At 73.2% G+C, this 55,699-nt stretch carries 58 protein-coding genes; 22 read left to right on the top strand and 36 right to left on the bottom strand.

Features of this window, described 5'->3' with window-relative positions; all coding sequences use genetic code 11:
* Nucleotides 1–362 precede the first annotated feature (362 nt).
* Nucleotides 363–992, bottom strand: a complete 630-nt coding sequence (locus tag O2W15_RS04460; protein WP_269178522.1) for an alpha-ketoglutarate-dependent dioxygenase AlkB — start codon at nt 990–992, stop codon at nt 363–365.
* A gap of 56 nt (nt 993–1,048) precedes the next feature.
* On the bottom strand, nt 1,049–3,289 hold the full coding sequence (locus O2W15_RS04465; protein WP_269178523.1) for a RecQ family ATP-dependent DNA helicase: 2,241 nt from the start codon (nt 3,287–3,289) through the stop codon (nt 1,049–1,051).
* Between the two features lie 80 nt (nt 3,290–3,369).
* On the opposite strand from O2W15_RS04465, the gene O2W15_RS04470 reads away from it, so the two are divergent.
* From O2W15_RS04470 to O2W15_RS04485, 4 genes are all read left to right on the top strand, one after another.
* Complete coding sequence (locus tag O2W15_RS04470; protein ID WP_269163887.1) at nt 3,370–4,197, top strand: PHP domain-containing protein; 828 nt, start codon at nt 3,370–3,372, stop codon at nt 4,195–4,197.
* A gap of 69 nt (nt 4,198–4,266) precedes the next feature.
* Complete coding sequence (locus O2W15_RS04475) at nt 4,267–4,515, top strand: hypothetical protein (RefSeq protein ID WP_269178524.1); 249 nt, start codon at nt 4,267–4,269, stop codon at nt 4,513–4,515.
* A gap of 51 nt (nt 4,516–4,566) precedes the next feature.
* On the top strand, nt 4,567–5,544 hold the full coding sequence (locus O2W15_RS04480) for a carbamate kinase (RefSeq protein ID WP_269178525.1): 978 nt from the start codon (nt 4,567–4,569) through the stop codon (nt 5,542–5,544).
* Between the two features lie 2 nt (nt 5,545–5,546).
* Entirely contained in the window at nt 5,547–6,650 is a 1,104-nt protein-coding gene (locus O2W15_RS04485) for a ring-opening amidohydrolase (protein ID WP_036335418.1), read from the top strand.
* A gap of 63 nt (nt 6,651–6,713) precedes the next feature.
* Here O2W15_RS04485 and O2W15_RS04490 read toward each other — a convergent pair whose 3' ends face one another.
* Nucleotides 6,714–7,136: an organic hydroperoxide resistance protein gene (locus O2W15_RS04490; protein WP_269163893.1), complete on the bottom strand. Its 423-nt coding sequence runs from the start codon at nt 7,134–7,136 to the stop codon at nt 6,714–6,716.
* A 176-nt stretch (nt 7,137–7,312) separates the two neighbouring features.
* Between O2W15_RS04490 and O2W15_RS04495 the strand changes: the two genes are divergently transcribed.
* Nucleotides 7,313–8,404, top strand: a complete 1,092-nt coding sequence (locus O2W15_RS04495; protein WP_269178526.1) for a PP2C family protein-serine/threonine phosphatase — start codon at nt 7,313–7,315, stop codon at nt 8,402–8,404.
* Nucleotides 8,405–8,421: 17 nt separating this feature from the next.
* Here the strand turns inward: O2W15_RS04495 and O2W15_RS04500 are convergent, their stop codons facing one another.
* The 6 genes from O2W15_RS04500 to O2W15_RS04525 form a co-directional block, all read right to left on the bottom strand.
* Nucleotides 8,422–9,111, bottom strand: a complete 690-nt coding sequence (locus O2W15_RS04500) for a lysophospholipid acyltransferase family protein (RefSeq protein WP_269178527.1) — start codon at nt 9,109–9,111, stop codon at nt 8,422–8,424.
* 2 nt (nt 9,112–9,113) lie between these two features.
* Nucleotides 9,114–9,377: a hypothetical protein gene (locus tag O2W15_RS04505; RefSeq protein WP_269163896.1), complete on the bottom strand. Its 264-nt coding sequence runs from the start codon at nt 9,375–9,377 to the stop codon at nt 9,114–9,116.
* 91 nt (nt 9,378–9,468) lie between these two features.
* On the bottom strand, nt 9,469–10,245 hold the full coding sequence (locus O2W15_RS04510) for a hypothetical protein (RefSeq protein WP_269178528.1): 777 nt from the start codon (nt 10,243–10,245) through the stop codon (nt 9,469–9,471).
* 37 nt (nt 10,246–10,282) lie between these two features.
* Nucleotides 10,283–11,695 carry a DUF1116 domain-containing protein gene (locus O2W15_RS04515; protein WP_269178529.1) on the bottom strand — a complete coding sequence of 471 codons (1,413 nt, stop codon included), beginning with the start codon at nt 11,693–11,695 and terminating at the stop codon, nt 10,283–10,285.
* Nucleotides 11,692–13,158 (bottom strand): FdrA family protein, encoded by a 1,467-nt coding sequence (locus O2W15_RS04520; RefSeq protein ID WP_269178530.1) that lies wholly within the window; start codon nt 13,156–13,158, stop codon nt 11,692–11,694. The genes O2W15_RS04515 and O2W15_RS04520 overlap by 4 nt, the downstream gene beginning before the upstream one ends.
* Before the next feature lie 11 nt (nt 13,159–13,169).
* Nucleotides 13,170–13,577 carry a DUF4345 domain-containing protein gene (locus tag O2W15_RS04525; RefSeq protein WP_269178531.1) on the bottom strand — a complete coding sequence of 136 codons (408 nt, stop codon included), beginning with the start codon at nt 13,575–13,577 and terminating at the stop codon, nt 13,170–13,172.
* Between the two features lie 225 nt (nt 13,578–13,802).
* On the opposite strand from O2W15_RS04525, the gene O2W15_RS04530 reads away from it, so the two are divergent.
* From O2W15_RS04530 to O2W15_RS04550, 5 genes are read left to right on the top strand one after another with little or no spacing between them, the layout of a single operon-like run.
* Complete coding sequence (locus tag O2W15_RS04530) at nt 13,803–14,678, top strand: FAD binding domain-containing protein (protein ID WP_269178532.1); 876 nt, start codon at nt 13,803–13,805, stop codon at nt 14,676–14,678.
* A complete protein-coding gene (locus O2W15_RS04535; RefSeq protein ID WP_269178533.1) occupies nt 14,675–15,238 on the top strand; it encodes a (2Fe-2S)-binding protein in 564 nt (187 codons plus the stop codon). The genes O2W15_RS04530 and O2W15_RS04535 overlap by 4 nt, the downstream gene beginning before the upstream one ends.
* Nucleotides 15,235–17,652 (top strand): aerobic carbon-monoxide dehydrogenase large subunit, encoded by a 2,418-nt coding sequence (gene cutA, locus O2W15_RS04540; protein WP_269178534.1) that lies wholly within the window; start codon nt 15,235–15,237, stop codon nt 17,650–17,652. Before O2W15_RS04535 ends, cutA begins: the two co-directional genes overlap by 4 nt.
* A complete protein-coding gene (locus O2W15_RS04545; protein WP_269178535.1) occupies nt 17,649–18,305 on the top strand; it encodes an SRPBCC family protein in 657 nt (218 codons plus the stop codon). Before cutA ends, O2W15_RS04545 begins: the two co-directional genes overlap by 4 nt.
* Before the next feature lie 56 nt (nt 18,306–18,361).
* Nucleotides 18,362–19,291 carry an AbiTii domain-containing protein gene (locus O2W15_RS04550; protein WP_269178536.1) on the top strand — a complete coding sequence of 310 codons (930 nt, stop codon included), beginning with the start codon at nt 18,362–18,364 and terminating at the stop codon, nt 19,289–19,291.
* Nucleotides 19,292–19,316: 25 nt separating this feature from the next.
* On the opposite strand, the gene pdxR is transcribed toward O2W15_RS04550, so the two are convergent.
* The gene (pdxR, locus tag O2W15_RS04555; protein ID WP_269178537.1) at nt 19,317–20,780 is read right to left on the bottom strand and encodes a MocR-like pyridoxine biosynthesis transcription factor PdxR; all 1,464 of its coding nucleotides are present in this window, start codon (nt 20,778–20,780) and stop codon (nt 19,317–19,319) included.
* Nucleotides 20,781–20,846: 66 nt separating this feature from the next.
* Between pdxR and O2W15_RS04560 the strand changes: the two genes are divergently transcribed.
* Both O2W15_RS04560 and O2W15_RS04565 read left to right on the top strand, forming a co-directional pair.
* Nucleotides 20,847–21,740: a DMT family transporter gene (locus O2W15_RS04560; RefSeq protein ID WP_269178538.1), complete on the top strand. Its 894-nt coding sequence runs from the start codon at nt 20,847–20,849 to the stop codon at nt 21,738–21,740.
* 131 nt (nt 21,741–21,871) lie between these two features.
* A complete protein-coding gene (locus tag O2W15_RS04565; RefSeq protein ID WP_269178539.1) occupies nt 21,872–22,471 on the top strand; it encodes a hypothetical protein in 600 nt (199 codons plus the stop codon).
* A 25-nt stretch (nt 22,472–22,496) separates the two neighbouring features.
* Here O2W15_RS04565 and O2W15_RS04570 read toward each other — a convergent pair whose 3' ends face one another.
* Entirely contained in the window at nt 22,497–23,213 is a 717-nt protein-coding gene (locus O2W15_RS04570; protein ID WP_269178540.1) for an SDR family NAD(P)-dependent oxidoreductase, read from the bottom strand.
* A 90-nt stretch (nt 23,214–23,303) separates the two neighbouring features.
* Here O2W15_RS04570 and O2W15_RS04575 point away from each other — a divergent pair, with 90 nt between their 5' ends.
* Nucleotides 23,304–23,915, top strand: coding sequence for a TetR/AcrR family transcriptional regulator (locus O2W15_RS04575; protein WP_269178541.1), 612 nt, complete (start codon nt 23,304–23,306; stop codon nt 23,913–23,915).
* Between the two features lie 7 nt (nt 23,916–23,922).
* Here the strand turns inward: O2W15_RS04575 and O2W15_RS04580 are convergent, their stop codons facing one another.
* Complete coding sequence (locus O2W15_RS04580; protein WP_269178542.1) at nt 23,923–24,804, bottom strand: alpha/beta fold hydrolase; 882 nt, start codon at nt 24,802–24,804, stop codon at nt 23,923–23,925.
* Between the two features lie 85 nt (nt 24,805–24,889).
* Between O2W15_RS04580 and O2W15_RS04585 the strand changes: the two genes are divergently transcribed.
* Complete coding sequence (locus tag O2W15_RS04585; protein WP_269178543.1) at nt 24,890–25,429, top strand: CGNR zinc finger domain-containing protein; 540 nt, start codon at nt 24,890–24,892, stop codon at nt 25,427–25,429.
* 12 nt (nt 25,430–25,441) lie between these two features.
* Here the strand turns inward: O2W15_RS04585 and O2W15_RS04590 are convergent, their stop codons facing one another.
* Entirely contained in the window at nt 25,442–25,993 is a 552-nt protein-coding gene (locus tag O2W15_RS04590; RefSeq protein ID WP_269163912.1) for a TetR/AcrR family transcriptional regulator, read from the bottom strand.
* A gap of 87 nt (nt 25,994–26,080) precedes the next feature.
* On the opposite strand from O2W15_RS04590, the gene O2W15_RS04595 reads away from it, so the two are divergent.
* Entirely contained in the window at nt 26,081–27,112 is a 1,032-nt protein-coding gene (locus O2W15_RS04595; protein ID WP_269178544.1) for an aldo/keto reductase, read from the top strand.
* Nucleotides 27,113–27,151: 39 nt separating this feature from the next.
* Here O2W15_RS04595 and O2W15_RS04600 read toward each other — a convergent pair whose 3' ends face one another.
* Nucleotides 27,152–27,559, bottom strand: a complete 408-nt coding sequence (locus tag O2W15_RS04600; RefSeq protein ID WP_269178545.1) for a RidA family protein — start codon at nt 27,557–27,559, stop codon at nt 27,152–27,154.
* Nucleotides 27,560–27,639: 80 nt separating this feature from the next.
* Between O2W15_RS04600 and O2W15_RS04605 the strand changes: the two genes are divergently transcribed.
* Nucleotides 27,640–28,278, top strand: a complete 639-nt coding sequence (locus O2W15_RS04605) for a TetR/AcrR family transcriptional regulator (RefSeq protein ID WP_269178546.1) — start codon at nt 27,640–27,642, stop codon at nt 28,276–28,278.
* Here O2W15_RS04605 and O2W15_RS04610 read toward each other — a convergent pair.
* Nucleotides 28,264–28,980: a TetR/AcrR family transcriptional regulator gene (locus tag O2W15_RS04610; protein ID WP_269178547.1), complete on the bottom strand. Its 717-nt coding sequence runs from the start codon at nt 28,978–28,980 to the stop codon at nt 28,264–28,266. The genes O2W15_RS04605 and O2W15_RS04610 overlap by 15 nt on opposite strands.
* A gap of 94 nt (nt 28,981–29,074) precedes the next feature.
* On the opposite strand from O2W15_RS04610, the gene O2W15_RS04615 reads away from it, so the two are divergent.
* From O2W15_RS04615 to O2W15_RS04625, 3 genes are read left to right on the top strand one after another with little or no spacing between them, the layout of a single operon-like run.
* Nucleotides 29,075–29,764, top strand: coding sequence for a DUF4386 domain-containing protein (locus O2W15_RS04615; RefSeq protein WP_269178548.1), 690 nt, complete (start codon nt 29,075–29,077; stop codon nt 29,762–29,764).
* A gap of 44 nt (nt 29,765–29,808) precedes the next feature.
* On the top strand, nt 29,809–30,255 hold the full coding sequence (locus tag O2W15_RS04620) for a MarR family winged helix-turn-helix transcriptional regulator (protein ID WP_269178549.1): 447 nt from the start codon (nt 29,809–29,811) through the stop codon (nt 30,253–30,255).
* Nucleotides 30,252–30,890, top strand: a complete 639-nt coding sequence (locus O2W15_RS04625; protein ID WP_269178550.1) for a hypothetical protein — start codon at nt 30,252–30,254, stop codon at nt 30,888–30,890. The genes O2W15_RS04620 and O2W15_RS04625 overlap by 4 nt, the downstream gene beginning before the upstream one ends.
* 61 nt (nt 30,891–30,951) lie before the next feature.
* Here O2W15_RS04625 and O2W15_RS04630 read toward each other — a convergent pair whose 3' ends face one another.
* Together O2W15_RS04630 and O2W15_RS04635 are read right to left on the bottom strand one after the other, a co-directional pair.
* Nucleotides 30,952–31,710, bottom strand: a complete 759-nt coding sequence (locus O2W15_RS04630) for a hypothetical protein (RefSeq protein WP_269178551.1) — start codon at nt 31,708–31,710, stop codon at nt 30,952–30,954.
* 11 nt (nt 31,711–31,721) lie between these two features.
* A complete protein-coding gene (locus O2W15_RS04635) occupies nt 31,722–32,624 on the bottom strand; it encodes an ABC transporter ATP-binding protein (RefSeq protein ID WP_269178552.1) in 903 nt (300 codons plus the stop codon).
* 179 nt (nt 32,625–32,803) lie between these two features.
* Between O2W15_RS04635 and O2W15_RS04640 the strand changes: the two genes are divergently transcribed.
* The 3 genes from O2W15_RS04640 (at nt 32,804) to O2W15_RS04650 (ending at nt 35,037) form a co-directional block, all read left to right on the top strand.
* A complete protein-coding gene (locus O2W15_RS04640) occupies nt 32,804–33,943 on the top strand; it encodes a sensor histidine kinase (protein WP_269178553.1) in 1,140 nt (379 codons plus the stop codon).
* A complete protein-coding gene (locus tag O2W15_RS04645; protein ID WP_269163923.1) occupies nt 33,940–34,608 on the top strand; it encodes a response regulator transcription factor in 669 nt (222 codons plus the stop codon). The genes O2W15_RS04640 and O2W15_RS04645 overlap by 4 nt, the downstream gene beginning before the upstream one ends.
* A 75-nt stretch (nt 34,609–34,683) precedes the next feature.
* A complete protein-coding gene (locus O2W15_RS04650) occupies nt 34,684–35,037 on the top strand; it encodes a hypothetical protein (RefSeq protein WP_269178554.1) in 354 nt (117 codons plus the stop codon).
* Between the two features lie 24 nt (nt 35,038–35,061).
* Here the strand turns inward: O2W15_RS04650 and O2W15_RS04655 are convergent, their stop codons facing one another.
* The 19 genes from O2W15_RS04655 to O2W15_RS04745 all read right to left on the bottom strand — a co-directional run bounded on the left by O2W15_RS04655 (nt 35,062) and on the right by O2W15_RS04745 (nt 55,292).
* Entirely contained in the window at nt 35,062–35,691 is a 630-nt protein-coding gene (locus O2W15_RS04655) for a hypothetical protein (protein ID WP_269178555.1), read from the bottom strand.
* Between the two features lie 190 nt (nt 35,692–35,881).
* Complete coding sequence (locus O2W15_RS04660) at nt 35,882–36,988, bottom strand: aminotransferase class V-fold PLP-dependent enzyme (protein WP_269178556.1); 1,107 nt, start codon at nt 36,986–36,988, stop codon at nt 35,882–35,884.
* Nucleotides 36,985–37,782 (bottom strand): amino acid ABC transporter ATP-binding protein, encoded by a 798-nt coding sequence (locus O2W15_RS04665; protein WP_442928846.1) that lies wholly within the window; start codon nt 37,780–37,782, stop codon nt 36,985–36,987. The genes O2W15_RS04660 and O2W15_RS04665 overlap by 4 nt, the downstream gene beginning before the upstream one ends.
* Nucleotides 37,779–38,735: an amino acid ABC transporter permease gene (locus tag O2W15_RS04670; protein ID WP_269163927.1), complete on the bottom strand. Its 957-nt coding sequence runs from the start codon at nt 38,733–38,735 to the stop codon at nt 37,779–37,781. Before O2W15_RS04670 ends, O2W15_RS04665 begins: the two co-directional genes overlap by 4 nt.
* Complete coding sequence (locus O2W15_RS04675; protein WP_269178557.1) at nt 38,728–39,711, bottom strand: ABC transporter substrate-binding protein; 984 nt, start codon at nt 39,709–39,711, stop codon at nt 38,728–38,730. The genes O2W15_RS04670 and O2W15_RS04675 overlap by 8 nt, the downstream gene beginning before the upstream one ends.
* The gene (locus tag O2W15_RS04680; protein WP_269178558.1) at nt 39,708–40,718 is read right to left on the bottom strand and encodes a LacI family DNA-binding transcriptional regulator; all 1,011 of its coding nucleotides are present in this window, start codon (nt 40,716–40,718) and stop codon (nt 39,708–39,710) included. The genes O2W15_RS04675 and O2W15_RS04680 overlap by 4 nt, the downstream gene beginning before the upstream one ends.
* 266 nt (nt 40,719–40,984) lie before the next feature.
* Nucleotides 40,985–41,593: a maleylpyruvate isomerase family mycothiol-dependent enzyme gene (locus O2W15_RS04685; RefSeq protein ID WP_269178559.1), complete on the bottom strand. Its 609-nt coding sequence runs from the start codon at nt 41,591–41,593 to the stop codon at nt 40,985–40,987.
* A 107-nt stretch (nt 41,594–41,700) separates the two neighbouring features.
* Nucleotides 41,701–42,783 carry an alkene reductase gene (locus O2W15_RS04690; protein ID WP_269178560.1) on the bottom strand — a complete coding sequence of 361 codons (1,083 nt, stop codon included), beginning with the start codon at nt 42,781–42,783 and terminating at the stop codon, nt 41,701–41,703.
* A gap of 115 nt (nt 42,784–42,898) precedes the next feature.
* Nucleotides 42,899–44,074 carry an MFS transporter gene (locus tag O2W15_RS04695; RefSeq protein ID WP_269178561.1) on the bottom strand — a complete coding sequence of 392 codons (1,176 nt, stop codon included), beginning with the start codon at nt 44,072–44,074 and terminating at the stop codon, nt 42,899–42,901.
* An 85-nt stretch (nt 44,075–44,159) separates the two neighbouring features.
* A complete protein-coding gene (locus tag O2W15_RS04700) occupies nt 44,160–45,269 on the bottom strand; it encodes an ABC transporter ATP-binding protein (RefSeq protein WP_269178562.1) in 1,110 nt (369 codons plus the stop codon).
* A 99-nt stretch (nt 45,270–45,368) separates the two neighbouring features.
* Nucleotides 45,369–46,460: a mandelate racemase/muconate lactonizing enzyme family protein gene (locus tag O2W15_RS04705; protein WP_269178563.1), complete on the bottom strand. Its 1,092-nt coding sequence runs from the start codon at nt 46,458–46,460 to the stop codon at nt 45,369–45,371.
* On the bottom strand, nt 46,457–47,341 hold the full coding sequence (locus O2W15_RS04710) for an NAD-dependent epimerase/dehydratase family protein (RefSeq protein ID WP_269178564.1): 885 nt from the start codon (nt 47,339–47,341) through the stop codon (nt 46,457–46,459). Before O2W15_RS04710 ends, O2W15_RS04705 begins: the two co-directional genes overlap by 4 nt.
* The gene (locus O2W15_RS04715; RefSeq protein WP_269178565.1) at nt 47,338–48,189 is read right to left on the bottom strand and encodes a sugar phosphate isomerase/epimerase family protein; all 852 of its coding nucleotides are present in this window, start codon (nt 48,187–48,189) and stop codon (nt 47,338–47,340) included. Before O2W15_RS04715 ends, O2W15_RS04710 begins: the two co-directional genes overlap by 4 nt.
* Nucleotides 48,186–49,352 carry a dihydrodipicolinate synthase family protein gene (locus O2W15_RS04720; RefSeq protein WP_269178566.1) on the bottom strand — a complete coding sequence of 389 codons (1,167 nt, stop codon included), beginning with the start codon at nt 49,350–49,352 and terminating at the stop codon, nt 48,186–48,188. The genes O2W15_RS04715 and O2W15_RS04720 overlap by 4 nt, the downstream gene beginning before the upstream one ends.
* Nucleotides 49,349–50,497: a Gfo/Idh/MocA family protein gene (locus tag O2W15_RS04725; protein WP_269178567.1), complete on the bottom strand. Its 1,149-nt coding sequence runs from the start codon at nt 50,495–50,497 to the stop codon at nt 49,349–49,351. The genes O2W15_RS04720 and O2W15_RS04725 overlap by 4 nt, the downstream gene beginning before the upstream one ends.
* Before the next feature lie 29 nt (nt 50,498–50,526).
* Nucleotides 50,527–51,945 carry a Gfo/Idh/MocA family oxidoreductase gene (locus O2W15_RS04730; RefSeq protein ID WP_269178568.1) on the bottom strand — a complete coding sequence of 473 codons (1,419 nt, stop codon included), beginning with the start codon at nt 51,943–51,945 and terminating at the stop codon, nt 50,527–50,529.
* Between the two features lie 74 nt (nt 51,946–52,019).
* A complete protein-coding gene (locus O2W15_RS04735; protein ID WP_269178569.1) occupies nt 52,020–53,387 on the bottom strand; it encodes an ABC transporter substrate-binding protein in 1,368 nt (455 codons plus the stop codon).
* Between the two features lie 59 nt (nt 53,388–53,446).
* The gene (locus O2W15_RS04740; protein ID WP_269178570.1) at nt 53,447–54,319 is read right to left on the bottom strand and encodes a carbohydrate ABC transporter permease; all 873 of its coding nucleotides are present in this window, start codon (nt 54,317–54,319) and stop codon (nt 53,447–53,449) included.
* A 7-nt stretch (nt 54,320–54,326) separates the two neighbouring features.
* On the bottom strand, nt 54,327–55,292 hold the full coding sequence (locus O2W15_RS04745) for a carbohydrate ABC transporter permease (protein WP_269178571.1): 966 nt from the start codon (nt 55,290–55,292) through the stop codon (nt 54,327–54,329).
* Nucleotides 55,293–55,699: the final 407 nt, after the last annotated feature.

A 55,699-nucleotide genomic window follows, 5' to 3' on the forward strand; every position in this document is an offset into this window, starting at 1 on the left:
GAGAGTTGGCACTCTCGTTCAATCAACCAAAGGAATCCCAACGACACCCCGAAGGACGCCGAATGGGGGTATTGATATATGGCACTGACTTTCGGCACGCTGTTGAGTTCTCAAGGAGCGGACGCGCACGTTCCCCGACCATTTTCTTGGCCGTTCTCCGTGGCGGTGATTTCCACTTTACACCAAGTTCCGCAGCGGGTGAACCTCGGGGGTTCTTCCGGCGGTTTCCCAGGCCCTGCGGCCCGGTCCGTTCTCGCTTGGTGCATGGAGAAGGATACACGCCTTCAGAGGGGTTCTGCAGGGGGGTCCCCGGAGGGGTCTTCGAACGGTCTGGATGCGCTGCTGAGCAGGGAGAACGCGGCTCAGGCCACCCCGCGGGGGCGGAACTGGACGCTCACGCGTGGACCGACGGGCTTGGTCGTCTTCGGGATGCAGTGCTCCCAGGTGCGCTGGCACGAGCCGCCCATCACCACCAGGTCGCCGTGCCCGAGGGTGAAGCGCCGGCTCTCGCCGCCACCCACCGGCCGCAGCAGGAGGGGCCGGGGGGAGCCGAACGAGACGATGGCGACCATCGTGTCCTCGGTGCGGCTGCGCCCGATGCGGTCGCCGTGCCAGGCGACGCTGTCCCGGCCGTCGCGGTACAGGCACATGCCGGCCGTCACGAACGGCTCACCCAGCTCTGGCCGGTAGCGGTCGTCGAGGGCAGTGCGGGCGTCGGTGAGCACGGGGTGCGGGAGCACCTCGCCGCCCCCGTACCAACGCAGCAACCGGGGGACGGCCACCTCGCGGTCGTACATCTGCCGGCGGTCCTCCCGCCAGCCGATGTCGCCCAGCAGGACGTCGAGCACGCTGTCGGATCCCTCGACCCAGCCGGGCAGATGGTCGACCCAGGCGCCACGGGTCAGCAGGTGCCGGGATACCCGCCCCGCGAGCGGGCTGAGCGAAGCCTCCTCGGCCACGTCCCAGATCGACGGCTGGTGCGCGAGCGACATGGAGGGAGGTTACCCCCGGTTTCGCACAGGTGTTCGAAAACCTGTGGACAACCCCGTCAGGCGCTGAGTGCCAGCACGAACGGCAGCACCGCACCGGCCCCCGCCAGCCGCAGCTCCCGGCCGGCGACGGTCATGGTCCAGCGCGAGTCGGCCAGGTCGTCGACGAGGAGCACCGGGGCGTCACCGAGCTCGGCCAGCCGGTCGCGGAGCTCCGGCCCGACCACGATGCGCTGCCAGACGCCCGCCAGCCGGAAGGCGCTGTTGCCGCCCGGCCCGCCGGTGGGGCCGCCGTGCGCCAGGTCGAGAGCCCCCAGGTAGGGCAGCCGCCCGAGCTGCGCCAGCCCCTGCGCCACGCCCGTCACCAGCGCGGGCCGCCGCCGGGACGGCATCGCCACCACGCCGGCTGGGCGCTGCGACCAGTCCCAGGAGCCCAGCACCCGCGCGCAGGCCTTGAGCAGCTCCTCGTCCGGCGGTGCGTCGTTGGGCAGGCCCGGCCGCATCACCCGGTGGCTCACGTCGTAGGCGGCGTCCGGGTCCTCCTCGATCGAGGGCGCCTCGAGGTCCTCCGCCAGGCTGGCCACGCCACCGACGCCGTCGTCCCCCAGGAGGGTGCGCAGGCGCTGACCCCAGCCCAGGTCGGTCAGCCGGGCCACGGCTCGACCGGTGGCGATCTGCTCGCCCGCCGCGATCTTGCCCTTCACCCCGACGCCCAGCCGGTCGGCGCCGGTGGGCCACTGCGCCCGCGGCGCGAGCTCCACGCCAGGACGGTCCAGCCGCGCGGAGGCCGCCTCGGCCGCCCCGGCCGGCACGTCGGTGGGGTACCAGGGGCCGGCGCAGACGTCACACCGCCCGCAGGGGGCGGCGGTCGGGTCGTCGAGGGCCGTCTGGAGGAAGGCCATCCGGCACTCGGCGGTGTCCACGGGCCGGGCGTAGCTGAGCATCGACCGCTGCTCGGCCTCCCGGGTAGCGGTGACCCGGGAGTACCGCTCGGCGTCGTAGACCCACGGGACGCCGGTGGAACGCCAGCCGCCCTGCACCCGCTCCACCGCGCCGTCGACGGCGAGCACCTTGAGCAGCAGCTCGAGCCGGGAGCGGCGCACGTCGGCCACCGTCTCCAGGCGGGCCACCGACCACGCCTTGCCGTCGGCCATCGCGGTGAGGACGGCGGCGGCGTGGTCCTCCCGGGGCATGGAGGACGTGGCGAACCACTGCCAGATCGCGATGTCCTCGGGGCCGGGGAGCAGCAGCACGTCGGCGTTGGCCACGGCGCGGCCGGCACGGCCCACTTGCTGGTAGTAGCTCACCGGGGACGACGGTGCACCCAGGTGGACGACGAAGCCCAGGTCGGGCTTGTCGAAGCCCATCCCGAGCGCCGACGTGGCGACCAGGGCCTTCACCCGGTTCTCCCGCAGCGCCTCCTCGGCGTCCTTGCGGTCGGCGTCGTCGAGCCGCCCGGTGTAGGCGCGCACCTCATGGCCGGCGTCGCGCAGCAGCGCCGCCGTCTCCTCGGCCGCGGCGACGGTGAGCGTGTAGACGATGCCGCTGCCCGGCAGGTCACCGATGTGCGCCGACAGCCAGGCCAGCCGGGCGCGGTCGGTGTCCAGCCGCAGCACGCCGAGCCGCAGCGAGTCGCGGGCCAGCGGGCCGCGGACCGTGGTGACCTCGACCCCGCCGGCGCCGAGCTGCTCGGCGACGTCGGCGACCACCCGCTCGTTGGCCGTGGCGGTCGTCGCGAGCACCGGGGTGCCGGCGGGCAGCTGACCGAGCAGGTCGCGGATGCGGCGGTAGTCGGGGCGGAAGTCGTGCCCCCAGTCGGAGACGCAGTGCGCCTCGTCGACCACCAGGAGCCCGCAGCGCTCGACCAGGCTGGGCAGCTGCTCGTCCCGGAAGCGCGGGTTGGTCAGCCGCTCCGGGGACACCAGCAGGACGTCGACGTCGTCGGCGGCGAGCCGGGCGTTGATGTCGTCCCACTCGGTCACGTTGGAGCTCGAGATCTCCACGGCCTTGATGCCCGCGCGGGCGGCCGCGGCCACCTGGTCGCGCATCAGCGCGAGCAACGGGCTGACCAGCAGCGTGGGGCCGGCACCGCGGCGGCGCAGCAGTGCGGTGGAGACGAAGTAGACCGCGGACTTCCCCCAGCCGGTGCGCTGCACCACCAGCGCGCGCTGGTGCCGCTCGACGAGCGCGGTGACGGCGGCGTCCTGCCCCTCGCGGAAGACGGCATCGGCTCGGCCGGTGAGCTCGCGCAGGACGCCGAGCGCCTCATCGGCCAGATCGGTCTCGACAGCGGTGCTCATGCCCCCGACCGTAGGCGGCGGCACCGACAACGGGGACCTGGGCGTGCGGTGGCTGTGGACGACCGGTTGGATGGGCCTCGATGCTGCCCCCGGACAACCACGTGCACTCCGAGTTCTCGTGGGACACCGGCCCACGAGCCTCGCTGCTGCGCGCCTGCGAGCGTGCCGTGGAGATCGGCCTCCCGGCCATCGCCTTCACCGAGCACCTGGACTTCACCGTCTGGGACGCCGCCGACCGCGCCACCGCGCAGGGGCTGACCGACCGCCACCCCGCCAACCAGTTGCCGATCGACGTCGACCTCTACGCCGAGACGATCTGGGAGGCCCGCCAGCGCTTCCCGACGCTGCGGGTCTGGTCCGGCGTCGAGGCCGGCGAGCCGCACCTGTTCGGTGCCAGCGTCGCCGCGCACCTGGGCGCCTCCCCGGTCGACCGGGTGCTCGGCTCGCTGCACTCGCTGCCGGTCGACGGTCGACTGATGGGCGTCAACCGGCTGCTGCACGCCCCGGGCGTCGACGTCATCGCCACGATGCGCCGCTACCTCACCGAGATGGTGGCGATGATCGAGAGCAGCGACGTCTTCCAGGTGCTGGCCCACTGCGACTACCCCCGGCGCTACTGGCCCGGCGGCCGGGAGCAGTACCCGGAAGCCGTGTTCGAGGAGGAGTACCGGGCGGTGTTCCGGGCGCTGGCCGGCAGCGGCCGGGCCCTCGAGGTGAACACCACCAGCCCGCTGTGGTCGGTCGGGCTGCTCCGCTGGTACCGCGAGGAGGGCGGCGACGCCGTCAGCTTCGGCAGCGACGGCCACCAGCCACACCTGGTCGGGCAGCGGTTCGACCTGGCGGTCGACGTCGTCGAGCAGGCCGGCTTCCGCCCCGGCCGGGACCGCTTCGACTTCTGGCGCCGCTGAGCGCGCTCGCGGACGACTATCCGAGAACGGTGGGTGTCGATCCGGTCGTGGACTGCCGATGAGGGGAGCGTGACCACTCCGGCTGCCTCAGAGGCCCCGACCGACGAGGACGACACCGTCCCCTTCGGTCCGCAGACCGTCGTCCAGGAGGCGACCACCGCCGGCCTGGCCGCCATCGCCCGGCTGCACGAGGAGGCCCTCGCGGCGATCGCCGCGCTGGCCGAGAGCTGGGAACAGCCCGCCGACCCCGTCCGGGTGCTCCGCACTGCCGAGCGGCCGGCCGTCGTCCTCCGGCCCGGGAGCGCGGCTGCCGCCTGATTCTCGCGGAGGTACTTCACCGCTAAGGCACTTCACCGCTAGGGTCACGCAATGGCCCTCCCCCGTCGTGTCGTCATCGCCCTGGGCGGCAACGCGATGACCGGTGCCGACGGCTCCGCCACCCCACGCGCTCAGCGAGACGCCATCGCGGTGGCAGCCCGGCACGTGGCCGCCGTCGTCGCCACCGGGGCCGAGGTGGTCCTGACTCACGGCAACGGCCCCCAGGTCGGCAACCTGCTGGTCAAGAACGAGCTGGCCGCGCACGTGGTGCCACCGGTCCCGCTGGACTGGAACGTCGCCCAGACCCAGGCGACCATCGGCTTCACCTTCGCCGACGAGCTGGACGCCGCGCTGGCCGCCCTCGGCTCGCCGCAGCGCACGGCGGCCCTGGTCACCCGCACCCTCGTCGACCCCGCCGACCCGGGCTTCGCGACGCCGTCCAAGCCGGTCGGCCGGCACCTGCCCCGCGACGAGGCCCAGCGCTTCATCGAGCTCGGGCAGAACTGGGAAGACCGCGGCGAGCGCGGCTGGCGACGGGTGGTCCCCTCACCCGAGCCGCTATCGGTGGTCGACGTCCCGGCCATCTCGGCGCTCAGCAGCGCCGGGTTCGTGGTCGTCTGCGCCGGCGGAGGCGGGGTCCCCGTGGTCCCGGGCGCCCAGGACGGCGATGCGCTGCTGGGCGTCGAGGCCGTCATCGACAAGGACCTCACCGCCGCGCTGCTCGCCCGGGAGCTCCGTGCGGACACGCTGGTCATCGCCACCGACGTCCCGCACGTGATGGTCGACTTCGGCACCCCGTCGGCCCGCCCGCTGACCCTGGTCACCGTCGCCGAGATGCGTGCCCACGCCGACGCCGGCCAGTTCGCCCGCGGCAGCATGGGCCCCAAGGTCGAGGCCGCGCTCCGGTTCGTGACCGACTCCGGGGACGGCCGTCAGGGCGCTCGCGCCGTCATCACCGCACTGACCCACATCTCCGACGCCGTCGCCCGTGACGACGTCGGCACCGTCCTCACCGCACAGAAGGAGTAGCCATGCCCGCACCGATCGAGGTCCGCAAGGTCCCGCTGCACAACGTCAGCGACGCCTCCGAGCTCGCCAAGCTCATCGACGACGGCGTCATGGAGGCCGACCGGGTCATCGCCGTCATCGGCAAGACCGAGGGCAACGGCGGCGTCAACGACTACACCCGGATCATCGCCGACCGCGCGTTCCGCGAGGTGCTGATGGAGAAGGGCTCGCGGAGCAAGGAGGAGGTCGGGGAGATCCCGATCGTGTGGTCCGGCGGCACGGACGGCGTGATCAGCCCGCACGCCACCATCTTCGCCACGCTGCCCGAGGACTCGGTGGAGAAGACCGACGAGCCGCGGCTGACCGTCGGGTTCGCCATGAGCGAGGTGCTGCTGCCCGAGGACATCGGCCGGCTGACCATGGTGGAGAAGGTCGCCGAGGGCGTGCGCCGGGCGATGGCCGAGGCGGGCATCACCGACCCGGCCGACGTCCACTACGTGCAGACCAAGACGCCGTTGCTGACCATCGAGACGATCCGCGAGGCCAAGTCCCGCGGGCAGGAGACGTACTACGACGAGCCGCACGGCTCGATGGACCTCTCCAACGGGACGACGGCGCTGGGCATCGCGCTGGCGCTGGGCGAGATCGAGATGCCGGAGCAGAAGCAGGTGATGCGCGACTTCGACCTGTTCAGCGCGGTCGCCTCCTGCTCCTCGGGCGTGGAGCTGGACCGGGCGCAGATCATCGTCGTCGGCAACGCCCGCGGGCACGGCGGCGACTACCGGATCGGCCACTCGGTGATGACCGACGCCCTCGACCAGGACGGCATCTGGAACGCCATCCGGGACGCCGGCCTCGAGCTGCCGGAGCGCCCGCACACCTCCGACCTGGACGGCAACCTGGTCAACGTCTTCCTCAAGTGCGAGGCCGACCCGACCGGTTACGTCCGCGGCCGGCGCAACGCGATGCTCGACGACTCCGACGTCTTCTGGCACCGGCAGATCAAGGCCACCGTCGGCGGCGTCGCCGCATCGGTGACCGGCGACCCGGCGGTGTTCGTGTCGGTGGCCGCGGTGCACCAGGGCCCCTCCGGCGGCGGCCCGGTCGCCGCCATCGTCAAGGCCTGACCCGTCCACGGCCTCGCCGCTCCGCGTTCGTGCGGGGCGGCGGGCCTCGGCCGTCGTCCGCCGTCAGGCGACGGTGGTCTCCAGGGTGACCGGGACGTTGCCGCGGGTGGCGTTGGAGTAGGGGCAGACCTGGTGGGCGGCCTCGACCAGCTGCTCCGCGGTCGCCTGGTCGACGCCGCCGAGCTCGACGTGCAGCGCGACCTCGAGACCGAAGCCACCAGCGTCGTTCGGGCCGATGCCGACCTCGGCGGTGACGCCGGCGTCGCTGATCGGGGCCTTCTGCTTGCGGGCCACCATCTTCACCGCGGACAGGAAGCAGGCGGCGTAGCCGGCGGCGAACAGCTGCTCCGGGTTGGTGGCCCCGCCCTCGCCACCCATCTCCTTCGGGGTGGCCAGGTCCAGGTCGATCAGACCGTCGGAGGAGCGGGTGTGGCCGTTGCGGCCGTCCCCGGTGGCGGTGGCGACGGCGGTGTAGACGCTGGACATGAGCGGGCCTCCAGATGGTTGGTCACGACACCTCCGTGTACCCGCCGTGTCGGCCGCACGCATCGGCGCGACGCCGATCTCGCTCACACCCGGGGTACACGAGGCTGACCAGTGGGTTGGCTACCTTGATCACTGCGCTGGCCCGGGGGAGGCCGGACGGACGAGGAGCTGCTGCGGTGACGAGGTCGCAACGCCTGCAACGGGCGCTGCCCGCCGGGGTGCTGGCCGTCGTCACGGTGACCGACGTCCTCAGTGGGCCGGAGCAGGTCATCCTGGGCCTGGTCGTCATGTCCCCGCTGCTCGCGGCGACGACGCTGGGCCGGCGGGCGACGGTCGGCTACGCCGTCCTCGCGCTCGTCCTGGCAGCGCTGCTGGGCATCTACGACGAGCAGTACACCGCGAGCACGCTGGTCCCCCAGGCCGTCCGGTTGCTGGCGGTGGCGATCGGCGGCGTCCTGGCCGTGGGCGCCTGCACGCTCCGGCAGCGACGCGAGGCCCAGCTGGCCCGGCTGAGCGCCCAGGCGGCCACCACCGAGGCGACGCTCCAGATGGCCGAGGCGCTGCAACTGAACCTGCTCGGCCCGCCGCCGCAGGTGGCTGGCCTGGAGTCGGCCGTGCGCTATCTGCCGGCCAGCCAGCACACCCAGGTGGGCGGCGACTGGTACGACGCCTTCTCCCTCCCCGACGGGAGCACCATGCTGGTCATCGGGGACGTCGCCGGGCACGACGCCCCGGTGGCCGCGAGCATGGCCCAGACCCGGGCGATGCTCCAGGCGATCGCCCACCGTTCGACGGGCTCCCCGGCGGAGGTGCTGCGGGCCCTGGACGAGGTGCTCGCCGCGCTGCAGCTGCACACCCTGGTCACGGTGCTGGTGGCCCGAATCGACGCGCGGTCGCCCGATGCCGTCGACGGCACGCGGCTGCTCCGGTGGTCCAACGCCGGCCATCCACCGCCGGTGCTGGCGCAGGCCGACGGCGGGGTCACGCTGCTCGATCGCCCCCCGGAGAGCCTGCTCGGCATCGCGCCCGGCGCCCCGCGGACCGACCACACCCTGCGGCTGTGCCCGGGCGACACGCTGCTCTTCTACACCGACGGACTCATCGAGCGACGCGACGCACCGCTCGACGACGGGCTGGCCTGGCTGGTCGACGAGCTGACCCGGACCGGCCGCGAACCCCTCGACCGGCTCTGCGACGGCCTGCTGGGCGAGCTCGGTGGGCGGGTCGACGACGACGTGGCCCTGCTCGCCGTCCGTCTCCCCGGCTGAGCGCGGGCGCCGGGGGTTCAGGCCGCGCGGTCGCGCCCCTCGGCCTTGACGTCGGCGGCGTACCGGTCGACGTACTCGGCACCGGACAACCGCTGCAGCTCGGCCATGACCTCGTCGGTCACGCTGCGCAGCGCCGCCCCGTCGTCGGCCGGCCCCGGGTGGTCGGAGAAGTCCAGCGGTTCACCGATCCGGACGACCACCCGGCCGGGACGGGGCAGCCGCGCGCCCGGGGGCATCAGGGCGCGGCTGCCGATCACGGCGATCGGCACGACCGGGGCCCCGGTGGTCAGCGCCAGCCGCGCCACCCCGGTCTTGCCGCGGTGCAGCCGGCCGTCGGGTGACCGGGTGCCCTCGGGGTAGATGCCGAGCACCCCACCACCGGCGAGCACCTCCCGACCGCGCCGCAGCGCGGCCTCGGCGGCCGTGGCCCCGCCGCGGTCCAGCGGGACCATGCCGATGCTCTCCAGGAGCAGGCGCATCCCCCGGCCCAGCAGTCCGGGCCGGGTGAAGTACTCGCTCTTGGCCAGGTAGGTCACCCGGCGGTGGCTGAGCACCGGGGGGAAGAACTGGTCGAGCGTGGAGGGGTGGTTGCCGGCCAGGATCACCGGCCCGGTGGCCGGGAGGTTGTCCGCCCCCTCGACCTGTGGCCGGAACAGGCCCAGGACCAGCGGCCGCACGAGCGCGCGGACGACGGGGTAGGCGTCCACGCTCACCGCTCGTCCGGTGCCCGGCCGGCATGGTCGACCAACTGCTCGGCGCTGTCCTGCCCGTGCATCCGGGCGCAGGACGCGCAGCAGAAGAAGACGCCGTCGGCCTCGACCCCGTGCCCGACCACCTTCACCCCGCAGTTCTCGCACACCGGTGCGAGCGCGTGGATCGCGCACTCGAAGCTGTCGAAGGTGTGCACCGCCCCGGCGGCGTGCACCTCGAAGCTGAGCCGGTAGTCGTTCCCGCAGACCTCGCAGCTGGCCATGGCCCCACCCTCCGTCTCGGGGTGACCGGTCCGGTCACGTGCAGTTCGACCTACCCGACGACGCCGTGGGGTAACGGCGGGTACCGGATCGTCAGCGCTCGGTGCGGGACTGCTCGGTGCAGCTCTGCTCGGGGCCGGGCACGTAGCCGACCTGGAGCCCGTCGACGGCCGGACCGCTCCGCAGCCGGACGCCGGCGACCCCGGCACACAGCAGGGCCGCCGCGGCGCACGTCTCGATCAGCTCCTCGGCGTGGGAGACCAGCACGTACAGCGCGCCGTCCCCCACGGAGTCCAGCACCAACCCGCCGGCGGACTCCAGGCCGACGGCGGCCGCGAGCAGGGCCGCGACGCCCAGCAACATCCACCGGCGCGGCGACGGCGGAAGCCGGCGGGCCGCCACGACCGTGACGACCGCCAGACCGGCGGCCAGCACCAGTCCGGGCAGCACCCAGGCGAAGTGCAGACCGCCCTCCCCCGCGCCCAGCGCACGCCCCAGCGGCTCCAGCCGTTCGTGCACGGCGAGCAGGTCGTCGACGGAGAGCAGGACCAGCGACCCGGCGGTCAGCAGCCACGGCCAGGCGGTCCGGCCGGCCCGGTGCGCCAGCACGGCCACCCCGGCGTGCAGGGCCGCACCCACGGTCAGCAGCGCGCCGTTGAACCAGGTGTGCAGGCTGCCCTCGGCGCGGACGTCGAGCAGCTGGACCAGCGGGGACGACGGGTCGCGCAGCACGTCCCAGGGGGTGATCCGCAGCAGCACCAGGCTGAGCCCGGCCAGCAGACCGCCCACTGCGGCGAGGGGCCAGAAGACCGCGAACGCCCGCCGGTCCGTTGCGGTCCGGCCACCTGACGTCCACCTGGCGTTCCCCACCCGGGCACGCTAGCCCACTGGTTGACATCCGCAAGGATCAGGCGGCGCGGGACTCCTGGGCCAGCGCGGCGAGGGCCTGCTCGAAGCAGGCCTGCGGCGGCTGCACGAGCCCGGCGCCGACCTGGCCGGTTCCCGCGACCCGGCCGGCCATGCCGGTGTTGATCTGCGGCAGCCAGCCGGTGCGGGCGACCTGGAGGACGTCGATGCCGGTCGGGGAGCCGCGGAAGCCCATGATCGGGATCTGCATCGCCGGGTTCTCGGCCAGGGTGATCTGGTACATCCGCTCGGTGGTCGCCAGGGCGTCGGGCACGGTGCCGCCGACGAACCGGACGATCGCCGGCGCCGCGGCCATGGAGAAGCCGCCGACGCCGTAGGCCTCCATGATCGCGGAGTCGCCGATGTCGGGGTTGGCGTCCTCGGGGCCGTAGTCGCCGAGGTAGAGCCCCACCGGGGTGTTGGCCGGGGCGGTGAACCAGCGGTCGCCGGTGCCGGCGGTCTGGATGCCGAACTCGGTGCCGTTGCGGGACAGCACGGTGACCATCGACGACCCGGCGACGTCGCGGGCGGCGTCCATCGCGAGCTTCGCCGTCGGCATGCCGAGGTTCAGGTAGAAGTGCTCGTTGCCGCCGATGAAGCGCAGCACGTCGGCGATGTCCTGGGCGGGCGCGTCGACGCCGACGATGGACGGCGACAGCTCGCGCAGCGCCATCAGCGAGCCGGCGCGGTTGCGGTTGTGTCCCTCGTCGCCCATCTGCAGCATCTGGGCGAGGATCGCCTTGACGTCCAGCGGCTCGGGGCGGCTGCGGACGGCGCGCTGGAGCACCGGGCCGAGCACGTCGCGCATCCAGGCCAGCCGGGTGAGCACCTCGTCGTTGTAGGCGCCCATCCGCAGCACCTTGCCCAGGCCCTCGTTGAGATTGCACCAGGCCTGCCCGCCGTTGGCCGGGTCCTCCAGGCACCACATCCACATCGACGGGCTGGTCACCCCGGCCATCGGGCCGACCGTGCGGTGGTGGTGGCAGGGGTCGAGCGCGATCTCGCCGGCGGCCAGGATGCGCTCGGCGTCGGCGACGTCGGTCGCCCAGCCCTCGAAGACGCAGGCGCCGATGAGCGCGCCGCGCATCGGGCCGGAGGCGGTCTCCCAGGTGAGCGGCGGCCCGGAGTGCAGCAGCATCCGGTCGGGCAGGTCGAGCACCTCGCGGGCCGGCCGGACGTCGACCAGCAGCGAGCCCGCGGCGAGCACCCGCTCGACGGCGACCCGGTTGGCGGCCGCCCGGCGCGGGTCGAGCGCGAGCTGGGTGAGGTCGTCGGCGCTGCCGAAGCCCGGCGGGCGCCAGTCGACGTCGGTGACGCTCGCGCCCTGCTGCCGGAGCGCGGTGGAGAACACCTCGACGCCGGCGGCGACGATGGACGGCGGGGCGGACAGCAGTCCGCCGAGGGGCTCGGTCATGCCTGGTCTCCCAACAGCGCGAGTGCGTAGCGGACAGCGGCCGCGTTGGAGGCGAAGACCGCGGCGCCGGCCTCGGCGAGGGCGTCGGCCTGCCGGGACCAGCCCTGCGGGTCGCCCTCCGTGCCGACCAGCGCCACCACGGTGGGCAGGCCGGCCGACCGCAGGGCGGGCACCAGGGCGGCGGCCGGGTCGGGGTCGGCGCCGTGGCCGAGGACCACGTCGAGCAGCAGGACGGCGGGCTCCCCGCCGGCGGCGAGGCCGGCGATCGCCTCCAGCCGCAGCGTCGGGTCGATCATCGGGTGCGCGCGGCCCACGGTGAGCGCGTCGTCGCCGAAGTCGACGACCACGTGCCCGCGGGCGGCCAGGTCGGTGCCGAGGTCGAGCTCCGGGCGCAGCGGGGTGTTGGAACGGATGTCGCCCAGGGCCGGGGCGGCGATCAGCATCGTCTCGTCGGCGAGGGTGCCGCCGGAGTAGAAGCCCTTGAGGACGGCGCCGTCCGGCACCGCGTCCGCGGTCCCGGGCCGGGAGGGCCACTCGGGGACGGCGACGCCCAGGTCACCGAGCAGCGCCTCGACCGCGGCGGTGAGGTCGGGCTGCTCGGGGCTGAGCGCAGCGGAGCGGACCGGGACGTCCAGTCCGCGGGCCACCTCGGCGACCCGGGCGGCGACCGCGGGCGCCGGGGGCTTGGAGACCAGCAGCACCCGCTCGGTGGCCGGGTCGGCGTCCAGCGCCGCCAGCGCATCGAGGGTGGCCAGCCCGCCGACGGCCTCGGAGAGATCGCGTCCGCCGACGCCGAGCACGTGCGAGACGCCGACCCCGGCCGCGTCGAGCAGGCAGCTGACCTGCTGGGCGCCGGTGCCCGAGGCCGCGACCAGGCCGACCGGACCGCGGCGGACGACGTTGGCGAAACCGAGGGCGACACCGGAGACGATCGCCGTCCCGCAGTCGGGGCCCATGACCAGCACCCCGGCGTCGTGCGCGGCCCGCTTGAGCGCGACCTCGTGCTCGACCGGGACGCCGTCGCTGAAGATGAGCACCGACCGGCCGGCCGCGATGGCATCGGCGGCCTCGGCGACCGCGTACTGCCCGGGCACGCTGATGATCGCCAGCGTCGGGTCGGGGGCGCCGTCCAGGCCGGCGCCGATCGTGCGGGGCGGGATGGTCTGTGCCTCGCCCCGGTCGGCGCGGGCGGTGAGCGCGGCGTCGACGGCGGCGACCGCGGCGGCCAGCTCGGCGTCGTCCGTGGCGGTCAGCGCGATGAGCAGCTGGTCGGGCTTCGCCTCGCCGTCGGGCGCCAGGCCCATGCCGGCGGCGAGCTCGAGGTTCAGCGGCGTGGCCATCGCGACGACGACGGTGTGCACGCCGGGGCGGTCACCGATCTCGCGACTGACCTGCATGAGCCGGACGGAGTCGGCGTAGACGCCGCTGCGCAGGGAGACGTGCCGGACTGGACTGTCGCTCACCTGGCGGGACGCTACCGGAGAAACCCTCTTAGCGGTGAGAGACCCGTTTCCGGTTCTGCGGCGGAGAGCCCCGGGAGTCGGTGCCGCAGGGCGAGGAGCACCGGGGGCAGCGTGAGCTCCAGGGCCGTCAACGCCGAGAACAACGGGTGAGGCCGCCCGCTCGCCTGCACCGCGACCAGCCGCGCCACTCCTCCGATGACCATGGTGGCGCAGACCGAACGCAGCTCATCCGCATCGAGCGCCGGATCACGGGCCAGTCGCCAGGCGCGCGGCCCCTGCGCCGCCCACCAGACCGCGTAGAAGCGCAGCACGCTGTCGACGCTGGCCGTCGTCGGCGCGCCACCCGGGATGGCGGCGGGACCCCGTGCGACCACCGACGTGCCTGTTGCCGACGCGACCGCGCCCATGGCCACCAGCACGACACGGATCGTGCGGGCCGCCGCCGCGGGCGTCATGCAGCCGGGACGTCGTGGCACGGGGACATGCCCCGATCCTCGCAGCTCGGGAGCCGGCAGCGCGCCTGCCGTGCTCCTGGACGCCGTCACGAAGATTTAGCGCTGAGGTACTTCCGCCTCCCCGGATCCGGTGACACAGTTGCGCCTTCCCCGCCCCGTAGGCCCGCACCCGGAGGTGACCCGCACCCGGTGAAGCCCGCTCCGTTCGGCTATGCCGACCCGACCTCGGTCGACGAGGCGCTCGACGTCCTGACCAGCGAGGGCGAGGGCGCGAAGGTGCTCGCCGGCGGGCAGTCACTGCTGCCGCTGCTGTCGATGCGACTGGCCGCGCCCACCACCCTCGTCGACATCAACCGGGTGCCCGGCCTGGACCAGATCTCCGCCGGCCGTGACGGCGTGCGGGTGGGTGCGCTGGTCCGGCACGCCCAGCTGCTCGCCTCATCCGAGGCGGCCGGCGTCCAGCCGCTGCTCGGCCGGGCCACGGCGAACGTCGCCCACCCGGCCATCCGCAACCGGGGGACGACGGTCGGCTCCATCGCGCACGCCGACCCCTCGGGCGAGATGACCGCGGTGCTGGCACTGACGGACGGCTCCGTCACGGTCGCGACGCCCGACGGGCGCGAGACGATCGGCTGGGGCGACTTCTTCCTCGGGCCGCTGGAAACCTCGGTGCACGGGCCGGCCGTCGTCCTCGACGCCTTCTTCCCGGCGCTGCCGGAGCGGTCGGGCACCGCGTTCGCCGAGATCGCCCGGCGCAAGGGCGACTACGCGGTCTGCGGGGCGGGCGTCGTCGTCACGCTGGACGCCGACCGGCGGGTCAGCTCCGCCCGGGCCGCCTACCTCTCCGTCGGACTGGTGCCCGAGGTGCACGACCTGACCGACGCCGTCGTCGGCCAGCCGGTCGACACCGCGGACTGGGCGGCGGCGGGCGAGCTGGCCCGCGGCCTGGTCGACCCGGACGGCGACCTGCACGCCAGCGCCGACTACCGACGGCTGCTGGTCGCGACCCTCACCGCCCGCACGCTGGCCGACGCCGGTGTCGAAGCAGCCAGGAGGACCGCGTGACCGAAGTCAGGACCGAGCGGGCGATCTCCGTCGTCGTCAACGGTGTTCCACGTGAAGCGACCGTGCCGGTGCGCTGGCTCCTGTCCGACGCGCTGCGGCACGAGTTCGGGCTGACCGGCACGCACGTGGGCTGCGAGCACGGCGTCTGCGGTTCGTGCACGGTGCTGGTCGACGGGCAGCCGACCCGCTCCTGCCTGCTGCTCGCGGTGCAGGTCGACGGCCGCGAGGTGACCACGGTCGAGGGCCTGTCGCGCTCGGACCACCAGGGCGGGCAGGTGCTGCACCCGATCCAGGAGGCGTTCCGGGAGTGCCACGCGCTGCAGTGCGGGTTCTGCACGCCGGGCTTCCTGACCACGATCGCCGCCGGCCTGGACGCCCGCGACCCGTCGGTGGAGATCACCGAGGACGAGGTCGACGAGCTGGTCGGCGGCAACCTGTGCCGCTGCACCGGCTACGCCAACATCAAGAAGGCCTGCCGGCACGCGGCCGCGACCATGCGCGAGGCGACCACCCCGACAGAAATGGCCATTTCTGTCGGGGATGAGGAGGCGGGGCGGTGACGACCAAGTTCTTCGGGGAGCCAGTGCGCCGGCGCGAGGACGCCCGGCTGATCATCGGCCAGGGCCGCTACCTCGACGACATCGGCTCCGGCGCCTACGAGGCGGCGTTCGTCCGCAGCCCGTACGCGCACGCCCGGGTGCTCGACATCGACGTCAGCGCGGCGATGGACGTCGAGGGCCTGCTGGCGATCTACACCTACGAGGACCTCACCGGCCCGATGGCCGAGCCGCTGCCGGTGCTGATCCCGCACCCCCAGCTCACCGCCCCGCGCACCGGCTACCCGCTGGTGAAGGACGTCGCCCAGCACGTGGGCGAGCCGATCGTGATGGTGGTGGCCACCGACCGGTACATCGCCGAGGACGCCGCCGGGCTGATCGAGATCAGCTACGAGGAGCTGCCGGTCGTGGTGGGCGTCGACGCGGCCGAGGCCGCCGAGCACACCGTGCACGACGACGTCCCGGACAACGTCGCCGCGCGGCACCACCAGGAGACCGGCGACGTCGAGGCGGCGCTGGCCGCGTCGGCCCACACCCTCTCCTTCACCCAGTACTTCGAGCGCAGCGCCTCCATGCCGATGGAGGGCAAGGGCGTGCACGCCCGCTGGGACGACGCCGACTCCTCGCTGCGGGTCTACTCCTCCACCCAGGCCTCCACCTCGGTGCGCGCGGCGATCGCGGCCAAGCTCGAGCTGTCGATGGAGAAGGTCGAGGTCATCGCGCCCGACGTGGGCGGCGGGTTCGGCGTGAAGATCGTGCACCCGTGGCCGGAGGAGCTGCTCGTGCCGATGGCCGCCCGGCTGCTGGGCCACGAGGTGAAGTGGACCGAGGACCGGCGCGAGCACTTCATCTCCAGCGCGCACGAGCGTCAGCAGCGGCAGGAGATCACCGTCGGGTACGACGACGACGGGCGGATCACGGCCCTCGACGTCCTGGTCTGGCACGACAACGGCGCGTACACGCCCTACGGGATCATCGTGCCGATCAACACGGCCACCCAGCTCTGCGGCCCGTACGACATCCCGGTCTACCGGGCCCGGGTGAACAGCGTCTACACGAACACCGTGATCGTCACGCCCTACCGCGGGGCCGGCCGGCCGCAGGGCACGTTCGCGATGGAACGCACGATGGACCGGATCGCGCAGGCGCTCGGTATCGACCGGGCGCTGGTGCGGGAGCGGAACCTGATCCAGCCCGACCAGTTCCCCTACGACTGGGGCCTGACGTTCCAGGACGGCCGGCCACTGATCTACGACTCCGGTGACTACCCGGCGATGATGGCCAAGCTGAAGGTGCTGGTCGACTGGGACGGGTTCGCCGAGCGGCGGGCCGCGGCCGAGGCGCGCGGGAAGCTGCTGGGCATCGGGATGGCGCCCTACGTCGAGGGCACCGGGCCCGGGCCGTACGAAGGCGCGCACGTGCAGGTGCTGGGCAGCGGCAAGGTGCTGGTCTCCACCGGGCTGACCTCGCAGGGCCAGGGACACGAGACGGTGTTCGCCCAGCTGGCGGCCGCGGAGCTCGGCGTCCCGATGGAGGACGTCGAGGTCACCACCGGTGACACCCGGCGCTTTGGGTACGCGGTCGGCACGTTCGCCTCCCGGGCCGCGGTGGTGAGCGGCAACGCCGTCGCGCTGGCGGCTCGCGGGGTGAAGGAGAAGGCGCTGCGGATCGCCGCCGAGGTGCTGGAGGCCGACCCGGCCGACCTGGAGATCGACGAGGGTCTGGTCCAGGTCAAGGGGACGCCGGGCGCCTCGATCCCCCTGCGCACGGTCGCCGTCCTCTCCAACCCGCTGCGCTACGCCTTCGACGAGGCGGCGCGGCAGGCGACCCAGTTCTCCGGGCCGGGCGACGACTCGAAGCCGCCGGTCGCGGTCGGGGACGCGCCGGGGCTGGAGCACACCGACTACTACTCCCCGCTGCGCTCGACCTTCGCCTCCGGCGCGCACGCCGTGGTCGTGGAGATCGACCCGGCGACGTGGGAGATCGCGATCGAGCAGTACGCGGTGGTGCACGACTGCGGCACGATCATCAACCCGATGATCGTCGAGGGGCAGGTGCACGGCGGCGTCGCCCAGGGCGTGGGCGGGGCGCTGTACGAGCGGATGGCCTACGACCGCGACGGTCAGCTGACCAACGCCTCGTTCATGGACTTCCTGATGCCGTACGCCTCCGAGGTGCCCGACGTGGACATCGACCACCAGTCGACGCCGTCGCCGCTGAACGAGCTGGGCATCAAGGGCGCCGGCGAGGCCGGCGTCATCCCCGGCTCGGCGGCGATCGCCTCGGCGATCGAGGACGCGGTGGGACGGCGGATCGCGGCGATGCCGATCTCCCCCACCGAGCTGTACGACCTGGTGCGCTCGGACGCCGAGCGCGTGACCAACTCTTCTCCCCACGACTCTGGAGCGATGGCGTGAACCTCGACGGCAGTGCGGTCCTCTCGGCGGCCCCGGAGCAGGTCTGGGCGGTGATCACCGACCCAGCCGTGCTGGCGCGGACCATCCCGGGCTGCGAGTCGTTGCAGCAGGTCGGCGAGGACAGCTACACGATCGTGGTCTCGGCCGGGGTGGGCGCGATCCGCGGGAAGTACGCGGGCGAGGTGCGGCTGTCGGACCTGACCTTCCCGTCCTCCTACGTCATGCACGCGTCCGGCTCTGGTGGGCCCGGGTCGGTACGGGCCACCGTGCAGATCAAGCTCGTTCCCTCCGGGGACGGCACAGAGCTGACCTACTCGGCGGACGCCGTGGTCGGTGGCGCGGTCGCGGGTGTGGGGCAGCGGATGATCACCGGCGTCGCCAAGAAGATGGCCGGGCAGTTCTTCTCCGCGGTGGACAAGGAGCTGGTGGAGCCGAACGTGGTGGCCGACGTCATCCCGATCGCCGCCGACGTTCCCGCGGGAACGTCCGCTGCACCCGCGCCGCAGCAGTACGCCACCATCGCCGGGCACGACCGGACGACGGGCGGCTGGGTGCCGGCCGAGGCGCGGCCCCTGCTGGTCGGCGCCGCCGGCGGTGGACTGCTCACCCTGCTCGGCGCCTGGATCGGCTACCTCTTGGGCCGCCGCGCATAGTTCGTTAACGGCCTGCCAGCTGTGCACGACCTATGCAAGTAGGACAAGATTGGCGCGTGGACCAAACGCTGATTAGCCAGATCGTCGAGGGGGCCAGCGGAGATGTTCCTGTTGCGCAGCTGCTCAGGAAAGTCAAAGTCATGGCAAGTCGACTGCAGACTCAAGAGCTGGCCAGCTGGGTTTCGCACGAGCTCGACGGATACCCCGACGCTGTCGAATTACCGCCCTACCGGGGACCATTCAACATCCACGTACTGGGCCACTTCGTTGGCCCATTCGGCGCCGAGCTGAAGAATTGGCCCATTGCATCCGGTTCTTTCCCGGCCGACTGGCAGGACAGTGGGCTGTTCAAGTTGACGCTCTATCAATCCGTTGCCGAGTTGGCCGATCTTGCCAGTCAAGAGACGACCAATCTGGCTTGGACAGGAGATACCGTCCGAATGTACAATTGGGCGGTACAGAGTGGTCGAATTGCTCGGGTAGTGCGCGAAGACTTCGCTCTCGCCACTGCGTCGCGACCGGTAGCTAGGCATATATTCACAGGCGCCTTGGATGCCGTACGAAACCGAATCCTGGACCTCGCGTTGGAGTTGGAGCGGCTGGCCCCAGAGGCAGTCCAATTGGACGCCCCTCCGTCGGCGCGCGCCGAAGCGGCACAGGTTGTCAACAACTTCCATTTGTTTGGTCCGTCAAACCTAGCCGTGAGCAGCTCGAACTTCTCCCAAAGTTTGAACCTTTCCCTTCCTGAGATCGGAGACTTCGCGAGTCTCAGTCGCTACTTGAGTGAACTTGGTCTTCCGGATGCTCAAATCGATAATCTTGAGGCGGCCCTTGAAGAAGACGTTGCAGCAGGCGCACCTTCAAATGTTCCCGGCCCAAGAGTGCGAGCCTGGCTGGAGTCGATACGCCAAGTTGGCACTGGCGCAACCGGTGGCCTGATCGTTGAAGGCGTGACAGCAGGACTCGGGGCCTTCTTCGGAACCTAGATAGTCATCATTACGCGATCTTCCTTCATGAAGAGTGGACCAGTGCGGACTTCGATCCGCCTTCGCAATAACCTTGCCCTGGCCCAGCAGCGATGATCGAAACGGCAGCGCGGAGGCGGTCAGGGGTATTGGCGGCGTAGCCGAGGACGAGGCCGGGGTCGCCGGGGGTCATCCGGTGCCACGACAGCGGGTGGACGAAGACCCCAGCGTCACGGACGGAACTGGCCAGCTCGACGTCGTCGGCGTCCGAGCCGGGGAACGTGATCAGCACGTGCAGCCCTGCCGCCACCCCGGAGACGACCGCGCCCGGCAGGTGCTGGGCCAGCGCCGTCACCAGCGCGTCCCGCCGGGCCCGCTGCCGCCCGCGCACCAGCCGCAGGTGCCGGTCGTACTCGCCTGACCGCAGCAGCTCCGCCAGCACGAGCTGCGGCAGCGCCGGGCTGCCCAGGTCACTCGCGTGCTTCGCCGCCACCAGGTCGGCGTCCAAGGACGACGGCGCGACCAGCCAGCCCAGCCGCATCCCCGGCGCCAGCGTCTTGGACGTGCTCCCGGTGTGCGCCACGTGCTCCGGCGCCGACGGCTGCAACGCCGGGACCGGCGCCCGGTCGTACCGGTGCTCGGCGTCGTAGTCGTCCTCGATCACCAGCCCGCCGCCGTCCCGGACCCAGCCCAGCAGCTCCCGCCGCCGCCCCGGCGACAGCACCACCCCGGTCGGGAACTGGTGCGCCGGCGTCACCATCACCGCCGGCACGGCCGGCATCGCCGCGACGACCAGCCCGTCGGCGTCCACCGGGACACCGACCGGCCGCAGCCCCCAGTGCGCGAACTCCTCCCGCGCACCCCGCGACCCCGGGTCCTCCACGCCGACCGAGTCCGCGCCCCGCGACCGCAGGGTCTGGGCCAGCAGCGCCAGCGCCTGCGCCACCCCGGACACCACCAGGACCTGATCCGGCGCGACCTGCAGCCCACGGGTCCGGCCGAGCCAGCCGGCCAGCTCGCCGCGCAGCCGGGCACTCCCCCGCGGGTCGCCGTAGCCCAGATCCGCTGCCGACGCGTCCCGCAGCACCGCCCGCTCCGCCCGTAGCCAGGCCGCCCGCGGGAACGCCGCCAGGTCGGGCACCCCCGGCGACAGGTCGATCTCGCCCTCCGCCGCCGGCCGGTTCGTCGGCAACGGCAGCCGCACGGGCCCGGCGGGTGTGTCGACAGCGGGCGGACGGGCAGGCGCCGCGACCGACCGGGGCAGGACGACGGTCCCCGACCCGGTCCGGGCCGCCACCAGTCCCTCGTCCACCAGCCGCTGATAGGCCTCGACCACCACGCCGCGGGCGATGCCCAGGTCGCCGGCCAGTGCGCGGGTGGCCGGCAGCCGGTCGCCCGCCGCCAGACGACCGTCCAGCACCGCCGCCCGCACCTCCGCGGTCAGCCAGTCGGTCAGCCCGCGCGCAGGCGCGGCCGCCGGGTCGAGCTGGACGAAGTCGGCGCCGCGCATTGGTCTACTCCCGATGACGGTGATTGGCCCTCCACGGTGGACCAGGAGGCCAGCAGCATGGCAGCCATGACGGTCACGACGGAAGCACCCCAGCAGCAGTCGGCGGCCACCGCCGTCCTCACCGGGGCGACCGCGATGGGCTTCGTCGGCAGCAGCGTGGCGATCTCCGCCGTCCTCTCCGATGCGCCGCTGTTCTCCGCCCAGTCGCTCCGGTACGCCGCGGCCTGCCTGATCCTGGTCGGCTTCGCCCGACTGGCCGGACGGTCGGTGACCAGGCCGCGCGGTGCGGAGTGGGCCTGGCTGCTCGGCATCGTCGGCACGGGCATGGTGCTGTTCAACGTGGCACTGGTGCGCGGGTCCGAGCACGCCGAGCCGGCCGTGCTCGGCGTGGCCGTGGCCAGCGTGCCAATCGCGCTCGCGGTGGTCGGGCCGCTGATGACCGGACGGCGCCCCGAGGCGCGGGTGCTGCTGGCGGCCGCGGTGGTCACCGTCGGCGCCGGGCTGGTGCAGGGCCTGGGCCGCAGTGACGCCGTCGGGCTGGCCTGGGCGTTCGTCGTCCTGGCCTGCGAGGCCGGGTTCACGCTGCTCGCCGTCCCGCTGCTGGCCAGGCACGGCGCGTGGGGCGTCTCGGTGCACACCACCTGGCTCGCGGCGGTGGTGTTCGGCGTGCTCGGGCTCGCCACCGAGGGGCCGACGGCGGCCGCCGAGCTGACCGGCGGCGAGCTCGCCGCGGTGGGCTACCTGGCGGTCGGGATGACCGCGGTCGCCTTCGTGCTCTGGTACTCCGCCGTCGGCCGGCTGGGCACCGCCCGCGCCGGCCTGCTGACCGGCGTCGCCCCGGTCGCCGCCGCCGGGGTCGGCGTGGCGATGGGCGGCGCGGCGCCCGGGCCCCTGGTGTGGCTCGGCATCGCGGTGGTCGGCGCCGGGCTGACCGTCGGCCTCACCTCCCGGGCAGGCTGACCGCGCGGCGCGGGCGGCGCCGGGCTCATCTCGACAGGCGAGGCCCATGGGAACCACAGGGTGCGCACAGCCGCTCGGCCGACGGTGAGGGCATCGGTCGGATCGCCTGACCGGAGTCGGAGGAGACCATCGTGCGCACGAAGCTGATCACCCTCACCACCGCCGGGCTGCTCGCCGTGGGCGGCGCCGCCGTCGCCGTCCCTGCCCTGGCCGCCACGGACTCGACCGACCCCGCCGCCGCGGGGTCCTCGCGGGTCGACCGGATCACCGAGGCGCTGGCCGGGCTGGTCTCGGACGGTTCCCTCACCCAGGAGCAGGTCGACGAGGTGGCCGCCAGCCTCGACGCCGCCGACCTCGGTGGACACGGCGGCGGGCACGGCGGATGGCACGGCGGATGGCACGGCGGCCCCGGCGGCGGTCATGGCCTGGAGACGGCGGCGACGGCCCTGGGCATGACGGAGGACGACCTGCGCACGGCCCTTGAGGCCGACGGCGCCACGCTCGCCTCGGTGGCCGAGGAGCAGGGTGTGGCCGTGGACACCCTGGTCGACGCCCTGGTCGCGGCCGCGCAGGAGCGCGTCACCCAGGCCGTCACCGACGGCGATCTGACGCAGGAGCAGGCCGACGAGCGCCTGGCCGACCTGGAGGCGTGGATCACCGAGCGGGTGGACAGCAGCTGGGGCGACCGGGGGCAGCGCTGGACCGACAGCGAGGACGACGCCACGGACTGACCCCGCTCGCGGTGGTCCCCGACGGTCAGAGCCTCGCGACCATCCGCCCGAGGGTCTGCGGCGCGATGCGCAGCAACGTCGGCATCAGCTTCGTCTGGCCCGGCAGCGCCATCGGCCGCCGCTGCCGGAGTGCGCGCAGCGTCACCGCGGCGACCTCGTCAGGTGACAGCTTCGGCCCGGCCCGGCCGGCGTTCATGGGCGTGTCGGTGGTCGGCGGGAGCACCTCGAGCACGTGCGTGCCCCGAGGTGCCAGCTGGCGGCGCAGTCCCTCGGCGAAGCCGTGCAGGCCGGCCTTGACGGCGCCGTAGGTCGGGGCCCGGGTGGGCGAGACCAGGGCGAACCCCGACGTCACGAACACGATCGCCTCCAGGGTCGGCCAGCGCTGCAGCGCCTCACCCGTCAGCTGGATGGGTGCGGTGAGGTTCAGGTCGACCTCCTGCTCGAGCGCCGCCGTGGCGTCGTCCGCGGCGAAGTCCCGCTCGACGAAGGTGCCGGCGTTGTTGACCAGCACGTCCAGCCTGCCGAACCGGTGGGCGATGGCGTCGAGCACGGCCTCTCGCGCCTCCGGGACGGTCACGTCGGCCTGGACGGCCAGCGCATCCGGGTGGGCCCGGCTGAAGCTGTCGAGCGCCGTCCGCGATCGGCCGCACACCGCCACGGACGCGCCGTCACCCAGGAAGGCCTCGGCCAGCCCCAGCCCGATGCCCGACGTCCCGCCGGTGATGAGCACGACCTTCTGCACAGCTGCCTCCAGAGACTTCGGTATCGAGCGGTACCGAATAAGACCGTAGCACTTCTGAACCGCTCGGTACCGAAGACGTACGCTGGAGTGGTGAACGCGCAGACGGCACCGATCGGCAGGCCGCGCGGCTTCGACGTCGACGAGGCCCTCGACCGCGCGGTGCGGGTCTTCTGGGCGCAGGGCTACGAGGGCGCCAGCCTCGACGACCTGACCCGTGCCATGGGCATCAACCGCACGAGCATGTACCGGGCCTTCGGCAACAAGGAGGAGCTGTTCCGCAAGGCGCTGAACCGGTACGCCGAGGGCCCGGCGTCCTACGTCGCCCGGGCACTGGGGCAACCGACCGCCCGCGAGGTGGCCACCACGTTCCTCGGCGGCGCGGTCGAGGCCAGCACCCTCCCGGACTGCCCTGCTGGGTGCCTGAGCGTCCAGGGGTCCCTGGCGGCCGGCGAGTCCGGCCGCCCGGCCCGGGACACGCTCACCGCCTGGCGGGAGGACGGCACCACCCACCTGCGGGCCCGCTTCCAGCAGGCCGTCGAGGACGGCGACCTGCCGGCCGGCGTCGATCCCGGGCTGCTCGCCCGGTACCTGATGACCGTGGCCAACGGGATCGCCGTCCAGGCCACAGGCGGCACCAGCCGTGCCGAGCTCCAGCTGGTGGCCGACGTCGTTCTTCAGAACTGGCCCCCCACCGGCCCCTGACCGGAGATCAGGGCGCCGCAGCTCCGGCCAGCCGTCGGCCGAGGAAGTCGCGGATCAGCTCGGCGACCTGGCCACCGGCGCTCTCCAGCAGGAAGTGCCCGCCGTCCAGCAGGTGGATCTCGGCGTCGACGGCGTCGTGAGCGAAGCTGCGCGCGCCCTCCGGGCCGAAGATCTCGTCACCCGCTCCCCAGACGGCGAGCACCGGCACCCGGCTGTCGCGCAGGTACTGGTGCAGCGCCGGGTACAGCGGCGGGTTCGTGCGGTAGTCGCGGAACAGCGCCAGCTGAGCGAGGTCGTTGCCGGGGCGCGACACCAGCGCGTGGTCGTGGTGCCAGGTGTCCGGGCTGACGACGGCCTCGTCCGCGACCCCGTGCAGGTACTGCCAGCGGATCGCGTCGATGCTCAGCGCGCCCCGGACCGCCGCCTCGGTGTCGACGTTCGGGTTCTGCGCGTAGTCCCAGACCGGCGCCCAGAAGTCCTCGACGAAGCCGGCGTCGTAGCCGTTGCCGTTCTGCGTGACGATCGCGGTGATCGCCTCCGGGTCGCGCAGCGCCAGCCGCCAGCCGACCGGGGCGCCGTAGTCCTGGACGTAGACCGCGTACCGCGTCACGCCCAGCTCGCGCAGCAGGCCGGCCGTCAGGTCGGTGAGTGCGTCGAAGGTGTAGTCGAACTCCGTCACCGGCGGCGCGTCGGACAGCCCGAAGCCGAGCATGTCCGGGGCGATCACCCGGTAGCGGTCAGCCAGCTGCGGGATCAGCTCGCGGAACATGAACGAGCTGGTCGGGTACCCGTGCAGCAGGACCACGACGGGGGCGTCGGCCGGTCCGGCCTCCCGGTAGAACAGCTGCCGGCCGTCGACGGTGGCGAAGCGGTGGTGGACGTGTGCCATGGTGACTAACCCTTCTGAGTTCGATTGGTGGTTACAGACGCTGGCACGGCAGCGTGTAACCTGTCAAACGAACCGAGGAGGTTAGATGCAACTGGTCGACGACTCACCCGCCGACGAGGCGTTCCTGCTCGAGCTGCTGAACACGACACCGATCGCCGACCGCGCTCAGCGGGACCTGCTGGACGGCGAACCCGGCAGAGCCTGGCTACGGGAACGGGGCGGCGATGGATCGGCCGCCGAACAGGGCGCGACCCGCGCCGCCCGCGACGCGCTCCAGGCGGTCGCTCGCGGGGACGAGGGTGCACAGTCGCTGGCACCACTGCTGTCCGACCTGCGCCTGGCGCCCTCGATCGAGGACGAGGGCATCAGCTGGAGCCTCACCGACGTGCCGCCGGCCCGCGCCCTGGCCGTCCGGGCACTGCTGACCTGGGATGCCGTGTGCCGCACCAGCCCCGGGCGGCTGCGGCCCTGCGCGAACGACGAGTGCGCGCTGTTCCTCATCGACCACAGCAAGCCCAACCGGGCCCGCTGGTGCTCGATGGCCACGTGCGGCAACCGGATGAAGGCCCGCCGGCACCACGAGCGCACCCGCGCCGAGGCATCCGCCGCCGAGTCCGGAGGCTGACGGCCGAGCTGGTCAGCGCCGCGAGCCAGTGACCCGCAGGCCGTCGAGCGCGGCGACCAGGATCGGCCGCGAGTAGTCGGGGTCGCCGTGGATCGCGCTGACCGCGATCACCATGTCGAGCACCTGCTCCAGCGTCAGGTCGCCCCGGATCTCGCCGGCCTCCTGCGCCGCGGCGAGCAACGGCCGGCCGGCGGCCATCACCCGCTCCCGGCTCCGGTCCAGCACCGGACCGGGGCCCTCGGCCTGGGCGAGCAGCTCGGCGGCGATCTCGTGCTTGCTGGCGAAGAAGCCCACGAAGTGGTCGACCCAGGAGAGGAACCGGTCGCTGGGCGACCCGTCGACCGAGGCAGCGGCCGCGCAGACGGCGTCCACCTGGTCGGTGTAGAGCGCCTCCAGGAGGTCCCGCCGTCCGGGGAAGTTGCGGTACAGCGTGGCCATCCCGACGCCGGCGCGGCGAGCGACCTCGGCCATCGACAGCGGGGCGCCCGGCTCGGCGAACCCGGTTCGCGCGGCGGCGAGGATCCGCTCGCGGTTGCGCTCGGCGTCGGCACGTCTGGCAGGCATGACTTCCTAAGTGGAGAGGCTATCCGGTACGGTAGGTGGACAGCCTGTCCACATCGGACGGATCGTACCCACCGCGAGGAGCACACCGTGGAACAGCGACCCCTGGGCCGGACCGGCATGTCCGTCAGCCAGCTCTGCCTCGGCGCGATGATGTTCGGCGCCGTCGGCAACCCCGACCACGACGAGGGCGTGCGGATCGTCCACCGCGCCCTCGACGCCGGCATCACCTTCATCGACACCGCCGACGTCTACTCCGGCGGGGAGTCCGAGGCCGTCGTCGGCAAGGCGCTGGCCGGCGGCCGGCGCGACGACGTCGTCCTGGCCACCAAGGTCGGCCTGCCGTTCGGGCAGGACCCCAACCAGCGCGGCATGTCCCGGCGCTGGATCACCGAGGCCGTGGAGAACTCGCTGCGCCGCCTGGGCACCGACTGGATCGACCTCTACCAGCTGCACCGCCTCGACCCGGACACCGACGTCGACGAGGCGCTGGGCGCGCTGTCCGACCTGGTGCACGCCGGCAAGATCCGCGCCTTCGGTGCCTCGACGGTGCCGGCGTCGGAGATCGTCGAGGCCCAGTGGACCGCCGAGCGACGCGGCCGCGAGCGGTTCCGCACCGAGCAGCCGCCGTACTCGGTGCTCACCCGCGCCGTCGAGGTCGACGTCCTGCCCACGGCCCAGCGGTACGGGATGGGCGTGCTCAGCTACAGCCCGCTGGCCGGCGGCTGGCTGTCGGGCAAGTACCGGAAGGGCCAGGAGGTCAGCGGGCCGGGCTCGGTCGGTCGCGCCCAGCGGTTCCCCGGCGTCTTCGACGCGGCGAACCCGGCCAACGCCGCCAAGCTCGACGCCGCCGACGCCCTGGGCGCGCTCGCCGACGAGGCCGGGCTGACCCTGGTGCAGCTGGCCATCGGGTTCGTCGTCCGGCACCCGGCGGTGACCTCGGCGATCGTCGGGCCGCGCACGATGGACCACCTGGAGTCCTACCTGGCCGCCGACGGCGTCGAGCTGTCCAGCGACGTCCTCGACCGGATCGACGAGATCGTCCCGCCCGGGCACACGATCAACGTCGCGGACAACATGTGGATGACACCCGCGCTGACCCCGGCGGCCCGCCGCCGGTAGCGGTCCCGCGGCCCGGGCCGGCGACCTCGCCGGCCCGGGTCAGTCGAGGACGGCGGTGACCTCGAGCTCGACCAGGAAGTCGGGGTCGAACAGCACCGACACCCCGATCATCGACCCGGGCGCGGCGGAGGTGGCGCCCAGCTGCGCCGCCGCCCGGGCCACCCCGTCGAGGAAGGCGGGCATCTTGTCCAGCGTCCAGTCGACGACATAGAAGGTCAGCTTGGTGACGTCGGCGAAGGTGGCGCCGACCTCGGCCAGCGCAGTGCCCGCGTTGAGGTAGGCCTGCTCGACCTGGGCGGCGAAGTCGCCGACGCCCACCTTCTCCCCCGCCGCGTCGACGGCGACCTGGCCGGCGACGAAGACCAGCCGCGAGCCGGTCGCCACCGAGACCTGGTGGTACATGTCGGTCGTGGGCAACCCTGCGGGGTTCACCAGGGTGATGGACATGCTGACTCCTCGTTCACGGACGCCCGGGCGCTCCGGGCTGCGCTGAACATAGCATCGCTATGCCATGTAGTGTTCCGGCCATGGCCCGCCCGAAGGACCCGGCGGTCCGCACCCAGCTGATCGAGCGGGCCGCCGCGATGCTCCGGGCGCGCGAGCCGATCACGCTGCGCTCCCTGATCGCCGGCACCGGCGTCTCGACGATGGCCGTCTACACGCACTTCGGCGGGATGGACGGCCTGTGGCAGGGGCTGCGCCAGGAGGGCTTCACCCGGCTGGGCGCCCGACTCACGACCGTGCCGGTGTCCGACGACCCGGTGCGCGACCTCACCGCCCTGGCCGCGGCCTACCTGGACAACGCCCTCACCCACCCCGACCTCTACCGGGTGATGTTCGACGCCAGCGTCGACCTGGAGGACCTGCCGGCCGCCGACGCCACCCTGGAGCACCTGGTCCAGGCCGCGCGCCGGGGCCGGGACGTCGGACGGTTCCGCACGGACGTCGTCCCGCTGGACCTGGCGATCCAGAGCTGGGCCATCGGCCACGGACTGGTCTCCCTGGTCGCCACCGGACCGCTCCCGCGGGAGACCCTCGACCACGGCCCGCTCCTGCTCGGCGCGCTGTTCACCGCCTGTGGCGACGACCCCGACCGCTGCCGCGGCTCCGTCGAGCAGGGCTGGCACCGCCCGGCCCCGGACGACGAGCGGTCACGCCCGGCCTGACGCCGACGTGCGCGCGGAGGTCCAGCCCTGCGCACGGAGCCGGTCGAAGCCGTCCAGCAGCAGGTCGAGGGCGAACTCGAACTCGAACTGCTCGTCACAGCCGGCGCCCACGCCGGACAGGTCGCCGCCGGTCGCCGCCACGGCGATCTCCAGGATGTGCGGGTAGTCCGCCGCGAACTGCGCGGCCAGCGCCTGCTGCTCCTCCGCCGACGGCGGCGCGGCATCGGCGGCGGGCGGCTCGTCGAACAGCTCGGGGCTGAACCCCCAGATCCGGTTGCCCAGCGCGTGCATCACGTGGTGGGTCAGGTCGGCGGAGTACCCGCCGCGGCGGAACGCGCCGGCCAGCGAGTCCATGTAGCCGAGCACCGTCGGCGTCCGGTGCGTGCGCGACTCGATCGCCTGCCGGGCCCACGGGTGCCGCAGCACCGCGCGCCGCGCCGACAGCACCCGAGCGCGGACGGCTGCCTGCCAGTCCAGCGCCGGGTCCGCCGGCTCGATCTCGCCGAGGACGACGTCGACCATCCCGTCGAGCAGCTGGTCCTTGTTCGCCACGTGCTTGTACAGCGCCATCGGGACGACGCCGAGCTCCTGGGCCAGCCGCCGCATGCTCACCGCGTCGATGCCCACCGCGTCCGCCAGCTCCACTGCGGCGCGCAGCACGCGATCGGTGCTCAGCGGCGCTCGCCGCCCCGGAGGAGCCATGAGCGGAACCTACCTCGTTGACAGGTGTACGTCGTACACCTAGCTTTCTCCGTCGTAGGTGTACGCCGTACACCAACCGACAGGAGGCCAGACGATGAGCAGGTACCGAGGCAATGCCACCGCGGCTGGGTGGTTCTTCGTCGTGGCGGCCGTGGCCGCGATCGCCGGACTGGCGCTGTACCAACCAGCACTCGGCGACCCGGCCTACGTGCTGGGTGCCGGCTCCGACGGCCGGGTGCTGCTCGGCGGCTTCCTCGAGGTGGTCCTCGCCGCCTCGTGCATCGGCACCGCCGTGGCGCTCTACCCGGTGGTCAAGCGGGAGAGCGAGAGCGTGGCGCTCGGCTACGTCTGTGGCCGGCTGCTCGAGGCCGCCGTCATCACCACCGGCATCGCGGCGACCCTGTCGCTGGTCACCCTCCGCGGCGCCGGAAGCAGCACCGAGGTCGCCCGGGCGCTGATCGCAGTGCACGACTGGACGTTCCTGCTCGGCCCGGGCCTCGTCATCGGCGTCAACAGCCTGCTGCTCGCCTGGCTGATGCACCGCTCCCGACTGGTCCCCCGCTGGATCGCCGTCCTCGGGCTGATCGGTGGTCCACTCGTGTTCGTCTCGTCGACCGCGGTGCTGTTCGGACTGTACGAGGACACGAGCCCCTGGCGCTTCGTCGCCGCCATCCCGGTCACCGCCTGGGAGATGAGCCTCGCCGTCCGGCTGATCGCGAAGGGCTTCACCCGCCCGGTCGACCGCGGGCCACTCCCTCACGCCGGCGCGCTCACCACCGCCTGACCAAGGAACTGTGAAGTTGCTTCACGGTGAAGTAGCGTCACGGTATGCCCGACGGCGTGCACGTCTTCGACCGCCTGCTGGAGATCGCCCTGCTCATCCAGCAGGACATGTCCCGAGAACTGGGGCCGGCCGGCCTGACCGCAGCTCGGACGCACCTGCTCTGGGAGGTGCACCACCGCGGGCCGTCCACGCAACAGGCCCTGGCCGCGGCCCTGCAGGTCAGCCCGCGGAACGTGACCGGGCTGGTCGACGCCGTGGAGAAGGGTGGGTTCGCCCGCCGCGAACCGCACCCCACCGACCGGCGGGCCACCCTGGTGACGCTGACCGAACAGGGCACCCGGGCGATGGCGGACATGGTCGCGAGCCGGGGGCAGATCGCCGCGCACCTGGTCTCCGACTTCGACACCGCTCAGCTCCAGCGGTTCACCGCCGACCTGGACGCCGTGACCGCGCGACTGCACGAGCTCATGGACGACGGGAGCCCGATGTGACCGCCGTCGTCGTCCCCCGTCGGACCGGGCGGCAGCTCGTCGCCCACCTGGCCCGCCGCGCGATCGCGATGGAGATCGGCGTATGGCAGAGCCTCCACCGGTTCCTGTTCCGCCGTCCGCGGGTGCCGGCCGGCGCGGTCGCGTTCACCTACCACCGCGCGGTGCTGCCGCTGATCGTCACCTTCATCGTGCTGTCGGTCCTCGAACTGGTCGTCGTCGACCTGGTCGTCCACCGCTGGCCGGTCGTGCGCGTGCCGCTGCTGGTCCTCGGCATCTGGGGCGTGACCTGGATGCTCGGCTTCCTCGCAGCCCTGGTGACCCGGCCGCACTCGGTCGGCCCCGACGGCATCCACGCCCGGTACTCCACCGACGTGGACGTCGCCCTGCCGTGGTCCGCGATCACCGCGGTGACCCGGCGGCTCGACACCCGGGCGGAGAAGGCCCCGCGGCTCACCCGCGACGCCGCCGGCGCGGTCACCCTGCACCTCTGGATGCAGGACCGGACCAACGTCGACGTCGAACTCGACCAGCCGGTCAGCGTGCGGCTCCCGGAAGGCACGACGACGGTGCACCGGATCGGCCTCTTCGCCGACGACCCGGCAGCCTTCCTGGCGGCGGTCCGGCAGCAATGCTGACCCCGACGCCGACGGCCGGGAGCCGGCGAACCGGTTCCCGGCCGTCGCCGGTGGACTGCCGTCACTGCACCGGGCGCCGCCTGCTCAGCACCCAGCCCGCGAGCAGCGAGGCGACCACCCAGCCGCCCAGCGTCAGCAGCGAGGCCACCTCGGCGTCGCCGCGGGCGAACCGGAGCACCGCTTGCTGCGGGTCGACGGCGTCGGCGACCCGCGTGTCCCAGGCCCGGATGATCTGCACCAGCCCGAGCACGGTCAGGTAGAGGCCGGTCAGCGCGGCCGGGGTGTTCGCGGTCGCGGCGCCGACCCCCACCCCGATCAGCGCGAACGCCGCCCCGGCGCCCACCGCGGTCAGCGCGGCCTGGGCGGCGCCGTCCCAGGACACGCTCGGGTCGGCCAGCACGGCCAGGATCAGCCACGACGCCCCCATCGAGAGGGCGGTCAGGGCCGCGCCGAGCAGCGCCGTCGCGACGGCCTTCGCCGCGAGCACCCGGCCGCGCTGCGGCGCCAGCAGGTAGGTGGTCTGTGCGGTCCGGTGCGTCCACTCGCCGGCGGTGCTCAGCACCCCCATGGCGAGCAGCAACAGCCCCGTCATGATGCCCACCACGGCGAACGGGCCGGCCACGGAGGGGAAGGCGTCGTCGCTGGCCTCCAGCAGACCCATCCCGACCGGTCCGGCCAGCACCCCGGCGAGGGCGAGCATCCGGCCGGAGCGGGTGGTCAGGGTCTTGCGTACCTCGAGGCCGACGAGCGTCGGCAGCGAGGCGCGGGTCGGACGGACGGCGGGCCGTACCGGAGCAGCAGTGTCGAGGGTCGTGGTCATGTCGGGGCTCCTCAGTGCTCAGCGGGGGTGGGGGCAGCTCCGGAGTTCTCCGTGAGCTGGAAGAACAGGTCCTCGAGGCCGCGCTGCACGGGATGCAGGTCGATCAGCGCGACCCCGGCCTCGGCGGCGACGGCGCCGATGGTGGCTGGCTCGGCACCGTCCACGACCAGCACGCCATCGGCCTGGCGTTCCACGTGGAACTCCCGGGCCCGCAGCGCGTCGGCCAGCCCGCGGGGGTCGACCGACCGGACCGCGGTGCCGCTGGCGCCCAGCAACGAGCCGACCGGCCCGTCGGCGACGATCCGCCCGCCACCGATCACCAGCAGCCGGTCGACGGTGTGCTCGACCTCGCCGAGCAGGTGCGAGGAGAGCAGCACCGTGCCGCCGTTCGCCGCGTAGCTGCGCAGCAGTGCCCGCAACCAGCGGATGCCCTCCGGGTCCAGGCCGTTGGCCGGCTCGTCGAACACCAGCACCGGTGGGACGGTGAGCAGCGCGCCGGCGATGCCGAGCCGCTGCCGCATCCCCAACGAGTAACCGCCCACCGGCCGGCGGGCGGCGTCGGCGAGGCCGACGAGCTCCAGCACCTCGTCGACCCGGCGGGAGTCGACGCCGACGGCGAGGGCGTGCAGCCCCAGGTGCGCCCGGCCGGTACGCCCGGGGTGCACGGCCGAGGCGTCGAGCAGGGTGCCGACGACGGCGCCCGGGTTGGGCAGGTCGGCGTAGGGCCGGCCGTCGATCGTCGCCGTGCCCGCGGTCGCCGGGATCAGCCCGGTCATCATCCGCATCGTGGTGGTCTTGCCGGCGCCGTTCGGGCCGAGGAAGCCGGTCACCGTGCCGGGCTCGAGGGTGAAGCTGACGTCGTCGACGACGGTGCGTGCGCCGTAGCGCTTGGTCAGTCCGCTGACCGAGATCATGGGTGCCTCCGGGGTTCGGTGTGGTGTCCCCAATCTGCGGTGGACCCCCTGGTCAGCGCGTCGGCCGGAGGCCGCCACCTCGCGCACCGGACGGTGCGACCCGGTCATCCGGAAGAGGACGTCGGCAGTCGCCCCGCGGGTGACCCGCAGCTCGCCGGACACGACCTACGCTCCGACCCATGGGGGTCCGCGAGCGCATCTGGCCGGGACTCACCACCCGCGGCATCGCGCTGGAGGCCGGCCTCGCCGGGCTGGCCGTGGTGATGATCGTCAGCGGTTTCGGCACCCTCGCGGCCCCGTCGCTGGACCTGGGCGCCGTCGCCGTGGCCACCTCGCTGATGGCCCTCGGGTTGTTCCTCTTCCGCCGCACCCAACCCGCGGTCCCCTTCGCGGTGTGCGCCGTGTCGGCCGTGCTCGGCTTCTCCCCCACCGGGCCCTGGCTGCTGGCCAGCTACGCCGTCGGCCGCTACAGCAACTCGTGGTGGGTCCGGGGCGGGGTGGGGACGGGTGGGGCCGTGGCGATCGCCGTCACCGCCGACCCGGTCACGGTCGGGGGTTGGACGATCGTCGCCGCCGCCACCGGGGCGATCGTCGCCCTCCCCGCCGCCCTGGGGATCTGGCAGCGCACCCGCGAGCAGTTGCTGGGGGTCCTGCGCGAGCGCGCCGAGCGGGCCGAGGCCGAGCGGGAGCTGCTCGCCCGCGACGCCGTCCTCTTCGAGCGGACCCGGATCGCCCGGGAGATGCACGACGCCGTCGGGCACCGGGTGAGCCTGATGGTGCTGCAGGCCGGCGCGATCGAGCTGGCCGCCCGCGACGCCGACCGGGTCGAGCAGCTCGCCGGGCAGGTGCAGACCGCAGGGCGGCGCGCGCTGGTCGAGCTGCGTCAGATGGTCGGCGTGCTCCGCGCCGGGGACGTCGACGAGGACGCACCCCTGGGCCCGCAGCCGGGCCTGGAGGACCTGCCCCGGCTGGTCGACCAGGCGCGCGAGGCGGGCATGGACGTCGCCCTGACCGGCGTCGCCGACGTCCCCGTCGACCCCGTGGTGGGCCGGGCCACCTACCGGATCGCCCAGGAGGCGCTGACCAACGCCGGCAAGCACGCCCCCGGCGCCCGGGTGCAGGTGAGCGTGGAGCACCGCCCCGAGGAGCTGCACCTGCGGGTGGTCAACGGCGCACCGACCCGCCCGCCACAGCCGGTGCCCGGTGACGGGTACGGCCTGGTGGGCTTGGGTGAGCGGGTGCGCACCCTCGGCGGCCGGCTCACGGCCGAGCCCCGGTTGGACGGCGGTTTCGTGGTCGAGGCGGTGCTGCCGGCATGACCGGTGACCCGGTCCGGGTGCTGCTCGTGGACGACGAGGAACTGGTGCGCTTCGGCCTGCGCACGGTGCTGGAGTCCTCCGGCGGCTTCGAGGTCGTCGGTGAGGCGGGGGACGGCGCCGCCGGTGTGCGGGCGGCGCGGGAGCTGCGGCCCGACGTCGTGCTGATCGACGTCCGGATGCCGGTGCTGGACGGGCTCGCGGCGACCGAGCAGATCCTGGCCCTGCCCCAGCCGCCGCAGGTCGCCGTGCTCACCACCTTCCACCAGGACGAGTACGTCCACGCCGCGCTCGCCGCCGGCGCGGCCGGCTTCCTGCTCAAGGACACCCCACCCCGGCAGATCGCCGCCGCGGTGCGGGCGGTCGCCGACGGGACGGCGACGCTGTCCCCGGCGGTCACCACGACGCTGATCGACTCCTACGTGCGCCGCCGGTCCGCGCCCCGGCGGGCCGAGGCGCTGCGCCGGGTCGAGACGCTGACGGACCGGGAGCGGGAGGTGCTGGCACTGCTGGGCCGCGGCGACTCGAACGCCGAGGTGGCCGGGCGGCTGTTCGTCAGCGAGGCCACGGTCAAGACCTACGTGTCCCGGCTGCTCACCAAGCTGGACCTGGCCAACCGCACCCAGGCGGCGATCCTCGCCCACGAGGCCGGGCTGCTGGAGGACTGAGCCGTCGGCCGGAGATCACCAGAACGCCGTGACGAACCGGTTCCGGCGCGGCCCGGGGCTGCCGATGAGGTGGACATGAGCATCCACGCGGCTGCCGAGCACACCGCCACGGACGTGCAGGCCATCGAGGAGATGGCCACCGCCGTCCTGGCGTCCATCGCGCGCATCCACGCCGACGGCCTGGCCGCCGTCGCCACCATCGCGGAGGACCCGGCATCGGTCCGGATGTCCCTGCCCGAGGCGGCAACCCCGGTGGCGGCCCCGGTGGCCGAGCCGGTCGTCGAGCCGGTCGTCGACATCGCGCCCGCGGAGGCCGAGCCGGAGCCCGAGCCGGTCCAGCTGATCCGTGCCGCGCCGCCGCTGCCGCCCCGCGGCCGGCACCTGGCCGAGGCCCTGACCGACCAGCTCCCCGCCCAGCACGCCGCCTGACCGGCGGACACCACTGCCCTGGGATCAGGCGACAGTGATCTCGCCGGCCGGGACCTCCACGTGGTGGCCGAGGGCGGTGAGCGCGGCGGCCTGGTCGGCGGGCAGCGCCAGCCCCTCCACGAAGCCCTCGGGGTTCGGCACGACCTCGCCGGTGAAGGACACCCGGTCGCCCGGGCTGACGTCCACCGGGGACTCACCCGGCGCGGTCAGCTGCACCCAGATGCGGACCTCCTCGGTGCCGATCCAGAAGCCCTCGTCGTTGGGGACGGCGAACACCGGGACCTGCGTGGCCACCGCGGGCTCGTCGGGCAGCCCGGCCAGCGCGGTCTGGGGGTCGGCCTCGGTCAACAACTGCGGGATCCCCACGTCACCGGCGACGAAGGCACCCGGCGCGACGGCGCCCACGGCACCGGCCTCCGCCGGCTCCTCCTCCTCGAGGAAGTCGGCCTCGTCCTGGGTGACCCCCGCGTTCTCCCCGAGGGCCTCGGCCTCCTCGTTGTAGATCTCGACCGCGGTGACGCCGTCCTCCCCCTCCGCGCCGCACCCGGTGAGGACCAGGGCGAGCGCGGCCGCACCGGTGACCGGCACCGAGACGAGCCGGCTGCGCCGACCCGGACGGGCGGCGGACGAGCGGAACGGGGTGGAGGTGCGCATGACGATCTCCTCACCGGGCCGCGACGGGCCCAGGACGTCGTGTCTCGGCTGGTGGCGGTCGTCATTCCCCGTGTGGGCGGCCCGCAACACGGTGAGTGCCCACCGGATCGGCTCCCGCACGACGCCGGCGTCGACCGTCACCGGATCGAGACCTGGCAGGCCCGGGTGCCGCAGCCGCCCGGACCCGCCGTCAGGCCTGGGCGGCCGCCGCACCCAGTGAGAGCAGGGCGTCGTCCACCCGGTCCAGCGCGGCCGGCGTCGTCGTCGCGTGCACGCTCAGCCGCACCCGCTCGCCGTGCCGGGTGCAGGTGACCCCGGCCCGGCCCAGCGCAGCGTGCAGCTCCGCGCCGTCCACGCCCGGCACCCGGAACGCCACGATCCCGGCCCGCTCCGCCGGCTCCCGGGACGACGTCACCACCACGCCGCGCCGGTCCAGCAGCTCCAGCAGCTCGTCGACCCGTGCAGCGATCCGGCCGGCGACGGCGCCCACCCCGGCGGACTCCAGCAGCTCCAGCCCCGCAGCCAGGCACGCCTGCGCCACCGGGCTGGTGTTGGTGGTGCCGAACCGGGCCGCGCCGGCCGCCAGCGGGTGCTCCACGCCGTCGTAGTCGGTGGCGTCCTGCACCGCAGTCCAGCCGGCCAGCAGCGGGTCCAGCCGCTCCAGCGCCCGGTCGGACACCGCGACCACCCCGGTGCTCCAGCCGCTGCGCAGCCACTTCTGCCCACCGGCGACCAGCACGTCGGCCACCGTCCAGTCGACGTCGACCGCGCCGAGACCCTGGATCGCGTCGACGACCAGCAGCCGCTCCCCCAGCACCTCGCGCAGGCCGGGCAGGTCGGCCCGGAAGCCGGTGGCGAAGTCGACCGCGCTGACCACCAGCGCCGCGGCGTCCGGGGCAGCGCGGACGGCGTCCGGCGTCACCGGCCCGGCCGGCAGCGGGACGACGTCCAGCCGCCCGGCCGACTCCGCCCGCCACCAGGGGTAGAGGTTGGCCGGGAACTCCGCCGGGCTGACCAGCACCGGCCCGCGCACCGCGAACGCCGCCTGGAACAGGCCGGCCGAGGTGCTCGGTGAGTAGGCGACGTTGCCCGGCGGGAAGCCGAGCAGCCGGGACGCCGCGGCCAGCGCCCGGCCCTCGGCGCCCATCAGCTCGTCGACGGTGCCCAGCCCCGCGGCCGACACCGCGGCCAGCGCCGCGGTGCCGGCCTCGACCACCGGCCGGGAGGGCGGGCCGACCCGGGCGAAGTCCAGGTAGCCCTCCTCCTCGGCGAAGGCGGACAGGTAGGCAGGGTTCACGCGGTCACCCGGGCCAGGAACGCACGGGTGCGCTCGTGCTGCGGCGCGCCGATCACCTGCTCCGGCGGCCCCTCCTCGACCACCACCCCGCCGGCCATGAAGACGACGTGGTCGGCGACCTCGCGGGCGAAGGAGATCTCGTGGGTCACGACGATCATCGTCATCCCCTCCCGCGCCAGCTCGGTCATCACCGCCAGCACCTCCCCGACCAGCTCGGGGTCCAGCGCGCTCGTCGGCTCGTCGAACAGCAGCAGCTTGGGCCGCATCGCCAGCGCCCGGGCGATCGCCACCCGCTGCTGCTGCCCACCGGAGAGCCGGTCGGGGTAGGTGTCGACCTTGTCGCCGAGCCCCACCCGCTCCAGCAGCTCCCGGGCGTAGGCCTCCGCCTCCCGCCGCGAGACCCCGCGCACCTGCACCGGCCCCTCGGTCACGTTGGCCAGCACGGTGCGGTGCGGGAACAGGTTGAACCGCTGGAACACCATGCCGATCTCCGCACGCTGCCGGGCGACGTCCTTCTCGCGCAGCTCGTGCAGCCGGTCGCCGTCGTGCCGGAAGCCGATCGGCACGCCGTCCACCCAGATCTCGCCGCCGTCGGCGGCCTCGAGGTGGTTCACGCAGCGCAGCAGCGTGCTCTTGCCCGCACCCGAGGCCCCGAGCAGGACGACGACCTGCCCGCGCCGCACCGTCAGGTCGACGCCGCGGAGCACCTCGAGCGACCCGTAGTGCTTGCGCAGCCCGCGGGCCCGGACGAGCACCTCGCCCTGGGCGGCACCCTCGCCCATCGCGGCGCTCACCGGGAGCCCCGCATGAACGGCGGGGTGCGCAGCGAGCCGCCGACCTTGGCCCACACCGACCCGCGGGTGCCCGTGGGCCGGATCGAGGCGTTGTAGTGCCGTTCCAGGTAGTACTGCCCGACGTTGGCCACGCTCACCACCACCATGTACCAGACGGCCACGGCCAGCAGCGTCTCCATGACCGCGAGGCTGCGGCTGGAGAGCGCGTTGGCGGCGTGGATGAGCTCGGTGAAGCCGATGACCGAGGCGATCGACGTCCCCTTGAGCATGTTGATGAAGTCGTTGCCGGTCGGCGGGATGATCACCCGCATCGCCTGCGGCAGCACGACCCGGCTCAGCACCTTCGCCGGCGACATCCCGACCGACTTGGCCGCCTCGGTCTGCCCCCGGTCGACGCTGGTCAGCCCGGCCCGGACGATCTCGGCCATGTAGGCGCTCTCGTTGAGCCCCAGCCCGAGCAGCGCGGCCAGGAAGCCGGTCATGATCACGTTCGCCGGCTGGTCGAGCAGGTAGGCGTCGGTGAACGGGATCGGGATGGAGAACGTCGGGAAGACCAGCGCGATGTTGTACCAGAGCAGGATCTGCAGCAGCACCGGCAGACCGCGGAACACCCAGATGTAGGCCCAGGAGACCCAGCGCAGCACCGGGTTGGCCGAGGTGCGCATCAGCGCCACCACCGTGCCGATGACGATCGCCCCGGCCTGGGCGATCACCGCCAGCACGATGGTGTCGACCAGCCCCTCCAGGATCACGTCCTGGGTCAGCAGCGCCGGGATGCTGGCGTAGTCGATGTCGCCCCGCGAGATCGCCTGGAACAGCAACCCCAGCACGGCGAGGACGGCCAGCCCGGCGACCACGCGCCCCCAGTGCCGGATCCGCACCTGGGGCAGCAGCTCGCCGTCCCCCGGTGCGTCGACCGGCCTGGTCAGCGCCGCGCCGGCGCGGTCAGCCACCGTTGACGGTCGCCTGGTCGACCGCGCCGGAGGTGACGTCCCACGCCTCGAGGATCTCGTCGTAGGTGCCGTCGTCGATCAGCGACTGCAGCGCCTGCTGGATGGCGTCGCGCAGCGCGGCGTCGTCCTTGCTGAGCCCGATGCCGTACGGGCCGCCGTTGATCGGGTCCTGGTCGACGGTCTCGAAGTACTCACCGTCGCCGGCGGTCTGGGAGATGTAGACCGCGGTGGGCAGGTCGTTGAGGATCGCGTCGACCCGGCCGGTGCGCAGCTGCGTCTGGTTCTGCGAGTCGCTCGGGGTCGCGGTGACCGCCAGCGGCTCCTCGCCGTTCGCCTCGCACTCGGCGGACTGCTCGGCGGCGAAGTCCTCCTGCGTCGTCCCCTGGACGACGGCGATCGCCTGGCCGCACAGGTCGGAGCTGGCCTCGATCCCGGCGGGGTTGCCCTTCTGCACCATGATCGTGATGCCCGACTCGAAGTAGTCGACGAAGTCGATCGACTCCTGCCGCTCCGCGGTGTCGTTCATCCCGGCGATCGTGGCGTCGACCCGGCCGGTCTGCAGGCCGGTGATCAGCGAGTCGAAGGCCATGTCGGAGTACTCGACGTCCAGGCCCAGCTTGTTGCCGATCGCGGTGATGATGTCGACCTCGAAGCCGACCGGGGTCGACCCGTCCTCGGCGTAGAAGTTGTTCGGCGGCGACTGCACGTTCGACCCGATGGACAGCGAGGCCAGGTCCGCCGGCAGACCCTCGGCCAGTGCGGCGTCCTCGCTGACGCCGCCGACGATGTCGCTGGTGTCGGGCACCGCGGAGTCGGTGGAGCCCTCGGCGGCCGGCTCGGCGGCCGCCGACTCGTCGTCGCCCCCACCGCAGCCGGCCAGCAGCAGGGCGGTGGTGAGCGCGACCGGGACGGCGGCGCGGACGGAGAGGCGGGTGCGGGACATGGGCTGCTCCTGGAGGTCGGGACGGGCGGTCATCGGTCGTTCCTGACGGGTGGTGCGGACGCGCCGTCCGGCGGCGGACTGGACCGCCGGACGACGAGACGGGTGGGGACGACGACCGAGCGGGGCGGCAGGGTCGGCGTGGCGAGCCGCTCGAACAGCAGGTCGACCGCGGCCGAGCCGATGCCGGCGGCGTCCTGGGCGACCGTGGTGAGCGGTGGGTCGAGGAGGTCGGCGAGGTCGAGCTCGTCGAAGCCGACGTGCGCGGGGCGCGGGCCGGTGCGCGCGTGCAGGTGGTGCAGCAGGGCGACGCTGGCCCGGTTGTTGCCGGTCACCACGGCGGTGACCCCGGCCGCGGCCCAGCCGGACACCGCGGCGGCGATGCGCTCGGGGGTCAGCGCGCCGAGGGACACCAGGCCCTCGGTGCGGAGGCCGCGCTCGGCGCAGGCGGCGAGGAAGCCGTCGCGGCGCTGGCGGGAGGTCCAGAACCGCTCGTCGTCGCCCAGGTAGGCGATCGACCGGTGCCCGCGCTCGGCCAGGTGGTGCACGGCCGAGGCGATGCCGCCGGCGTTGTCCGACAGCACCTCGTCGGTGCTGTGGTCGGCGCTGGGCCGGTCGAGCAGCACCGCCGGGACGTCGGGCGGCAGGTTGGCGGTGAGCACCTCGTCGCCGACCAGGTTCGGTGCGATGAGCAGGCCGTCGACCCGGCGGGCGGCGAAGGCCTGCACCAGCCGGCCGGCGCGCTCGGCGTCCCCGTCGGCGGAGCCGGTGAGCAGCAGGTACCCGTGCTCGCGGGCCCGGCGCTCCACGCCCGCGGTGAGCGCGGCGTAGAACGGGCCGGCGAGGTCCTCGAGGACCAGGCCGATGCTCGCGGTGCTGGTGCCCCGGCGCAGGTGACTGGCGCCGTCGTGCCGGCGGAAGCCCAGCTCGGCGATCGCCCGCTGCACCCGCTCGATCGTCTCGGGACGGACGCCGGGCTCGGCGTTGACCACCCGGCTGACGGTCTTCTGCGAGGTGCCGGCGGCGCGGGCGACGTCGACCATCGTGGGCAGCCGGCCGAGCGTCCGACCAGCGCCCGGACCTGCGTCGACGTCCGATGACAACGTAGTCATCGGCTCGTCGGGTGGGCCCGATGACAACGTAGTCATGCGGGGGATCGTCGGGGTGACGACGACCACATGTCAAGGGGCTGAACGGTCCGCAACGGTTCCGTGACCGCGCGGACGCTCAGCCTGCCGTTGTGCGCTGGTCGTCGGTCCGCCGCCCGGGAAGCGACGATCAGCGCACAACGGCGCCACCCTGGCGGGGGTCAGGTCCGGGGCAGGGGTCGGCCGTCGGGGAGGGTGCGGCCGCTCAGCAGGGCGACCAGGTGGCCGCTGTCCGCGCGGACGACCTCGCCGTCCCCCCAGCTCCAGGCGGTGTCCGCGGCCTCCACGCGGAGGCCGGTCAGGTCGATCCCGAAGTACGCACCGTCCGCCGCGGTGAGCTGGTCGAGGACGGCGAGCACGCCCTCGACCGGTGCCACAGGCGGCTCGCCGAGCGCGACGGTCACGTCGAGGGAGTGGATGACGGCGTGGCTGAGTGCACCGACCGCACCACCGCCCGGGGGTTGCCAGCCGTGCAGCGTCGAGGAGCGCAGCGCAGCCAGGAGCTCGGCGGCGGGCAGGGACGCGTCCCGGGCCGCCACGGTGTCGGAGAGCCGGGTGAAGTCCCCGCCGGCCGCCGCCATCTCGGCACCGAACTGCTCGGCCGACAGCCGCGCCGGCATGGTCACGTGGGCCACCACGTGCCGGACCCGCCAGCCCGCGCAGAGCGAGGGGGCGTCCCAGGCCCCGGCCGGCCCGTCGGCCAGCAGGTCGGCGAGCCCGTCGTACGTCCTCGCCGCCCAGGACTGCAGGTCATGCGCGCTCCCGGTCATCTCGATGCCTTCCCTCGCCCACGCTCGGTGGACGCCCGTCCGGGCGCCTCACCTACGAAGACGTCCGCCGGCGCCGGGACTCATCGCCCACGGCGCCGGCGGAGAGCTCAGCTCTGGCTGAGCTGCAGGGTCGGGTAGTCGGTGTAGCCCTCGGCACCCGCGGCGTAGAACGTGGCCGGGTTCGGCTCGTTCTCCGCGTGCTCGCCGGCCCAGCGCGCGACCAGGTCGGGGTTGGCGATGACCGCGCGGCCGACCGCCACGGCGTCGGCGTGCGCGGCCTCGATCAGCTGCACCGCCTCGGCGCGGGTGGTCACGGTCCCGAAGCCGCTGTTGGCGATCAGCGGGCCGGCGAAGCGGCGGCGGAGCTCCTGGACGAGCTCGCCGGCCGGCTCGGCGTGCAGCACCGACAGGTAGGCCAGGCCCAGCGGACGGAGCGCGTCGAGCAGTGCGCCGTAGGTGGCCCGGACGTCGTCCGGGTCGGTCTCCAGCACGTCCTGGATGTTGTGGGCGGGCGAGATCCGCAGACCGACCTTGCCCGCACCGATGGCCTCGGCGACCGCGGTGACGACCTCGACCACGAACCGGGCGCGGTTCTCCGGGGAGCCGCCGTAGACGTCGTCCCGCTGATTGGAGGCGGGCGACAGGAACTCGTGCAGCAGGTAGCCGTTGGCGCCGTGGACCTCCACGCCGTCCAGGCCGGCGGCGACGGCGCGCTTCGACGCGGCGACGATGTCGGCCACCGTGGCGCGTGCCTCCTCCGTGGTCAGCGCGTGCGGGACCGGGTAGGCCGCCTTGCCCTTGGGGGTGTGCGCCTCGCCCTGGATGGCGATGGCCGACGGGGCGACGATCCGGTCGGTGCCGGCGATGTCGGTGTGGGAGACCCGGCCACCGTGCATCACCTGCATGACGATGCGACCGCCGCGGGCGTGCACCTCCTCGGCGACGCGCCGCCAGCCGGCCTCCTGCTCGTCGTCGGCGATCCCCGGCTGGCCGGGGTAGGCGCGCGACTCGGCGTTCGGGTAGGTGCCCTCGGTGATGATCAGGCCGACACCGGCCCGCTGCGCGTAGTGCTCGACCACCAGGTCACCGGGGACGCCGGCGGCACCGGAGCGCATGCGGGTCAGCGGCGCCATGACGACGCGGTTGGCGAGCTCGAGGTCGCCGAGCGTGACGGGGGAGAACAGGTCCATGCCAGGCGGAAGGTCGTCGCGAGCGGCGACCATTCCCCACTGCGTTGTGCATCACTGGTCTCGGAACACCACCGGTGCCGGATGCGCTGCGGGGGCACCGCCCTCCGCCGGTCGCTCAGTCGCTGTGCCGGGCGCCCACCACGGCGACCGCCAGGAGGCCGCCGAGCAGCCAGAACGCCGCAGAGACGCCGGCCGTCCCGGCCAGCAGACCGGCCGCCGCCGGGGTGCCGACCAGCCCGACCCGGTTGCCCACCAGCCGCAGCGCCAACGCGGTGCCGCGGGCGTCGTCGGGGACGGCCCGGATGATCAGCGTCATCAGCAGCGGCTGGCCCACGCCGAGCAGGAACCCGATCAGCGCCAGCAGTGCCCCGAGCGCCCAGACGTTGCCGGTGGCCGGGAGGAACGCCACGGCGATGCCCGAGCCGACGGTGCTCAGCACCACCAGCCGGGCCCGGCCGACCCGGACCAGCAGCCGCTGCACCAGCACCCGTGAGGCCACGGTGGCGCCGGCGCGGACGCTGAGCAGCACCCCGACCACCGCCGGGGAGATGCCGCGGTTCTCCCCGAGCAGCGGCAGGTAGGCGGTCAGCAGGTCGACCGCGGCAGCCAGCACCAGGCTGGCGAAGATCCCGGAGCGCACCGCCGGTCGGCCGAGCAGCCCGAAGGCCGACGTCCGGCCGGTCGGCCGGGCCGCGGCCGCCGGGAACCGCCGACCGCTGGCCAGCCACCAGGACGCCGGCAGCGCGAGCGCGCACAGCGCGGCGGAGAGCACCAGCGCGCGGGCGGTGCCGGTGGACAGCTCCCCCGGCGCGGTGGCCAGCACCGCTCCAGCCAGCGCCGGCCCGACCAGCTGCCCGGCCGAGACGACCGCGGTGAACAGCCCGAAGCCGGAGTCCAGCCGGTCACCGGGCAGCCGGGCGACGACGTTCTCCCCGCCGACGATGCAGCCGAGGTTGCCCAGGCCGAGGACCACGTTGCCCAGCGCCACGGCCGGCAACGAGCCGCTGGTGGCCAGCAGCACGCAGCCGACCACCAGCAGCACCACGCCGCTGACCAGGATGGGCTCCGGCCGCCAGCGGTCGGCCGCCCGGCCCAGGGGCAACGCCACCACCATCGGCAGCAGCGCGAATGCCGCGGTGAGCAGGCCGATCTCAGTGGCCCCGGCGCCCAGGTCGATCGCCCGGTAGGCGGAGACCGGCCGGGCGACCGCGATGGCCGCCTGGATCAGCACCATCACGCCCAGCAGCTGGAACAGCCACCGCGGCGCCCGCCCCGGAAGGGCGTCGGTCATCGCCCCCGCCCTGGGCCCGGCCCTGTCGGCCCCGTCCCCGGTCCCGCCCCGAGCTCGCGCAGGGTGGGGAGGACGGGGCCCGCCATCAGTGGGACAGTCGCCGGCCGGTGCTGGTGGAGAAGACGTGCTCCTCGCCGGGCCGGATGCTCAGCCACACGTCGCCGCCCTTGGCCGGTGGGCGCCGCGCGTCGACGCGGGCCACGATCTGCGCGGTGTCGCCGCCGTGCAGGTGCTCGGCCAGCTGCTCGTCGGCGATCGTGGCGTAGACGAAGGCGTCGGAGCCCAGCTCCTCGACCAGGTCGACCTTGACCTTGAAGCCCTGCCCGGGCTCGGCCAGCTCCAGCGCCTCGGGCCGGAACCCGAGCGTGACGGACTGGTCCGCACCGGCAGCTGTCAGGGTCTCCCGCGGGAGCTCGACCCGGATGTCCCCGAGCCGGGCGCCACCGTCGACCAGCGGCACCTCGGCCAGGTTCATCGCCGGGGAGCCGATGAAGCCCGCGACGAAGACGTTGGCCGGGCGGTCGTACATCTCCCGGGGGCTGGCGACCTGCTGGAGGACGCCGTCCTTGAGCACCGCGACCCGGTCGCCCATGGTCATCGCCTCGACCTGGTCGTGGGTGACGTAGACGGTGGTGATGCCCAGCCGGCGCTGCAGCGAGGCGATCTGGGTGCGGGTCTGCACCCGGAGCTTGGCGTCCAGGTTGGACAGCGGCTCGTCCATCAGGAAGACCTGCGGCTTGCGCACGATCGCCCGGCCCATCGCCACGCGCTGGCGCTGCCCACCGGAGAGCGCCTTCGGCTTGCGGTCCAGGTACGGCTCCAGGTCGAGCAGCTTGGCCGCATCGACGACCCGGGAGCGGCGCTCCTCCTTGCCCATCCCGGCGATCTTCAGCGCGAAGCCCATGTTGTCGGCGACGCTCATGTGCGGGTAGAGCGCGTAGTTCTGGAACACCATCGCGATGTCCCGGTCCTTCGGCTCGACGTCGGTGACGTCCTTGTCCCCGATCCGGATCGCGCCGCCGTCGACCTCCTCCAGGCCGGCGAGCATCCGCAGCGAGGTGGACTTCCCGCAGCCGGAGGGGCCGACGAGGACCAGGAACTCACCGTCCTCGATCTGCAGCTCGAGCTGGTCGACCGCCGGCTTGTCGCTGCCGGGGTAGAGCCGGGTCGCCTTGTCGTAGGTGACCGATGCCATGGGGGAGCTCCCTCGCTCGTGCGCTGTCGCGCCTGTGACTGCCGTCACCGTACGGCAAGCGCTTTCCGCGATCAATGGTGTGGTGCACGCGCCGGCGGCTCAGCCGTCCAGCGCCTCCATCCGGTCGGTGGCGAAGACCAGCCCGTGGCCGGGCGCCGTCTGCGCCCGGAGCACGCCGTCGGCGATGGTCACCCCGCTGGGCTGGGCGAGTGCGCCCAGCGCCGCGAACGAGGCGTCCTCGACGTCCTCGACCATGGTGGTCAGCGGCAGGCACATCGCCAGCTGCCCGGACACGTCCGGCAGCAGGTGCGGCGCCACCGGCACGCTCGCCGCCGCCGCGAGCTGGGCGATCCGGAGGAACGGGGTGATCCCGCCGACCCGCACCACGTTGGGCTGGACCACGTCCGCCGCTCCGGAAGCCAGCAGCGCGCGGTACTGGAACGCGGTGTAGACGTTCTCCCCCACCGCGATCGGCACGCCCAGCCCGGCGTCGTGCAGCCGGCCCAGCGCCGTCAGGTCGTCGGCGACCAGCGGCTCCTCCACCCAGTACAGGTCGTAGCGGGCCATCGCCCGGACCGCGCGCATCGCCGTCGGCAGGTCCCAGCGCTGGTTGGCGTCGACCATCAGCCGGCGGTGCGGCCCGAGCGCCGCGCGTACGGCGGCCACCCGCTCGACGTCCTCGGCCAGGTCGGGGCGGCCCACTTTGATCTTCACCGCGGTGCAGCCGTCGGCGACCCAGCGTTCGGTCTGCGCGACCAGCTCCTCGAGGGAGTAGTGGAAGTTGACCCCGCTGCCGTAGACGGCGACCGAGTCGCGCCGGCGGCCCAGGTGGTCGACCAGGCTCTGCCCGGCGGCCTTGGCCGCGAGGTCCCACAGCGCGGTGTCGACGGCGGCGATCGCCATCGTGGTCAGCCCGCCGCCGCCCGCCTCGTGCAGGTGCCACCAGAGCCGGTCCCAGACGACGCCGGGCTCCACCGGCCCACCGACGACCATCGGGGCGACGTCGTGGTCGACCAGCGACTGCAGCGCGCGGGCCCCGATCGACGGCGTCCAGCTGAACCCGGTGCCGGTGCGGCCGTCGCTGGTCTCCAGCTCGGTGACCAGCAGGTGCAGCGCGGGCACGTCGGCGCCCCACGGCCGGGACAGCGGCAGCCGGAACAGCCGGCTGGACAGCCCGGTGACCGTGCTCATCGCAGCTCCGTGCGCCAGCTGCGCGACGCCGTCCAGCCCAGCAGCCGCTCCGCCTTGGCGGTGCTGAACGCCGGGCTCGTGCCGGTCAGGCCGGCGGCGAGCTCCGGGGCGACCCCGGAGAACTCCGGGAGCAGCTCGGCCAGCGGCGCCTCGGCCAGCGCGTCCTGGGCGCCGACGAAGAAGACCTCGCCGTTGGGCACCTCGCCGGCCTTGCCCAGCAGGGTGTCCAGGAAGTCCGCGCAGTCACGGGCGTCGACGTAGTTGAACAGCGAGACCGCGCCGTGCCGCGGGTCGGCGATCCGCTCGCGCACCGTGTGCCCCTGCTGGGTCGGCGCCCCCGCCCACTCCTCCGGCGCGATGACGAAGCACGGCCGGAACGCCGCCAGCCGCACCCGGTCGCCGTACTGGGCGGCGAACATCCGCATGGTCTGCTCGGCGGCCAGCTTGGAGAGCCCGTAGGCGTTCCACGGCCGCGCCGGGTGCTCCTCGTCCAGCGGCAGGTACCGCGGCGCCCAGCCGGCCGGGCTGCCGTAGCCCATGACGGTGGGGCTGCTGGCCGTGACCACGGTGCCGACACCGAGATCGATGGCGGACTGCAGCACGTTGTAGGCCAGCGCGGTGTTGGTGGCGTGGATGACCGACTCGGGCCGGCTGAACGGGACGGCGATCGCCGCCAGGTGGACGACGGCGTCCGGCCGGTACCGGGCCATCACCCCGTAGGCCTGGCCGAGGTCGGTCAGGTCGGCCGGGAACGTCGCGGCGGCCTTCTCCAGCGGCGCGGCGGTGACGTCGACCGAGACCACCTCGTGGCCGGCGTCGGCCAGCCCGTCCACGACGCTGCGGCCGAGCCGGCCGGCGCCCCCGGTCACCAGCACCCTCATGCGGGCACCCCGTCCGCCAGCACGACGTCCAGGTAGCGCTGCTTCACCGTCTCCACGACCTCGGCCTTGGGCTGGGCCCAGACGTCGGCGTTGAAGATCTCCACCTCGACGTCCCCGGTCCAGCCCGCCGCCTCGACCGCGGCCACGAACGGCGGGAAGTCGATCACCCCGTCGCCCATGTAGCCGCGGGCCATCAGCGCGTCGGCCGGGATGGGCATGAGGAAGTCGCAGACCTGGAAGGAGGCGATCCGGTCACCGGCCCGGGCGATCGACGCCCAGACCTCCGGGTCCCACCAGAGGTGGAAGGTGTCGACGACCACGCCCACCTGCGCCGACGGGAAGGGCGCCGCCAGGTCGAGGGCCTGGGCGAGGGTGGAGAGCACGGCCCGGTCGGCGCAGTACATCGGGTGCAGCGCCTCCAGGGACAGCCGCACGCCCCGCTCGCCGGCGTAGGGGACCAGCTCGGCCAGCGCCTGGGCCACCCGCTCCCGGGCGCCGACCAGGTCGCGGGAGCCTGCGGGCAGGCCGCCGACCACCATGACCAGCGATTCGGCGCCCAGGGTGGCGGCCTCGTCGATCGCCCGCCGGTTGTCCGCGAGCGCCGTGGCCCGGGCGACCGGGTCGGTCGCGGTGAGGAACCCGCCGCGGCAGTGCGAGGTGACCCGCAGGCCGGCGTCCCGGATCAGCTTCGCGGACCGCTCCAGGCCGAACTCGGCGACCGGCTCGCGCCAGGTGCCGAGCGCGGAGAGCCCCGCCGCGGCCACCCCGTCGACGAAGTCGGGCATCGACCAGCCCTCGACCGTCTTGTGGTTGATCGACAGCCTGGCCAGCCGCGGGTCGGCGGTCACTGGGCCACCCCCACGGTCGACAGGTACGTGCTCATCCGCCCGGCGGCGAGCTCCGGGTCAGGCAGCAGCCCGGCGGCGTCGGCCAGCCGGAAGACCTCGGCCAGGTGGACCGGGCTGCGCGAGCTCTCCAGCCCGCCGACCATCCGGAAGCCCTGCTGGTGGCCGGCCAGCCAGGCCAGGAAGACGATGCCGGTCTTGTAGTAGTACGTGGGCGTGCCGAACAGGTGCCGGGACAGCGCCACGGTCGGCTCGAGCAGCCGGTCGTAGGTGGCCAGGTCCCCGCGGTCCAGCGCCTGCAGGGCGGTGGAGGCGGCCGGGGCGATCGCGTCGAAGATGCCCAGCAGGGCGTGCGAGTACGACTCGCCGTCCCCGCGCACCAGGGTCGGGTAGTTGAAGTCGTCGCCGGTGTAGAGCCGGACGCCGTCGGGCAGCCGGCGACGCATGTCCACCTCGTGCGCCTCGTCGAGCATGGAGACCTTGATGCCGTCGACCTTGGCGCTGTGGTCGGCGATCACCTGCAGCACGGTGTCGGTGGCCTCGGTCAGCTGCGCCGAGCCCCAGTAGCCGGCCAGCGCCGGGTCGAACATGGGGCCGAGCCAGTGCAGGACCACCGGCCGGGACACCTGCTCGAGCAGCCGGGCGTAGACCTTGGCGTAGTCGTCGGCGCTACGGGCCACCCGGGCCAGCTGCCGGCTGGCCATGATGATCACGTTCGCGCCGGCGCCCTCGACCACCTCGATCTGCTCGAGGTAGGCGGCCAGCACCTCGTCGGTGCTGGCCAGGTCGGCCGGCGCCTGGTCGGTGCCCGCGCCGCAGGCCAGCAGCCCGCCGCAGGCCTGGGCCTCGGCGGCCGAGCGGCGGATCAGCTCGGCGGTGGTGCTCCAGGGCATGCCCATGCCGCGCTGGGCGGTGTCCATCGCGTCGGCGACGCCCAGGCCGTAGGACCACAGGTGCCGGCGGAAGGCGAGCGTCGCCTCCCAGTCGACGTCCACCGGCGCGCCGGCGGTGTTGTCGCCGAACGGGTCGGCCACCACGTGCGCCGCGGCGTAGGCGGTGCGGCTGGTCAGCGGGCCGTCGGGGCGGGTGAAGGCGCCGGGCTCGCCGAGCCGGTGCTCGGCGACCGTGCCGCCGGCCCGGGGCAGCCGGACGGTCGGGCCGCTCACACCGTCACCTCGGGGATCTCGATGCGGCGCCCCTCGGCCGAGGACTGCAGGCCCAGTTCGGCCACCTGCACGCCGCGGGCACCGGCGAGGAAGTCGTAGGCGTGCGGGGCGTCCTCCAGCACGTGGCGGAGGAACTGCTCCCACTGCGCCCGGAAGCCGTTGTCCAGGTCGGCGTTGTCCGGCACGACCTGCCACTGGTCCCGGAACCGCTCGGTGACCGGGAGGTCGGGGTTCCAGACCGGCTTCGGGGTGGTGGCCCGGTGCTGGATCTTGCACTCGCGCAGCCCGGCGACGGCGCTGCCCTCGGTGCCGTCGACCTGGAACTCGACCAGCTCGTCGCGGTAGACCCGCACCGCCCAGGAGGAGTTGATCTGCGCGATCACGCCGCCGGGCAGCTCGAAGATGCCGTAGGCGGCGTCGTCGGCGGTGGCCGGGTAGGGCTGCCCGTGCTCGTCGATCCGGGTGGGGATGTGGGTGACCGCCTTGGCGGTGACCGCCTCCGGCCGGCCGAAGAGGTTCTCCAGCACGTAGGACCAGTGGCAGAACATGTCGACGACGATGCCGCCGCCGTCCTCCTTGCGGTAGTTCCAGCTGGGCCGCTGGGCCTCCTGCCAGTCGCCCTCGAACACCCAGTAGCCGAACTCGCCGCGCACCGACAGGATCTGGCCGAAGAAGCCGCCGTCGATCAGCCGCTTCAGCTTGACCAGGCCCGGCAGGTAGAGCTTGTCGTGGACGACGCCGTTCTTGACCCCGGCCTCGGCGGCCAGCCGGGCCAGCTCCAGGGCGCCCTCGAGGGACTCCGCGGTCGGCTTCTCGGTGTAGATGTGCTTGCCGGCGGCGATCGCCGCCTTGATCGACTTCTCCCGCGCCTGGGTCACCTGGGCGTCGAAGTAGATCGGTGCGGAGTCGTCCCGCAGCGCCTCGTCCAGGTCCGTCGTCCACCGCTCGATGCCGTGCTGGGCGGCGAGCTCGGCCAGCTTGCGCTCGTTGCGGCCCACCAGGATCGGCTCGGGCACGACCCGGCGGCCGTCGGCGAGCTGCAGCCCACCGGCGTCCCGGATCGCGAGGATGGACCGGACCAGGTGCTGGCGGTAGCCCATCCGGCCGGTGACGCCGTTCATGATGATGCCGATCGAGCTGTCCACGGTGCTTGCCTCCGAAGCGGGTGAGGGGGTCATCGGGTGCTCCCGGCGGGAGCGGCTGCGGCCTCGGGCCGCAGCGGGATGCCGTAGTCGGCCAGGTGCACGACCTGGCCGGTGGTCAGGGACTGGTTGGCGGCCGCGCCGACGAGCACGCTGCGGACGCCGTCGAGCCAGCCGGCCGCCTGGCCCAGCGGGTCCGACCGGGTGCCGGGGCGGAACAGGTCGTCCAGCAGCAGGGCGTCGCCACCACCGTGCGCACCGGGCCCCTCGGGGACCTCGATCCGCTGGGCGGCCGCCCAGCGGCGCTGCAGCACCAGCTCGGTGCCCTCGCTCCGGGCCCCGGACGCCGCCTGGACCTCCTCGGGCGTGGCGCTGGGGTCGACGGCGACGCCGAACCCGCCGATGACGTCGTCCGCGGCGACGACCGCCGCGCGCTCGACCACCGACAGCTCGATCCGGCCCTCGGTGCCGTTGATGCTCACCCGGTAGCCCTCCCAGGGGCCGTGGGCGTTGAGCGAGTAGCTGAGCACCGGGCCGTCGGCGTAGCGGAGCAGCAGCGCCATGTTGTCCTCGATGGTGATGCCCGGGGAGAACACGTCCTGGTCGCGGATGTAGCCGTCCTCGACCTCCGCCTCCAGGTACAGCTGGCGCAGCCGGTCGTTGCCGGCCAGGTCGAGCGCGAACGGGTCGCGGCCGGCGTCCGGGGCACCGTGGCTGCGCGCCGGGCGCTCGCCCAGGCCCCGCTCCTTGGCGTTGGCGTCGCCGTAGAAGCGCAGGTCACCGAGGGCGAAGACGGTCTCCGGCACCGCGCCGACCCACCAGTTGACCAGGTCGAAGTGGTGCGTGGCCTTGTGCACGAACAGGCCGCCGGACAGCGACTTGTCCCGGTGCCACCGGCGGAAGTAGTCGGCGCCGTGGACGGAGTCCAGCACCCACTCGAAGTGCACCGAGGTGACCGCACCGATGGCGCCCTCGGCGACGAGCCGGCGGACGGCGGCGTTCCGCGGCGAGTAGCGGTAGTTGAAGGTGACGACGAGGTCGCGGCCGGTCTCGTCGACGGCGTCGACGATGGTGCGGCAGCCCGCGGCGTCGGTGGTCAGCGGCTTCTCGGTGATCACGTCGCGGCCGGCGCGCAGCGCGCGGGAGATGTACTCGGCGTGGGTGAAGTCGACGCTCGCGACGATGACGACGTCGGGCTGCTCCCGGTCGAGCATCGTGTCGAAGTCCTCGGGCCCGTAGGCCGGCAGCGGCGCCGAACCGGGGTGGGCTGCGGCGAACTGGCGCTGGTAGTAGGCCATCCGCGTGCTGTTGGGGTCGCAGAGGGCGACCAGCCGGCCGACGTCGGCGTGGCTGCCCAGCAGCGCGGCGACGTACATCTCGGCGCGGTGGCCGGTGCCGACGACCGCGTAGCGACGGGGCGCCTGGGCTCCGGACGGGTCGGTGGTGGTCACGTCTCCCTCTCGGCGGTGCAGCAGGGGGTGGGGGCCTGGGGGCGGCCGGTGACCGGCCGCCCCCAGGCCGGGGGTCACGCGATGGCCGACTCGACCTCGCTCATGAACTGCTCGGCGGCGTCCTCCACCGAGATCTGGTCGAACAGGATCTGCTCGGTGTAGCGCTGCAGGATCGCCTGCACCTCACCGGCGCCCTGCGGGGGCAGCGCCGGCGGGTCCTGCAGCTCGGGGGTGATCTCCTCGACGAAGGACACGGCGGCCTGGCCGGCCGGGTCCAGCGTCGGGGCGATCTGGTCACGCAGCTCGGTGTTCACCGGCAGGCCGCGGTCGGCCTTGATGATCTCCACCGCGTCCTCGGAGTTGATCAGCCAGTCGACCAGCATCGCGGCCTCCTGCGGGCTCTCGCAGCTGCTGCTGACCGCCCAGAACATGGCCGGCTTCAGGTACATGCCGGTCTCGCCGTCCCCCGCCTCGGTGGGGAACCGCATGAACTGCAGCTCGGTGCCGGCCCCCGCGGTCAGCGCGGGCAGCTCGTTGGTCCACCAGAACCCCGAGGCACCTCGGCCGGTGGCGACCAGCGCCTGGTCGACACCGCCGTTGAAGACCTCGACCGTGGTGGACGGCGGCGGCTCAGCGCCGGTCTCCGACGCCTGCTTCTCGATGTTCCACCACTCGGCCAGGGTCTCCTGGGTGAAGCCGATCTCGCCGTTCTCGTCGAACAGCGCCTCACCCTGCTCCCGGGCGTAGACCTCGAAGTTGGTGTCACCACCGTTGAGGCCCATCGCCTGCATGCCGTACACCTGCCCGCCGGTCGCCGAGGTGACCTGGGCGGCGGTCTCGACCATCTCGTCCCACGTCCAGGACGAGTCGTCGGGCAGTTCGACGCCGGCGGCGGCGTAGGCCTGCGGGTCGACGACCAGGGAGAAGGCGTTGACGCCGGTCGGGATCGCGTAGGTGGCGTCCTCGACCATGCCCGTCTCGGCGACGTTCTCGTCGAGGTTGCTGGTGTCGATGGTGCCGTCCTCGATGTACGGCGTCAGGTCCAGCAGCGCGTTGCGGTCGGCGTACTCCCGCACGTAGCGGGTGTCCTGCTGCATGACGCACGGTGCCTGGCCACCGGCGGTGCCCGTGGCGAGCCGGTCCCAGTAGTCGGCGAAGCCGGTGAAGTCGCCCTCGATCGTGACGCCCTCGTTCTCCGACTCGTAGAGGTCGATCAGCTCCTGGGTGGCCGCGTGCCGGGTGTCACTGCCCCACCACGACATCCGCATGCTGACCGGGCCGTCCTCTCGGGTGGTGCCGCCGTCGGCAGCCGCACCACCGCCTCCGCCGCCGCTGTCGCCACCGCAGGCAGCGGTGGTCAGCAGCAGCCCGAGGACGCCGCCGGTCACGCCGAGGCGGGTGGGCCAGGGCGCACGCGCCCAATTCGTCCGGTTCGTGTGCACGTTCCTTACCTCCTTGTAAGTGCTGCGTGAATGGGTGCCGCGTGAGCCGTGGGGTGGTGTCACTTGAGCCCCGTGGTGGCGATGCCTCGGACGAGATAGCGCTGGCCCGCGAGGAAGAAGCCGAAGACCGGCGCCAGGGCGACGATCGACATGGCGAAGACAGGACCCCACGGCGTCTGGCTCGTCGCGTCGACGAACGTCCGCAGGGCGACCGGGACGGTGTACATCTCCGGGTCGGTCAGGAAGATCAGCTGGCTGAAGAAGTCGTTCCAGGTCCAGATGAAGGTGAAGATGGCCGTGGTGGCCAGGGCCGGCACCGACAGCGGGATCACGATCCGCCAGAAGATCGCGAAGTGCCCACAGCCGTCGATCCGGGCGGCCTCGTCCAGTTCGGTCGGGATGCCCCGGATGAACTGCACCATCAGGAAGATGAAGAAGCCGTCGGTGGCCAGCAGCTTCGGCACGATCAACGGCCAGTACGTGTTGATCCACTCGAGCTCGGAGAACAGGATGTACTGCGGCACGATCACCACGTGGATCGGCAGCATCATCGTCCCGAGCATCACCGCGAACCAGAACTTCTTGAACCTGAAGTCCAGCCGAGCGAATGCGTAGGCCGCCAAGGAACAGGCCAGCAGGTTGCCGATGATCGAACCGCCGACGATGACCAGCGAGTTCCAGATGTAGTGGCCGAAGTCCCGCGGCAGCGCGGTCCAGCCGTCGGGGTAGTTCTGCCCGGTGACGCGCTCGGGGATCAACCCGGTCTGGCTGAAGATGTCCTCGGTGAACTTGAACGAGCTGGAGAGCATCCACAGCAGCGGGTAGAGCATGAGCAGCGCACCGAGGATGAGCACGATGTGCGCCAGCCAGCGCGGCCGCTGCTTCTTCTCCCGGTCGGGCAGCTTCTCCGTGGCGGCCACAGGGGGGGCCACGGTCAGGTCAGTCGCCATAGAACACCCAGTACTTCGCTGCGAAGAAGTTGATCGCGGTCAGCCCACCGACGATGAGCAGGAGGAACCAGGCCAGCGCCGAGGCGTAGCCCATGTCGAAGTTGCCGAAGCCGCGCTGGTAGAGGTAGAGCGTGTAGAAGAGCGTCGAGTCGGCCGGACCACCGGTGCCGCCGCTGACGATGAACGCCTGCGTGAACGTCTGGAACGCGTTGATCGTCTGCAGCACGAGGTTGAAGAAGATGATCGGCGAGAGCAGCGGCAGGGTGACCTGCAGGAACTGCCGGACCTTCCCCGCGCCGTCCAGGGACGCCGCCTCGTAGTACATGGTCGGGATCTGCCGCAGCCCCGCCAGGAAGATGACCATCGGGGCGCCGAAGGTCCAGACGTTCAGGATGATCAGCGTGCCGAGGGCGTAGTCGGGGTCGGAGACCCAGCCGGGCGGGTTCTCGAACCCCACGAACCGGAGCACCTGGTTGAGCAGCCCGTCGGAGCCGAAGATCTGCCGCCACAGGATGGCGATCGCGACGCTGCCGCCGATCAGCGAGGGCAGGTAGTAGATCGACCGGTACAGCGCCAGGCCGCGCAGGCCGCGGTCCAGGATCATCGCCAGGAACAGGGCGAACGCCAGCTGGATCGGCACGGAGACGGCGACGTAGATGAACGTGACCTTCAGCGACTGGTAGAACCGCGGGTCGTCGAACATCCGCTCGAAGTTGGCCAGCCCGATCCACTCGGGCGCCCCGATGAGGCTGTAGTCGGTGAAGGACAGGTACGCCGAGGCGGCGATCGGCCCGGCGGTGATGAACAGCAGGCCGGCGAACCACGGGGCGAGGAACAGGTACGGCGTGAGCCGACGCGTCCACCACTTCCGCCCACGGGGCGCAGCACGACCCGTGGCTCCGGGAGCCTCGTCGTGCGAGCGTTCGCGCGACTTGACGTCGAGCGTTGACGACACGGGCTCTCACCTCTCTGTGCAGCTCGTCGGACGACGTCGTCCGGTGCGTCGGATGTGCAGTGGCTCACATGTTGGTAAGCGCTTTCTAGACCCCCGGCCGAACTGCTGTCAACGCTCAACGAGAACGCCCGGACCACCCGGCTGCCGCTGTGCTCTGCCTCACAAGTGGGTAAGCGCTTTCTACTCGGGTCCGCTCGGGCATGTCAACGAGTCGACTCGGGCCACTCGGTCACGATCCGGCCACGAGGGTGACGTCGTCCAGCTGAGCTGCGCGTTCGCGTCGACCGACGATCCCGAGTCCGACGCGCCCGGGCCGACTCCTCGGCAAGCCCTTTCCCATCTCGGCAGGTCTGGCTACGCTCAGCATCCCGTCGGCGACTGCGCCGACGACTGGCTCGGTCAAGGGG

Source organism: Modestobacter sp. VKM Ac-2979 (assembly GCF_026967995.1).
Classification (GTDB): Bacteria; Actinomycetota; Actinomycetes; order Mycobacteriales; family Geodermatophilaceae; genus Modestobacter.

Bases quoted from the DNA above. Each gene is read 5' to 3' on its own strand.
- O2W15_RS04460 (WP_269178522.1), bottom strand. From the start codon at position 992: ATGTCGCTCGCGCACCAGCCGTCGATCTGGGACGTGGCCGAGGAGGCT.
- O2W15_RS04465 (WP_269178523.1), bottom strand. From the start codon at position 3,289: ATGAGCACCGCTGTCGAGACCGATCTGGCCGATGAGGCGCTCGGCGTC.
- O2W15_RS04470 (WP_269163887.1), top strand. From the start codon at position 3,370: ATGCTGCCCCCGGACAACCACGTGCACTCCGAGTTCTCGTGGGACACC.
- O2W15_RS04480 (WP_269178525.1), top strand. From the start codon at position 4,567: ATGGCCCTCCCCCGTCGTGTCGTCATCGCCCTGGGCGGCAACGCGATG.
- O2W15_RS04485 (WP_036335418.1), top strand. From the start codon at position 5,547: ATGCCCGCACCGATCGAGGTCCGCAAGGTCCCGCTGCACAACGTCAGC.
- O2W15_RS04490 (WP_269163893.1), bottom strand. From the start codon at position 7,136: ATGTCCAGCGTCTACACCGCCGTCGCCACCGCCACCGGGGACGGCCGC.
- O2W15_RS04505 (WP_269163896.1), bottom strand. From the start codon at position 9,377: ATGGCCAGCTGCGAGGTCTGCGGGAACGACTACCGGCTCAGCTTCGAG.
- O2W15_RS04515 (WP_269178529.1), bottom strand. From the start codon at position 11,695: ATGACCGAGCCCCTCGGCGGACTGCTGTCCGCCCCGCCGTCCATCGTC.
- pdxR (WP_269178537.1), bottom strand. From the start codon at position 20,780: ATGCGCGGCGCCGACTTCGTCCAGCTCGACCCGGCGGCCGCGCCTGCG.
- O2W15_RS04560 (WP_269178538.1), top strand. From the start codon at position 20,847: ATGACGGTCACGACGGAAGCACCCCAGCAGCAGTCGGCGGCCACCGCC.
- O2W15_RS04580 (WP_269178542.1), bottom strand. From the start codon at position 24,804: ATGGCACACGTCCACCACCGCTTCGCCACCGTCGACGGCCGGCAGCTG.
- O2W15_RS04585 (WP_269178543.1), top strand. From the start codon at position 24,890: ATGCAACTGGTCGACGACTCACCCGCCGACGAGGCGTTCCTGCTCGAG.
- O2W15_RS04590 (WP_269163912.1), bottom strand. From the start codon at position 25,993: ATGCCTGCCAGACGTGCCGACGCCGAGCGCAACCGCGAGCGGATCCTC.
- O2W15_RS04600 (WP_269178545.1), bottom strand. From the start codon at position 27,559: ATGTCCATCACCCTGGTGAACCCCGCAGGGTTGCCCACGACCGACATG.
- O2W15_RS04605 (WP_269178546.1), top strand. From the start codon at position 27,640: ATGGCCCGCCCGAAGGACCCGGCGGTCCGCACCCAGCTGATCGAGCGG.
- O2W15_RS04610 (WP_269178547.1), bottom strand. From the start codon at position 28,980: ATGGCTCCTCCGGGGCGGCGAGCGCCGCTGAGCACCGATCGCGTGCTG.
- O2W15_RS04615 (WP_269178548.1), top strand. From the start codon at position 29,075: ATGAGCAGGTACCGAGGCAATGCCACCGCGGCTGGGTGGTTCTTCGTC.
- O2W15_RS04620 (WP_269178549.1), top strand. From the start codon at position 29,809: ATGCCCGACGGCGTGCACGTCTTCGACCGCCTGCTGGAGATCGCCCTG.
- O2W15_RS04630 (WP_269178551.1), bottom strand. From the start codon at position 31,710: ATGACCACGACCCTCGACACTGCTGCTCCGGTACGGCCCGCCGTCCGT.
- O2W15_RS04635 (WP_269178552.1), bottom strand. From the start codon at position 32,624: ATGATCTCGGTCAGCGGACTGACCAAGCGCTACGGCGCACGCACCGTC.
- O2W15_RS04640 (WP_269178553.1), top strand. From the start codon at position 32,804: ATGGGGGTCCGCGAGCGCATCTGGCCGGGACTCACCACCCGCGGCATC.
- O2W15_RS04645 (WP_269163923.1), top strand. From the start codon at position 33,940: ATGACCGGTGACCCGGTCCGGGTGCTGCTCGTGGACGACGAGGAACTG.
- O2W15_RS04650 (WP_269178554.1), top strand. From the start codon at position 34,684: ATGAGCATCCACGCGGCTGCCGAGCACACCGCCACGGACGTGCAGGCC.
- O2W15_RS04655 (WP_269178555.1), bottom strand. From the start codon at position 35,691: ATGCGCACCTCCACCCCGTTCCGCTCGTCCGCCGCCCGTCCGGGTCGG.
- O2W15_RS04675 (WP_269178557.1), bottom strand. From the start codon at position 39,711: ATGACCGCCCGTCCCGACCTCCAGGAGCAGCCCATGTCCCGCACCCGC.
- O2W15_RS04680 (WP_269178558.1), bottom strand. From the start codon at position 40,718: ATGGTCGACGTCGCCCGCGCCGCCGGCACCTCGCAGAAGACCGTCAGC.
- O2W15_RS04685 (WP_269178559.1), bottom strand. From the start codon at position 41,593: ATGACCGGGAGCGCGCATGACCTGCAGTCCTGGGCGGCGAGGACGTAC.
- O2W15_RS04690 (WP_269178560.1), bottom strand. From the start codon at position 42,783: ATGGACCTGTTCTCCCCCGTCACGCTCGGCGACCTCGAGCTCGCCAAC.
- O2W15_RS04695 (WP_269178561.1), bottom strand. From the start codon at position 44,074: ATGACCGACGCCCTTCCGGGGCGGGCGCCGCGGTGGCTGTTCCAGCTG.
- O2W15_RS04700 (WP_269178562.1), bottom strand. From the start codon at position 45,269: ATGGCATCGGTCACCTACGACAAGGCGACCCGGCTCTACCCCGGCAGC.
- O2W15_RS04705 (WP_269178563.1), bottom strand. From the start codon at position 46,460: ATGAGCACGGTCACCGGGCTGTCCAGCCGGCTGTTCCGGCTGCCGCTG.
- O2W15_RS04710 (WP_269178564.1), bottom strand. From the start codon at position 47,341: ATGAGGGTGCTGGTGACCGGGGGCGCCGGCCGGCTCGGCCGCAGCGTC.